A 57,671-nucleotide genomic window follows, 5' to 3' on the forward strand; every position below is an offset into this window, starting at 1 on the left:
TGTGTCGTAACGACCGAATACCGCCTCCATCGCGGATGAAATCTCACCCAGTGTAGCATCGTGGCGCGCAGCCTCGACCGCCAGCGCCAGTACATTTCCATCGCCTTTTGCGCCCGCAGTCAGCGCCTGCAGAGCAGCCTGACATGCCGCTTCGTCCCGCTTGGCACGAACCTGTTCGAGGCGGGCAATCTGGCTGGCGCGCACTTTGTGGTTATCGATATCGAGTGTCTCGATCGGGTCTTCTTCCGCCTTGCGGTATTTGTTGACCCCGACGATCACCGTTTCACCGCGATCGATATGCGCCTGCTTTGCCGCAGCCGCTTCTTCGATCTGCGCCTTGGGCTTGCCGGTGGCGACGTAAGCGGTCATCCCGCCTTCCGCATCGACATCGACCAGCAATTTGCGCGCTTCTTCGACCAGCGCGGCCGTCAGGCTTTCGACGTAGTAGCTGCCGCCCAGCGGATCAGCGACGTTGCAGATGCCGCTTTCTTCCTGAATCACCAGCTGCGTATTGCGCGCGATCCGGGCGGAGAAATCGGTCGGCAAGGCAATCGCTTCGTCCAGCGCATTGGTGTGGAGCGATTGCGTGCCGCCGAGCACCGCGGCCATCGCCTCTATCGTCGTCCGAATGACGTTGTTGTACGGGTCCTGCTCCTGCAAACTCACGCCGCTGGTCTGGCAGTGGGTGCGGAGCATCTTGGACTTCTCGTTCTGCGCGCCCAGCCCTTCCATCACTTCGTGCCACAGCGCACGGGCCGCGCGCATCTTGGCTACTTCCATGAAAAAGTTCATGCCAATGCCCCAGAAGAAACTGAGACGCGGTGCGAAGGCATCGAGATCAAGCCCGGCGGCCATCGCGCGCTTGGCGTATTCCTTGCCGTCGGCGATAGTGAAGGCGAGTTCCTGAACCGCTGTCGCCCCGGCTTCGTGCATATGATAGCCGGAGATCGAAATGCTGTTGAATTTCGGCATGTTGGCCGAAGTATATCCGATAATGTCGGAGATAATCCGCATCGATGGTTCGGGCGGGTAGATATAGGTATTGCGAACCATGAACTCTTTGAGAATGTCGTTCTGGATCGTGCCCGATAGCTTGTCCTGCGATACGCCCTGCCGCTCCGCCGCGACGATGTAAAACGCCATCACGGGGATCACAGCACCGTTCATCGTCATGGAAACGCTCATCTGGTCGAGCGGAATCTGATCGAACAGAATTTCCATGTCGCGCACAGTGTCGATCGCGACGCCTGCCTTACCGACATCGCCCACTACGCGCGGATGATCGCTGTCGTAACCGCGGTGCGTCGCCAGATCGAATGCGACCGACAGCCCTTTCTGCCCCATCGCCAGATTGCGGCGGTAGAACGCATTCGATTCCTCCGCAGTCGAGAACCCGGCATACTGACGAATAGTCCACGGACGGCCGGTGTACATGCTGGCATAGGGCCCGCGCGTGAACGGGGCGATGCCCGGCACGCCAGGATCGATCCCTTGCGTATCTTCGCTGGTATAGAGCGGCTTGACCGCCACCCCTTCGGGCGTGTGCCAGGTGAGATCGCGGCCTTTCACTTCCTTGTCCGCCAACGGCTTCCAATCGGCGTAAGTCGGGCCAGAGCTTTGCTTGTCGGTCATCGTGTCCTCTATCCCTCTCCCTGAATGGGAGAGGATGCGCTGTTATCGAAAGGCGGTGCGCCACCTTCGCCCCTTCCCTGCGTGGAATGGGTCATTTGATCAGTTCGACCAGTGTGCGCCCTCTTTCGGCGTTTCCATGATTTCGGTCAGCATCCCCAGCATATCCTTGGGATGGACGAAGAAGATCGGAGTGCCATGCGCGCCGATCCGCGTGGGACCAAGGATGCGTTTGCCCATCCCCTCGAACTCGGCACGAGCGGCCTCGATATCGGGCACTTCAAAACAAACATGGTGCTGGCCGCCAAGCGGGTTCTTGGCGATGAAATTCGCCACCGGGCTGGCGTCGCTGAGAGGGGCGAGCAGTTCGACCTGCGTACCCTCTGTCCCTTCATAGCCGGGGGTGTTGACGAAGCAGACCTTCACCCCCTGCTCCTCCATATCGAAGGGCTCGGTAACGACTTCCGCGCCCATCACATCGCGATAATGCACGATAGCAGCGTCGAGATCGGGCACCGCGTAGCCGAGGTGGTTCATACGTCCGAGTTTCATTTCATCACCTCACAACGGAATATTGTCATGCTTCTTCCACGGGTTCTCCAACTGCTTCCCGCGCAATTTGCGTAGGCCCAGGGCAATCCGGCGGCGGGTGGAGTGTGGGTGGATCACTTCATCGATATATCCGCGCTGGGCGGCGATGAACGGGTTGGCGAAGCGGTCTTCGTATTCCTTGGTCCGCTCAGCGATCTTGTCGGGGTCGCCCATGTCTTGCCGGAAGATGATCTCCACCGCGCCTTTCGCGCCCATCACCGCGATTTCGGCTGTCGGCCATGCGTAATTGAGGTCGCCGCGCAAATGCTTGGAGGCCATCACGTCATACGCGCCACCATAAGCCTTGCGAGTGATGACGGTGATCTTGGGCACGGTCGCTTCGGCATAGGCGAACAACAGCTTGGCACCATGCTTGATGATCCCGTTATGCTCCTGCGCGGTGCCGGGCAGGAAGCCGGGCACATCGACGAAGGTCAGAATCGGAATATCGAACGCATCGCAAAACCGCACGAACCGCGCGGCCTTCTTCGATGAATTGATATCGAGCACCCCGGCCAGCACCATCGGCTGATTGGCGACGACACCTACCGTGCGCCCCTCAACGCGCCCGAATCCGCACAGGATATTGCCGGCATGACCCGGCTGAATTTCGAAGAAGTCGCCTTCGTCCAGCGTTTTACGGATCACTTCGTGCATATCGTAGGGCTGATTGGCATTCGCCGGGATCAGCGTGTCGAGGCTATCCTCCTGCCGATCCCACGGATCGTTGGTCGGCCGTTCGGGCACTGCCTCACGGTTGGAAAGCGGCAGGTAATCGAAGAAGTTGCGCGTCGCCAGCAGGGTTTCGATATCGTTTTCGAAGCTGTTGTCCGCCACGCTGGTCTTGGTGGTATGCGTCTTCGCACCGCCCAGCTCTTCCTGCGTCACGACTTCATTGGTCACCGTTTTGACCACGTCCGGCCCGGTAACGAACATATAGCTGCTGTCTTCCACCATGAAGATGAAGTCAGTCATCGCCGGGGAATAGACCGCCCCGCCGGCACACGGCCCCATGATGAGGCTGATCTGCGGGACAACGCCGCTGGCCAGCACGTTGCGCTGAAACACTTCGGCATAGCCACCCAGACTGGCGACGCCTTCCTGAATGCGCGCACCCCCGCTGTCGTTCAGGCCGATGACGGGGGCGCCGACTTTCATCGCGGTATCCATCACCTTGCAGATTTTTTCCGCATGGCGTTTCGACAGCGAGCCACCGAACACTGTGAAATCCTGGCTGAATACATAGACGAGGCGACCATTGATCGTGCCGCTGCCGGTAACGACACCGTCACCCTGAATCTGCTGTTCCGCCATCCCGAAATCGATGCAGTCGTGAACGACATAAGTATCGAGTTCTTCAAAGCTCCCTTCGTCGAGCAGGATATCGAGCCGTTCACGCGCGGTAAGCTTGCCCTTGGCATGTTGCGCGTCGATCCGTTTCTGCCCACCGCCCAGATGAGCGGCTTCGCGGCGACGTTCCATTTCGGCGATATTGGCGGACATGGTCTCTCCAAAAAACTACGAGTGTTCGCCATGCCTCCCCGACAGGTATGTGTCCAATGCGAAGTTGCAAAGTTGCAAAGTTAAACTTTGCAAACTATTCGTTCCGTCTTCTGGAGGGGTTATGTCTGCACGCCGTATCTTTGCCGGGGCAGCTCTGCGCGAATTGCGGCGCGTTTCTGCCTTTCGCCAAGGCGGAATGGCTGAAAGACTGGGGATCAGCGCCAGTTATCTCTCGCAACTCGAAAACGACGACCGCCCGCTTACTCCGCGCCTGCTCGCCCGGCTGGCGAGCGAATTTCCGCTCGACTGGAGCGAACCTGCCAGCGATGCGCGCGGCACTCTGGCGGCAGCTCTGGGTGAAGCAACTGCCGATCCGCTGTTCGACGAACCACTGCCCGCCGAAACCCTGATCCGTATTGCCGAGCAGCAGCCGGCCCTCGCCCAGCGATTCGTCGCTCTGCACGATGCGTATCGGCGCACGGGGCAACGGCTGGAAATGATTGACGAAGCGCTAACCAACGATCAGGGTGCCACTCGCCTGCCGTGGGAAGAAGTGCGTGACTGGTTCCATTTCGCTAACAACTACATCGATCCGGTGGACCGGGCGGCAGAGGCGCTGGCGGCACAACTGGCGCGCGGTACCCATTCCCCGGGGATCGACGCGATCGAAGATCACTTGCGCGGCGCGCTGTCTGTTTCGCTGCTCTATGCTCACAACCGGGGTTTGCGCGAATTCGATGACTCGATGCGTCATTTGGTGATCGATCCCGGCCTTCCCGTTGAAAGCCGCCGGTTTCAGCTTGCCCATCAGCTCGCTTCGCTCGCCTTGAGAGACGAAATCGCGGCCGTGGTGGAAACCGCCCATCTCCGCACTGCCGCCGCACGGCAATTGCTGTTCGTGGGGCTGAGCAATTATGCAGCGGGCGCTTTGCTGATGCCATACGAGCGGTTTCGCCACGATGCCCGCGCCTTGCGACACGATATCGACCGGTTGGCTCAACAGTTTGGCACCAGTTTCGAACAGACCTGCCATCGGCTGTCCACTTTGCAACGCGATGGGGCACGTGGTGTGCCGTTTTTCTTCTGCCGGGTCGATATGGCGGGCAATATCACCAAACGACACAGCGCCACCCGGCTGCAATTCGCCCGCTTCGGCGGGGCCTGCCCGCTGTGGATCGTGCACGAGGCCGTGGCGATCCCCGACCGGATACTGGTGCAGCTTGCCGAAACGCCCGATGGCCTGCGCTATATCTCCATGGCGAAGGGGCTGGTGAAGCCATCTGGCCGGTTCGATCGTATCCCGCGCCGCTATGCCGTGGCGCTCGGCTGCGAAACCGAACATGCGCACGAATTCATTTATGCCGATGGGCTCGATCTGGCGTCCGATCAGGCAGCAACCCGCATCGGGGCATCGTGCCGCATCTGCCCGCGCGACGATTGCGATCAGCGCGCTTTCCCGCCCAGCGACCGCCCTATAGCAGTCGATCCCGACCGGCGCGGCATAGTGCCTTACCGGATCGGTTAGCCGGGGATCGTGCCTGCCATGCCAAAATCGCGCTGCTGCGAATGTGGGTGATCGATAACCGCCACAACCCCCACCGCCAGCAACAGCATCAGCACGGAGAACAACGCCAGCCCCAGCGCGAGTGCGCCGTTGCTCGTCTTCGCCACGGCTCCGCCGCGCCCGGTGCGCTCACGCCGATCGGCAATGCGGGTTTCCTCACTCGCCCAGCGATGGATCACGATCAATGCGGACACCGCAAACATCATCGTGCCGGGGATCCACATGATAAGCCCGCCGGTCTGTTCGTCACTGAGCATCGAAACGTGCCACATATGGCCGAGTTCGAGATAGGCGGAGTAGAGCGGCATCCCTTTGAAAGTGAGGATCGAACCGAGGATAATATTCCCCAGCGCCGCAACCACGACCATCGAAATCCGCATTCCCAACCCCGCGCCATGCGGCGCCGGGCGACGATCGAATACCACCGAGAAGAACAGCAAACCGGTGACCAGCAGGCTGACGTGCCACAGGTAATGGACCGGCTTGTCGAGGATCGCCATGTCGTGAAACGCCGGGTACATCCAGAAATAGCTGGCTGCCAGAAACAGCGTCGTGGCAACTGGCGGGAAACGCAGCGTATCGACGATGCCGCGCAGCCAGCCGCGCCCTGCGAAGAACCGCGATACACCCGGCGGCAAGCCACGCACGAATGCCGCCTGCGGACGCGAAAGGAACAGCAGCATCGGCGCAATCGTCCGCAACAGCATATGTTCGACCTGATGGACCGCGAAAATATGGTCTGCCAATTCCTCCACCGGAGAAACGAGCGCGATGAACAACGCCAGCAGACCGCCGAAAAATGCCGCGATGCGCCATTTCTCGTGCACAAGCCCGTGCCGACTTCCGCGCCAGTACACCAATCCCGCCAACACCAGCCCGATGATAATCTCCGGCGAAATCTGCCACATGGTCCACGGTGAGGTGTTTTCGGCCACCACATCGCCATGAGCGAAGGCAGGTGCCGACCATGCAGCAAGCAGAGCGAGCGAGAATACGGTCCGAATTTTCACATCGCCCTGCTGCGCCTGTGCCGTTCACAACACAACCGATACCCCAAACGGCTCACCGCCTGACGAAAACGTCCTGCCGAGCGGTCAGTTCTTCACGATACCCTGCGCCGCCAGACTGCGGACAGTATCGGCTATCGATTGTGCTGCCGGGATATATTGCATCCCCAACAGGTCCACCGCATGTTTGCCGGAAACATCGCGCTTTGCCCCCAGCTCGCTCGCCAGTTGCCTGAAATCGGCGCTGAACGGGCGAAGCAGCTTCACCAGCCAGTCGGGCATCCTTCGGGTGGGCAACTTGCCTGCAAATTCGGGGGTTTCCCGGCGGACGATTTCGACCATGTCGGCAAACCACAGGAAGCTTTCCGACGCCGGAAAACGCTCCCCGCGAACTGTGGCAGCGGGAGCCTCCATCGCCAGCACGTGCATCTTCGCTACGTCGCGAACATCGACGATGCTGACCCCTACATTGGGAATCAACGGGACAGACCCGTCAACCAGACGTTTGAGTATCTCGACCGAAGTGGAAAGATCGTCGCTCGCCACGGGGCCCATCACGACCACAGGGTTGATCGAACAAAACGTGAAATCCGGCTTATGCACCGCCACCCAATCGCGCGCAGCCCGTTCGGCAACGGTCTTGGATTCGATATATGGTGGAACTCCCGCAGTCAGATCGGTCCAGTCGGTATGGTCGAACCGGTCCTTGCCCGGCTGACCATAGGCGATAGCTGCGGCAGAGCTGGTCTGCACAAACCGGTCGATCCCCGCATCCACCGCAAACCGCAGTGCCCGCAAAGTGCCCTCACGCGCAGGTATCACCAGTTCGTCGGCATGTTTGGGCACACTCAGCGGAAACGGAGATGCCACGTGCGCAACCGCGTCGCATCCGGCATTGGCTTCCGCCCAGCCATCATCAGACATCAGATCGGCCTGAAACACAGACAAACGGTCGCCCGCGTCAGGCCAGCGCGCGCGCAGACGGGGCTCGCTTTTGGCCACATTGCGAACCGTCGTGTGCACGCGCCAGCCTGCATCCAGCAACTGAGCGATCACCTCACCGCCGATATAGCCGGTTCCTCCGGTCACTAGTGCGGTTCGAGTCATTTCGGTATTTCCTTTACTTCGTATCGATCCCAATTTTGTTCGACCGAAGCGGCATGCTATTTCAGTAGCACAAGCTCCTCCGCCATCGTCGGGTGGATGGCCACTGTGGCGTCGAAATCGGCTTTCGTCAGTCCAGCTTTCACTGCGACAGCAGCCGCCTGCATGATCTCTGCTGCGTCGGGCCCGATCATGTGAATCCCCAAAATTTTGCCCGAGTTTTCTTCGCACACCATCTTGTAAAGCGATCGCTCGTCGCGCCCGGCGAGCACGTTTTTCATCGGGCGAAAATCGCTTTCGTACACTTTCACCGAACCGTATTGGGTACGCGCTTCTTTCTCCGTCAGCCCCACACCGGCCAGCGGCGGATGACTGAATACCGCACTGGGCACGCAGTTATGATCGACCGCCGTTGGCGCTCCGCCGAACACGGTATCGGCAAATGCCTGCCCTTCGCGGATCGCCACCGGAGTCAATTGCACCCGGTTGGTGACATCGCCCACGGCATAAATATGATCGACGTTGGTTTTGCTGAAGCGATCGACGACGATTTCGCCAGCATCGCCCAATTCGACACCGGCAACGTCCAGCCCCAACCCCTCTGTATTGGGGACGCGGCCAGTGGCATACATCACGCAATCGGTTTCGATATCCTCATGATTTGTCATCGAAACGACCAGACAGTCGCCTTTCTTCTCAATGCCTTTGAATTCGGCATTGAAACGGAAATCGATCCCTTTGAGCATGGAGATATGCAGCAGCCGTTCGCGCAGACTTTCATCATATTGGCGCAGCATCTGATCGGAGCGGGTCATGATCGTCACCTTCACCCCGAATTCGTTGAAAATGCCTGCGAATTCGTTGGCGATATAACCACCGCCAGCGATCAGGATACGCTCGGGCAGTTTATCGAGGTGGAACGCTTCGTTACTTGTGATGCCCAGTTCGTTGCCTGCACAATCGGGCAGATGGGGCCGCGCACCGGTGGCGATCAGGATATATTTCGCAGTTACGGTCCGTCCGCCGGACAGTTCGATTTCGTGCGGCCCGACGAGCGTGGCCCGTTCGAGGATGACTTCGACCCCGTGGTTATCCAGTGTGTTGGTATATAACCCGTTGAGCCGGTCGACATCGTTCAGCACATTGTCGCGCAAGGTCGGCCAGTCGAATTTCGGGTTCTCAATGGTCCACCCAAAGTTCTTCGCATCTTCCAGATCTTCAGCAAAATGCGCGCCGTAGATCAGCATTTTCTTAGGGACGCAGCCACGGATCACACAAGTGCCGCCGACCCGGTGCTCCTCCGCCACTGCGACTTTCGCACCATGACTTGCCGCCACCCGGCTCGCCCGGACACCGCCCGACCCTGCTCCAATAACAAACAGGTCGTAATCGTAAATGTCGGGCATGTGCGTCTCCTTCGATAAGGGGGCGCATATGGTGGGGCCGGTCGGCTAACTCAATGGCCGACCGGCAATGAAGTGCCTATCAACCGTGAGACTGACCGCCGCCCGAACGACGCGAGCCGCCCTGACCACCGCCGCCACTGCGATTGCGCCGACGCCGGTTGCCACCTCCGGGCTTGCCCTGACGAGGTGCCCCCTCGCCACGACCGGCATCGCCACGGCTGCCGTCTTTACGACCACCGCCCTGCCGCTGCCCCGGCTTGCCGCCCAGCGGGCGCGGTTGAACTTTCTTCGAACGACCCTGCTGCGCCTGACCGGGATTACCCTTCGGCTTCACAATCGGTGCGTTTTCGATCACGGCACGGAAATCATCCGGCAATGGCAGACGTTCGAGAGTGACACCGGTCAGCTTCTGAATATCGCGCAGATATGCCCGTTCGTCATCGCTACACAGTGTCAGCGCAATACCATCGGCCCCGGCGCGCGCGGTGCGACCGATGCGGTGGACATATTGTTCCGACACGTTGGGCAGTTCGTAGTTGATGACATGGCTCACGCCGGGGATATCGATCCCGCGCGCGGCGATATCGGTGGCGACCAGCACAGGCACTTTACCCGAACGGAACAGCGACAATGCACGCTCACGCTGCGGCTGGCTCTTGTTACCGTGGATCGCGTTCGCTTCGATGCCTTCCTGCGCCAGCTTCTTTACGACGCGGTCGGCGCCATGCTTGGTGCGGGTGAACACCAGCACGCGGTCCATATTCTCGCACTGGTGATAACGGCCCTGCAGCATAATGTTGAGCAGCGCCTGCTTCTCATCCTGATTGACGCGGGTTACGAACTGTTCGACCCGTTCGGCAGTGGTCGACTGCGGGGCGACCGAAACGTGTTCCGGTTCATGCAGATAGCGGCCCGCCAGATCGCGGATCGATTGCGGCATCGTAGCTGAGAACAGCAGCGTCTGGCGTTTGGCCGGCAGCAACGCGACGATCTTCTTCAGCGCATGGATGAAGCCCAGATCGAGCATCTGGTCGGCTTCGTCGAGCACGAGGATTTCCACTCCGTCGAGCCGGAATGCCTTCTGGTCGATCAGATCGAGCAAGCGGCCCGGTGTCGCCACCAGAATGTCGGTGCCGCGATGCAGCTTGTTACGGTCCTTGCCAACCGACGTACCGCCAACGATGCACTGCACGCGCAGGCCGGTGAAGCCGCCGTAATCGAGTGCGGATTTGGCAATCTGCCCGGCCAGTTCGCGGGTCGGGGCCAGCACCAGCATACGGCACGATTTGAACGGCGTCTGCTTGTCGGCATCGCGCAGGTTGTCGATGCTGGGCAGCATGAAAGCGGCGGTCTTGCCGGTGCCGGTCTGCGCGATGCCGAACAAGTCGCGCCCTTTCCGCACCAGCGGAATGGCCTGCGCCTGAATCGGAGTCGGCGTGGTATAATTCTGTTCGTCCAGCGCCTGAAGGACGGGCTGCGACAGCCCGAGTTCTTCGAATGTCATTGTGTGTTTACTCGCACATATATGCGGCGACGCGCAGACCCATTGCGGGTGCGCGGAGCAGCGGGTGGTGGAACCGGGAAGGTTCCGTCAACGACCCGCGTGAAATGGGTAGTCAGTCAATTGGAACCGAAGCACTGCCGGGGCGGATACCGCCTGTTCACGCTGCAAGGCGCTTCGATGAGTGGCATGTGGTGCAGTGCAGCACAAAAGTCAATCGAATTAGTATATCGGAGCGCTGCGCCTCAACTAACCGCACCGCCCGCTAACCGGTGTACAGACGCGTCAGTTCAACCCCGCCGCTGCCAGCAATGCCTTTGTACTGGCGTCGAAATTGCCGCCGCCCGCTTCGATATCCTTGGCCATTTTCTTGCCCAGTTCGACCCCGAACTGATCGAACGGGTTGATCCCCATCAGCACGGCGTTGGCGAATGTGCGGTGTTCGTGGAATGCGATCAGCGCGCCGAGCGTGGCAGCGTCGAGATCGTCGCACAGGATCGTTGCACTGGGGCGATTGCCGGGGAAGGCGCGCGCCGGGTCTTTGCCGTCCGCCGCCATATTGCCGCCCGCCATCAGCGCGGCCCCTTGCGCGAAGCAATTGGTCAGCAAGATCGAATGATGTGCCGGATCGAGCTGATCGCCCGGCGCGATGCTGGCGATAAAGTCGATCGGCACAGTCACAGTGCCCTGATGCAGCAACTGGAACACCGCGTGCTGAGCATCGGTGCCCACCCCGCCCCACGTAATCGGCGCGGTGGGGCCGGACACCGGCTTACCGTCCGCCGTCACGCGCTTGCCATTCGATTCCATTTCAAGCTGCTGGAGATAGTCGGGAAACAGCGCCAGACGCTCGTCATAGGCAAACACAGCGCGCGTCTGGCAACCGAGCACGCGGGTATAAAACTGATCCGCAAATGCCGCGCGCAGGCACAGGTTTGCGCGCCCGTCTGTATCGCGGAAATGTTCATCCACCGCCTGAGCACCCGCCAGCATCGCTTCGAAATCATCCCAACCCACGCCAAGCGCGACCGGGAAGCCGATGCTGGACCAGAGCGAATATCGCCCTCCCACGCTTTCGGGGAACGGCAGCACGCGGGTTTCGTCGACGCCCCATTCCACCGCCTTTTCCGGCGAGGCGGTCAGCGCAATGACCCGGCCCGATGGATCGTCCACGCCATTGTCGCGCAGCCATTTCAGTGCGCTTTCGGCATTGGTCATCGTTTCGATAGTCGTGAAGGTCTTGCTGGCGACGGCGATCAGCGTGGTCGCCGGATCGCAGGCAGCAAAGGCATCTTCCAGCGCAACGCCATCGATATTCGACACCACATGAACATCGACCAGCGACAGATCGCGCGACAGCGCTGAGATCGCCAGCTTCGGCCCCAGTGCCGAACCACCGATGCCGATATGAATCAGGTGGTTGATTTCACCCAGCGCGCCGCCGTGGATCGCCTCCACCAGCATCTGCATCCGCGCATGAAGCGCCGCCGCCTCTTCCACCGAAGCGTCCGAACCGATGCCGCGCTGCGCGGTATGTTCGGCGGCACGCCCTTCGGTCACATTCACCCGCTCCCCTTCGAGCAGCGCGGCGCGCTTATCCGTGAAACCGCACGCATCCGCCAGTTTTTCGAACGCGGACAGCAGCGTGTCATCCAGATGGGTTTTCGACCAGTCGAGCAGCATTCCGCCAGCTAACTCATCTTCACCCCATTCGATCCGGGCCGAAAGACGCGCAACCCGATCCGCATCGGCGGCGAACAAACCCTCCAGCGTGGGGCGCGGAGTGTTTTCGATCGCTGTCCAGATGGCGGCGGAGTCGGTCACGTGAAAATTCCTTTCCTGTTTCGCATGGTCACGACTAGGGACTGCCGCGATGTTTGCAAGCGCGTGCGCCCTCGACTACCCCGGCAATACGAATGCAGCGGTGGTAAGGTGCGCTGCAGTGGCAATCGTTAGTACAGATTTTCAGGACGATTATTCATGAACTGCATCGCGGCCGCCGTATGACCGACCAAACCGCCACTTCTCCCAGCACTTCGCCCAGCAACGAAGCTGCCGCGCAGGTTACACAGAGTCAGTCTGACAACAAGCAGGAGCCGGAGAAGGAAACCATCGGTTCATTCCTGTGGTTTGTGTTCAAGCTGGCGATAATCGTACTGGCGTTCCGCAGCTTCGTATTCTCGCCGTTTTCGATCCCCAGTGAATCGATGCTTCCCGGCTTATGGAAAGGCGATTACCTGATCGCTGCCAAGTGGCCCTATGGCTATTCACGCTATTCGCTCCCGCTCGACGCCCCGCTGATCCCCGGTCGGATTTTCGCGGGGCAGCCCGAACGCGGGGATGTGGTGATCTTCAAGCATCCGATCGACAAGGTCGACTATATCAAACGTGTGATCGGTCTGCCCGGCGACACCGTGGCGATGCGTGGCGGCCAGGTCATTCTCAACGGTAAACCTGTGCAGCGGGTGCGGGAAAACGATTTCGCCATTCCGCTATCGGATAATACAAGCTGCGCGTGGGGCGGGCAAACCGTGCCTTCGGGCGAAGGCGAAGCCTGCGTCTATACCCAATACCGCGAAACGCTGCCCGGCGGGCGCAGTTATGACACGCTCGATTTCGGGCAAACCCCGCAAGACGATTTCGGGCCAGTCACCGTTCCGGCAGGGCACATATTCGTGATGGGAGATAACCGTGACAACTCGGAAGACAGCCGGTTCGCGGCGCGCTCCGGCGGCGGAGTCGGCATGGTGCCGCAGGAAATGCTGGTCGGCCGTGCCACAGTGATGATGTGGTCGACTGACGGTTCCGCCCAATGGCTGTTGCCGTGGACGTGGTTTACCGCTGCGCGCTGGGATCGCATCGGAGATACGATGTGAGCGATCACTGGCCGCAAACCCGCGTCTGGCTCGAACAGATCGGTTTTTCCATCAAGAGCGAGGATATCTGGCTGGAGGCGCTGACTCACGGCAGCCTGAACGTGCGCCCCAATTACGAACGGCTCGAATTTCTCGGCGATCGGGTACTGGGGCTATCGATGGCGGAGTGGCTGTTTGAACACAGCGACGGCAACGAAGGGCAACTGGCCCAACGCTTCAATGCGTTGGTCAGCCGCGACACTTGCGCCCGTATTGCTCGGGAGATCGGCGTGCCCCAACACGTGCGTCTGGGTAAACAGGCCCGCGACGACGGCGCGCATGAAAGCGACAATGTACTGTGCGATGTGATGGAATCGCTGCTTGGCGCCAATCATCGCGAAGCCGGTTTCGAGGCCTCCCGCCAGCTCGTGCGGAAACTGTGGAAAGCGTCGGTCGATGGTGCCAGCGGCCGCGCGAAACATCCCAAGTCGGCCTTGCAGGAATGGGCAGCGGGCAACCGCCGCAAACCACCAACTTATGAACTGGTCGATCGGTCCGGCCCCGACCATCGGGCAAAATTCACCGTTCGCGTGACCGTGGGCGGCGTTGGCAGTGCAGAAGCCACCGCCACCAGCAAACAGGATGCGGAAACATCCGCCGCACAGGCCTTTATGGAGCAATTCGGATGAGTGACGCCCCCCTTCCCTCCACCCAAACCAACGGCAACACCCGGTGCGGCCTGGTTGCCGTGATCGGCGCGCCCAACGCGGGCAAATCCACGCTGGTCAACGCGCTGGTAGGGCAGAAGGTCGCTATCGTTTCGGCCAAGGCACAAACCACCCGCGCGCGAATGCTGGGCATTGCACTGGCCGATGCCCCCGATGGCGCACCCACGCAGATGATTCTGGTCGATACCCCCGGCATTTTCGCGCCTAAACGGCGGCTCGACCGGGCGATGGTCAGTGCTGCATGGGAAGGTGCAGAGGCTGCCGATGCCGTGTTGCTGGTGGTCGATCCGGTCAAACAGCGGCGCCACGAACTGGAGCCGCTGCTGGAGGCGCTCGCCAACCGGCCCGAACGCAAGATCCTCGTGCTCAATAAAGTCGATGCAGCGAAGAAAGAACCGCTGCTGGCGCTGGCTCAGGACCTGACAGCAAAGGTCGATTTCGCGGAAGTGTTCTTCGTCTCCGCCCTCACCGGCGATGGCGTGGCGGACATGAAAGCCGCCCTCGCCACGGCGATGCCCGCGGGGCCCTGGCATTACCCGGAAGATCAGGTGTCCGACGCCAGCGAACGATTGCTGGCCACGGAAATCACCCGTGAACAGCTCTACCGCCAGTTGCATGAAGAGCTGCCGTACGACAGCGCTGTGCGCCCCGAAAGCTATGCCCAGCGCAAGGATGGCAGCGTGGAAATCCATCAGCAGATTATCGTCACCCGCGACAATCAGCGCGCAATCGTGCTTGGCAAGGGCGGATCGAAGATCAAAGCCATCGGCGAGGCTGCGCGCAAGGAATTGAGCGAAGTTCTGGGCCAGAAAGTGCACCTGTTCCTCCATGTAAAAGTGGAAGAAAACTGGGCCGAAAGCCGTGAGATTTACGAAGAGATCGGGCTGGATTGGGTGCGCTGAAACACTGTGCCGCAAGTGATCGCTTACTGGCAGGCCAAAACCGCGTTGCTAATCTGAAATGAACTTCGATCAGCAAATCCTGAATGTCGGTGCCGCCTTCGCAGCGGGCCTGCTGATCGGGATAGAGCGCGGTTGGAAACTGCGCGACGAGCCCGATGGGATGCGCGTTGCGGGAATACGCACATTCACACTGCTGGGCCTGCTCACCGGTATCGCGGGTCTGATGGCGCAAGGCAGCCTTGCCCTTGCCGGGGGCGCTCTGCTCATCGGGTCCATCGGCATCGTGCTGATCGGATATGCCCGTGCCGTGGATCGCGAGGGCAAACCCGATGCCACCACATCGGTCGCGGCACTGGTCACTATCGCCCTCGGTTTTGCCGCCGGGGCGGGATATCCGGCGCTAGCCATCGCCGGGTCCACGATCATGACGCTTACGCTGGCGCTTCGCACGGAATTGCATGGCATTCTCCGGCGGCTGGACGAAGCGGATATAAAGGCATTGGCCCGATACGCGGTGATTGCCGGTGCGGTTTACCCGTTTTTGCCGGACCGGCGTTACGGGCCATATGACGCGTGGGATCCGCATACACTGTGGCTGGTCGTCATCGCCGTCACAGGGTTTTCATTCGTCGGATATGTCGCCAATCGCCTGTTCGGTGCCAGACGCGGGACCATCGCGACGGCGATTATCGGGGGTGCCTACAGTTCGACGGCAGTCACTTACTCGTTCGCTCAGCGGCTTGGCGCGGGCAATGGCGGCGGGGCCGAGAATGCCGGGATCGTGCTTGCCAGCACAGTGATGTATCTGCGCGTTCTGATATTAGTCGGCGCGATCGCGACGCCGCTGCTGGTGCCCTTCGCAATGCTTGTCATTCCGCCGATGCTGGCGACGCTGGCGATCAGTCTGCTGCTCTATCGCCGGGCACAGCCCAATAGCCAGCCGGTCCTGCCCGGCAATCCGATTGCCATGCTGCCTGCATTTACGTTCGTTGCGTTCGTCGCAATCGCCGCAGTCGTCGCCCGTTGGGGAGAAAGCCAGTTCGGGGAACAGGGGATTGCCGTTCTGCTGCTGTTGATGGGCACGATGGATGTCGACGCGGCCATCGTCACCGCTGGCGGGTTTGAACCCGGGGCGATCACACCCGCCCTCGCAGCGCTGGCGCTGGCCGGGACGATCTTTGCCAATATGGCGGTGAAGCTGGGCGCGACCATCGCTTATGGCGGGCGTCAGGCGAAGCCCGCCGTGCTCGCCCTGTCAACCAGCATGGCGGTACTTGCGGGGAGCCTCGCGGTGGGCTGGTTCCGGCTGTAACCTCCGGGCGCACCACGTTGGCGGCGGCTACTCGTCAGCCTTTGCTTTCTTGGCGGGAGCCTTCTTCTTGGCCGGTGCTTTCTTCTTCGCAGGGGCCTTCTTTTTTGCAGCCTTCTTCTTGGTCGTACCCTTTGCGGCGCGCGCGTCGATCAGCTCGACGGCCTGCGCTTCGGTTACGTCTTCCGGTTTCACATCCTTGGGGATGGTCGCGTTGGTCGTGCCATCGGTGACATAAGGGCCATAGCGGCCCGGCATCACCTTGATTTCCCCGCCGCTGGTGGGGTGAGTGCCGAGTGTCTTGATCGGCTCCGCCTTGGCACGCGTACCGCCCTTGCGGTTGGCCGCTTCGGCCAGCAGAGCGACCGCCGCGTTCATGCCGGTTTCGAACACATCGCGGGTGCCCGCCAGTTTGGCATATTTGCCATCGTGGCGCAGGTATGGCCCGTAACGCCCTATATTCGCTTCGATATCTTTGCCCGTTTCGGGATGCTGCCCAACGATGCGCGGCAGTTCCAGCAGCTTGATCGCCCATTCCAGATCGAAATCGGGCAAGTCCTTGGGGATCGAGGCGCGCTTGGCCTCCTTGCCTTCGCCCATCTGGATATAGGGGCCGAACCGACCGGTCTTGCGATGGATTTCCTCACCCGTCTCGGGGTGTTTGCCGAGGATGCCGTCTTCCTCGCCACTGTCGCCATCGCCGCCCGGCTGCGCGAAGCGGCGGGTGAACTTGCATTCGGGATAGTTGGCGCAGGCGACGAACGCACCATAGCGCCCGCCACGCAGCGCCAGACGCCCCCCTTCGCGCCCTTCCTGTTCGCATAGCGGGCAAGTGCGCGGGTCTTTTCCGTCGCCGCGGGGAGGAAACAGATAGTCGGAGAGGTATTCGTCCAGCACTTCGGTTACTTCCGAAGGCTTGCGCTCCATCACTTCGTCGGTTTTCGGTTTGAAATCGCGCCAGAACCCTTCCAGCAACGCCTTCCATTCCTCACGCCCGCCGGACACCTCATCCAGCTCGTCTTCCATCCCGGCGGTAAAGTCGTAGGCGACGTAGCGTTCGAAGAACCGTTCGAGGAATGCCGTCAACAACCGGCCCGATTCCTCTGCAAAGAAACGGTTTTTCTCCATCCGCACATAGTCGCGGTCGCGCAGGGTCTGGATAGTGGAGGCGTATGTCGAAGGCCGCCCGATGCCGAGTTCTTCCAGTCGCTTCACCAGACTCGCTTCGGAAAAGCGCGGCGGTGGCTGCGTGAAGTGCTGTGTGGCATCGACGCCGTTCTTGTGCGGTACATCGCCCTGCCGCATCATCGGCAGCAGGCCATCGTCGTCATCTTCGGACTTCTGATCGCGTCCTTCCTCGTAAACCGCCAGGAAGCCGGGGAATTTCACCACCTGCCCGGTGGCGCGCAGTTCGTGACGCCCGGTGCCGTCACGCATCGTCACAGTCGTGCGTTCGAGATTGGCCGCAGCCATCTGGCTGGCCATCGCCCGTTTGAAGATCAGGTCGTACAGCTTCGCTTCGTCCCCCGAAGCGGCGCGGTCGCTACCGAAATCGGTGGGACGGATCGCCTCGTGCGCTTCCTGCGCGTTCTTGGCCTTGGTTTGATAGATGCACGGCTTTTCAGGCAGGTAATGCCCGGAATAACGATCGCTGATCGCCTTGCGCGCGGCAGAAATGGCGCTGCCATCCATCTGCACACCATCGGTACGCATATAAGTGATCGCACCCGCTTCGTAGAGCGATTGGGCGCAGCGCATCGTGTGGCTGGCGGAAAAGCCCAGCTTGCGGGCCGCTTCCTGCTGCAAGGTGGAGGTAGTGAACGGCGGCGCCGGATTGCGCTTGAGCGGCTTCGTCTCGACATCCTCAACCGTGAAGCGGCCTTCCTCGACCGCTTTCTGCGCGGCCTTGGCAGTGCCCTCGTCCCCGATGCTCAGCCGGTCGAGCTTCTTGCCGTCGAACATGACCATGCGCGCATCGAAGGCCGTGCCATCGTGCTGCATATGCGCGACGACCGACCAGTATTCCTGCGGCACGAACGCTTCGATTTCGCGCTCGCGCTCGACAATCAGGCGCAGCGCCACCGATTGCACGCGCCCCGCGCTCTTGGCGCCGGGCAGCTTGCGCCACAGCACCGGGCTGAGCGTAAAGCCAAACAGGTAATCGAGCGCACGGCGAGCGAGATAGGCGTCGATCAGATCCTGATCGAGCGCGCGCGGTTTTTCCATCGCGCCGGTCACCGCAGCCTTGGTAATCGCATTGAACGTCACCCGTTCGACATCGGCGGGCAGCGCCTTGCGCTTCTTCAGCAGGTCCATCACGTGCCAGCTGATCGCCTCCCCCTCGCGATCGGGGTCGGTCGCGAGGATCAGGCGGTCGGCCTTCTTTGCCGCATCGGCAATGGCCTTCACCTGATCGCGGTTACGCTTGTCGGCATAGACTTCCCAGTCCATCGCGAAATCTTCGTCCGGCCGCACACTGCCATCTTTGGGCGGCAGATCGCGGACGTGGCCGTATGAGGCGAGAACCTTGTAATCCTTGCCGAGGTATTTCTCGATGGTTTTCGCCTTGGCCGGCGATTCGACGATAACGAGTTGCATAGGGAAAGCAGTCGGTCCTTACGTGTGTACGTGTATGTACGCGCGAGGGTGGCGGCAGGTTTCGCGGTTCGTCAAGCGGGTTGCATCAGGTAAAGACATCGCTGACTTCCTTGCTGCGGTCGCTGACCAGCAGATACACCGAAACGCCCAGTGCAGTCGTTAGCACCGAGGCAAGTGGTTCGACGAACTTCGCAATCATCTCGGCGCCTCGATCCATGCCGGTCGCACTGAAGATGCCAACAAAGAAAGCTATCGCGACGGCATAGCCAATCATCAGCAAGACTCCGGCAAAAAAGATCGGCCAACTGTGCCCTCGTGTAGCTTCCCAGCTTGCGCTCAGGCTATCGATCGGGCCTTCGTTCGAACCCACCAAGAAACCGCTGGATGCGATCCAGCGTACTGCGATGATAATGCCAGGCACGATGAAAAGAAGAAATCCCAGCACCGTTCCGATCGTCGAAACAATGCTCATCCCGATATAGGCCCAGAAACGGTTGCGGGAATCGACGGCAGCACCTCGCTCAAAAAGGAACGTCTTTACAAGCAGATATCCGCCGATGACCGATGCAATCCAGGCGGCAAACTGCAACAGGGCAGACACAATCCCATCATCGGCGGAATAGATGAAACCACTGCGGAAACCGAAGAACACATCCGTTTCCGCCCCATTCAAATCAGTGAACACCCCCGCAGCCCCCAGCGCCCCCACCACCACGAAATATATCGCAGCCGCTCTGGCGCCCGCCGACAGTGTCTCCACCGTTTGGCTGAGAATATCGGCAAAACCGATTTGTCTGTCTGCGCTCATCAATACCCCCGTTCCCATTCAATCACTAATCGACACCCGCCCGCCTGCATGCCGCTCCAGCCGTCCGGCGATTTCCAGTTCCAGCAAGGCAAGCTGCACTGCCGCGCCGCTGCCGCCAGACTGGCGGATCAGTTCGTCCACCGCAACCGGTGCACTGGTCAGCAGCGTGGCGATATCTGCTGGTTCGGCGGCCGCCAGATCGTCGCTATCGTCGAAACGAAAAGCGGACACCGTATCGCGGAAGGAAGATCGCGGCAGACCGTCGAAACCGCTCAACAACTCGATCGCATCGTCAGCCGATTGCACCAGCACAGCGCCATCGCGGATCAGTTGGTTGCATCCCTGACTGCGGGCATCCAGCGGGCTGCCGGGGATCGCCATCACTTCGCGCCCGGCCTCCCCCGCCAGCCGCGCGGTGATGAGACTGCCCGATTTGGGCGCGGCCTCTACCACCAGAGTTCCGGAGGCAAGCCCGGCGATAATGCGATTGCGGCTGGGAAAATGGCTGCCACGCGGCTCTGTCCCCGGCGGCTGTTCGGCCAGCAGCAGGCCATCGCAGGCGATCCGTTCCTGCAGATCAGCGTGTTGCGGCGGATAGGCAATGTCGATCCCGCTGGCGATCACACCAATGGTCGCGGGGAAAGCCCCCTCGTGCGCCGCCCCGTCGATCCCCCGCGCCAGCCCGGAAACGATCGTAAAACCCCGCGCGGCCAGCGCAGCGGCGAATTCGCGCGCCAGTTTGACTGCAGCGGCAGAGGCATTGCGCGCGCCGACCATCGCGACACACGGGCGCGAAGCCAGCGCCAGATCGCCGCTCCAGGTCAGGATCGGCGGCGCGCCGGGCGTTTCGGCCAGCAGCGCGGGATAACCCGGCTGATCGTGAAACAGATACCGCGCCCCCGCCTTGCGGACAGCGGCGATTTCTTCTGCGATCCGTTCAGCCGGTGCCGCCCGATAAGCGCGCCCGCCCCGCGCCCCCAGTTCGGGCAAAGCCGCCACCGCCGCTTCACCAGAGCCATAGCGGCGCAGCAACTGTGCGTAACTGACCGGGCCGATATTGGGGGATCGCAGCAGGCGGATACGGGCAAATGCCTCCGCCTGCGACAACGGGCTGTCGCTCACTTCTTGCTGCCGACTTTCGGTTCTTCGCCGCGCATCAGACGGCCGATGTTGGCGCGGTGCAGCCACAGGACAAGCACGGCGATCAGCCCCAGCGGCACCACGTATTGCGGATATCCCAGCAACGCCGCGGCAATTACAGCGGCAACCACCGCGCTCATCCCTGCGACAGAACTGATCCGCAGCACACCGAGCACACCCAGCCAGACCAGCGCGTAGGCCAGCCCGATGGGCCATCCCAGCCCGAAGCTGACGCCCGCATTGGTCGCCACACCCTTGCCACCCTTGAAACCCAGCCAGACGGGGAAACAGTGCCCCAGCACCGCCGCCACCGCCGCCACACCTTCGCTGCCGGGCCACATCGTTTTGGCGATCAGAACCGGGGCCAGCCCCTTGGCCAGATCCATCAGCAGTGTCGCGGCGGCCACGCCTTTGTTGCCGGTCCGCAGGACATTGGTTGCGCCGATATTGCCGCTGCCGATATTCCGCACATCGCCCAGCCCGGCCATCCGCGCCAGCAACAGGCCAAACGGGATCGAACCCAGCACATAGCCCAGCACCGCCGCGTAGATCGTTTCGATAGTCATAACTGCCCCCTGGCCGTGCCTCTTTCCTGTCGCCCGCGCTTGTGGTCGGCGCGCAGTGTACTTAAACGCTCAGCCGCCTGCCACAACAGGGATTGTCGCTTCGCACCGGTTCGTGGAATGCAAGTCTCGCTGCTACGGAGTTTCTTTTCTTGACCGCCGATCCCGCCGCCCCGATCCTGCTGTTCGATTCCGGTGTCGGCGGGCTGACCGTGCTGGCCGAACTGCGGAAAGCATTGCCCCAAGCCCCGGTGATATACGCCGCCGATACGGCTGGCCTGCCCTATGGCGAGAAGACGGAGGCGCAGATTGCCGCGCGGGTGGCGGGTCTGCTTGGCCGGATGAGCGAGCGGTTTCGCCCGCGCCTTGCCACTATCGCCTGCAACACCGCCAGCACGATTGCGCTGGGCATGGTACGCGAAGTGCTCAACATCCCGATTGTCGGCACGGTCCCAGCGATCAAGCCCGCCGCCGCGATGACGCGCAGCGGAACGATCGGCCTGCTCGGCACCCATGCGACCATCCGGCAGGGATATGTCGACCGACTCGAAGCGGAATTTGCCGCCGACAAGCGGCTGCTGCGGTTCGGCGCGCCGGGACTGGTTGCCGCGGCAGAGGCCAAATTGCGCGGGCAGGCTTTCGATCCGGGTGCCATTTCCGAGGCGGTGGCAGGTCTGCGCGATCAGCCCGGTGGGGCGGAGATCGACACCGTGGTGCTCGCCTGCACCCACTTCCCGTTGCTGACCGAAGAACTGGCGGCTGCATTCGGGCCGCAGGTGCGCTTTATCGACGGAGCCGCCGGGATTGCCCGCCGCATCGCCAGCCTTACGCAAGGGCAAGCCTTTGCCCGCGACACCGCCGATCACGCGGTATTCACCGCCGCGCCGGACCCTGCGCTGGCCCCTGCCCTGTCCCGTTACGACATAGAAGCCGCCGCCCTGCTCTAAACGCGAACGGTTCGCAAAGATCGCTGTGGCATAATCGAACCAACAAGCGTAACCGGCTGATCGCATTCGGCCGGTGACGGGACCGGCGCAGGCTTGGACAGTGTCAGTGACTATCGGGCAAGTGAATTACAATCAGATCTTCGATCAGGCGATCGATCGCCTCCATTCCGAAGGTCGCTACCGCGTCTTCATCGACATCCTGCGTAACAAGGGTGCATTTCCCAATGCGCGCTGTTTCCACGGACATAACGGGCCGAAACCGGTCACCGTCTGGTGTTCCAACGACTATCTCGCGATGGGGCAGCATCCCAAAGTGATCGCCGCTATGGAAGAGGCGCTGCACGATGTCGGCGCCGGATCGGGCGGCACCCGCAATATCGGCGGCAACACCCATTATCACGTCGATCTGGAAAACGAACTGGCGGACCTGCACGGCAAGGAAGCCGCACTGCTGTTCACCAGCGGCTATGTCTCCAACGATGCGACGCTGTCCACGCTGGCCAAGCTGTTGCCGGGCTGTGTGATCTTTTCCGACGAACTCAATCACGCCAGCATGATCGCGGGCATTCGCAATTCCGGCTGTGAAAAGCGGGTGTGGCGGCACAACGATGTCGCCCATCTGGAAGAATTGCTGGCCGCGGAAGATCCCGAAACGCCCAAGCTGATCGCGTTCGAAAGCGTCTATTCGATGGATGCCGATATCGCGCCGGTCCACGCGATCTGCGATCTGGCGGACAAGTACAACGCGCTGACTTATATCGACGAAGTGCACGCCGTGGGCATGTATGGCGAACGTGGCGGCGGGATCACCGAACGCGACGAAGCCGCTCACCGGATCGATATTATCGAAGGTACGCTGGGCAAGGCGTTCGGCGTCATGGGCGGCTATATCGCGGCGGATCGCAAGATCATCGACGTGATCCGTTCCTACGCGCCGGGCTTTATCTTCACCACCTCGCTCAGCCCTGTGCTGGTGGCCGGGGTGCTGGCATCGGTGCGCCACCTCAAATCGTCGAGCGCGGAGCGTGACGGGCAGCAGGCAGCGGCGCAGCGGCTGAAAGACCTGATGCGCGAATCCGGGCTGCCGGTGATGGACAGCACCACCCATATCGTGCCGCTGATGGTGGGCGATCCGGTGAAAGCCAAGCGGATCAGCGACATCCTGCTGGCGGAATACGGCGTCTATGTTCAGCCCATCAATTTCCCGACCGTACCGCGCGGGACAGAGCGTTTACGCTTCACCCCCGGCCCGGCTCACTCGGAAGAGATGATGCGCGAACTGGTGGCCGCGCTGGTGGAAATCTGGGATCGGCTCGACATGGAACTGCGCGAGGCGGCCTGACGGAACAGCACCCGTCAGGGCGCGCATGCAAACCTGATTTAGTCAGATTTAAACCATTATACAGCACAGTATTCTGCGCGTTCCCGGAATTCCCGCGAACGATAGACTGGATATGCGGAAACGGTGCGAAAGCTGCTGAAGGGATTTTCCGGGGCGCAACCCCTTGTCGATGACCGTCCGGTCACCGCCGATAGCCTGCGCCTCGCGGTGCTCGACGATTTTGAACAGACCGACATCGCGTGGATCTGGTCTTCGGATAGCGATAACGTCCTCAGCTATCTCTCGCCCGGCGCGGCAGACAGGCTGGGCATCCCCCTGCCTTCGCTGCTGGGCCAACCACTGACGGCATTGTTCGAAACCGACCCGCAAGACCCGGACGACCGTGCAGGCCGCCCGCTCGGCTTCCAGCTCAATGCCCGGAACAAGCTGTCGTCTGTCATCGTGCGTTGTTCGCTCGATCAGGTGAAGGAAGCCGGCAAGACGGTATGGCTGTCGCTTTCCGCCCAGCCCCGGATCGATGCCGAGGGGAATTTCCACGGCTATCGCGGTCTGGCGACCGACGTATCGGTCGAATATCAGCGCAAAGTGGAGGATTCCCGGCTTGCCGAATTCGACTCCCTCACCGGGCTGTACAACCGCCATCGGATGACCCGGCGCCTCGACAGCGTTCTGGCGGCGTACAAAGCGGCAAAGCGCAGTTGTGCGCTGATGATGCTCGATCTGGACCGGTTCAAGCAAGTCAACGACACGATGGGCCATCCTGCGGGCGACGATCTGTTGCAACAGGTCGCTGCACGATTGCGTAATGTCATTGGCGATCGCGGCGAGATCGGCCGTCTGGGTGGCGACGAATTCCAGATCATCCTGCCCGATCTGGACGATCGCGGCAAATTGGGCGAGCTGGCGGACAAAGTGATCCAGATCGTTTCGCAGTCTTATGCCATCGACGATAAGCGGGCGATCATTGGCACATCGGTCGGCGTTGCCATCGCCCCTTACGACGGGCTGGAAACCGAAGAGCTGGTCCGCGCATCCGATCTCGCGCTCTATGCCGCCAAGAATGACGGGCGCGGCCAGTTCCGGTTCTATTCCGCCGACTTGCGCGATGAAGAACACGAGCGCCAGCTCTTGCTCGACGATCTGCGCGAGGCGCTCGACGCGGACGAATTGCAATTGCACTACCAGCCGGTCGTACGGATCGCAGACAGCCATGTCGTGGGCATGGAAGCGCTGATGCGCTGGGAACACGAGGAACGCGGCTGGGTCAGCCCGGCGACATTTATCCCTGTGGCGGAAGAAACCAGCCTGATTTCATCGTTAGGCGAATGGGCGCTGCATCAGGCCTGCCGCGACGCGATGGAGTGGCCCGAGACGGTGCGCGTCGCAGTAATCGTGTCGCCCCGTCAGTTCATCGCCAACGGCTTCGTCGAACAGGTTGCCGGTGCCATCGCCGCCAGCGGGATCGATCCCGACCGGCTGGAGCTGGAGTTGACCGAAAGCGTCTTCATGGGCGACACCGAAGCGACCGAGGCCACTTTCAGCCGCCTGAAGGACATCGGAGTGCGTCTGGCGCTCGACGATTTCGGCACCGGCTATTCCTCGCTCAGCTATCTGCGCTCCGCCCCGTTCGACAAGCTCAAGGTCGATAAAAGCTTTGTCGACTCGTGCACGATGAAGGATCAGAACAGCGAAAAGATCATCACCGCGATCATCGGCCTGTCGAAAGCCCTGGGCATGGAAACCACCGTCGAAGGGGTGGAGGCGTTCGATCAGCTCAATGTCGTGAAACAGAAAGGCGCCACGCTGGTTCAGGGCTGGCTCTATGCCAAGGCGATGCCGCAAGCGGCGGTGCTGCAACACATCGATTCCGGCGAATTCAGGATCGAACCAAGCGGGCCAGACAAACACCGCCCGGACCGGCGCGCGATGTTCCGGCGCATCGGCCTGATCCACGAAGACTATCGCTATGAAGCGGTGATCCGCGACCTGTCCACCACCGGGGCTTTTATCGAAGGGCTGGTCGGCGTGCCTGTCGGCACCCCTCTGGTGCTCGATCTGGGGGCCGGGCAACTGGTGGTATGCGAAGTGACCCGGTCGGAAGGGGCGCAGATCGGCGTGGAATTCGAAACCCCGCTGGTCAACGATGGCGCGGGCGGCCTGTGCACCCGGCACCGCGTCAGCCCCTATGCCCTCGCCGCTGCCGGGATGCCGCTGGGGGTATTGCCGCAAGGCAGCTATCCATTGGAACAGCTCCACGGCGGCCCGAAGAGTCAGCCGCAATTTATGCAGGTGCAGGTCGGCAAGGCAGGCCGCTGATCGGGAAAACCCGATGGGCAGCGGCTGCCACGCTCAACGAACGCAGAAGCGTGGCGGAAGCGGCGCGGTTCGCCGGTTTGCCATGCGGCTGGCAATGCAGGAACAGAGCCCCGGCAGGAACCGGGGCGCCATGCCTTATCGCAGGCTCACTACGTTGTCGCTCGCGCGCGGGTCGGCGCGGTCGCCGCGGTAAAGGCTGCTCATCGGTTCGTCTTCGACAACGTATTGATCGGCATTGCCGAAACCGTTGAAGCCAGTCTTCATCGCCGCGCCATAGGCACCGAGCATACCGATTTCGATATAATCGCCCGCCTGAATGTCTTCCGGCAACATAAAGGGGCCCTTCATGAAATCGGCATCGTCGCAGGTGGGGCCATAGAACGAGAATTCGGCCACCGGCTGCGTCAGATCGTCTTCCAGCGCGTTGACGGGAAAACGCCATTCGATATGCGCGGCATCGAACAACGCGCCATAGGCACCGTCATTGATGAACAGTTCTTCGCCCCGGCGTTTTTCCACACGAACGACCAGCGATGAATATTCGGCGCACAGCGCACGGCCGGGTTCGCACCACAATTCGGCGTTGTAAGCGATCGGCAAAGCTTCGAAGTGGCGGAATATCACCGAGAAGTAATCTTCCAGCGGGGGCGGTTCCATGCCCGGATATTCGCTGGGGAAGCCCCCGCCGACATCGACCACGTCGATCACCACCGACGCTTCCGCCACAGCGGCGCGCACGCGTTCCAGCGCCTGAACATAGGCAAACGGCGTCATCGCCTGACTGCCGACATGGAAACACACGCCCAGCCAGTCGCAATGCTGGCGGGTCTGCTGCAACAGCGCGGCGGCATCGGCCAGATCGACCCCGAATTTCGAAGCGAGGCTGAGTTCCGAATATTCGCTCGACACGCGCAGGCGGACCAGCAGGCGCAGATCGCCCGGCGGTGTGCCATCGGCATCGGAACAGGCGGAAACGATTTTCTCCAGCTCTTCGACCGTATCGAGGCTGAAAGTGCGGACGCCATGCACGTTATACGCTTCGGCAATCGCCTTCGCCGTTTTGACGGGGTGCATGAAGCACAGCGTCGCATCGGGCAAAGTCTGCCGCACCAGACGCACTTCAGCGATCGACGCCACATCGAAATGGCTGATTCCGTTCGCCCACAGCACGCGCAGCAGTTCAGGCGAAGGATTCGCCTTCACCGCATAGAGCGACTTGCCCGGAAACTTCTCCGCAAAGAAGTGGGCAGCGCGCGCAGCAGCGTGCGGACGGTTGAGAATAACCGGCTCATCCGGCGAAATGTCGTGAACTACAGACCGAGCGTCAGGATAGATGTGCAATTCAAGGGACCCCCAAACGGTAAGTTTGAACGAGGCTGCCTTGCGGTCAGGAAGTCCCCTTGGGGCAGCGGAGGGCGCATATAATCGGCCAGCGATGAATCGCAAGTGAAAATGCCATCGCAGTTAAACAACCCGCAGTGAGACGAAACGTGCCACAGCCCAGAGGTTTGGAGGGTACTGACATTAAACAGTATTCAATAGTTTGAGCGTATCAGGCCGCTATGGTGAGACGCATAGCAACTCTGACAGCGGTCATACTGGCGTTTCTCGCCACACTGGCAATCGTCTCGCCAGCCAGCGCGCATTCGCTGTTCGGTCAGTCATGCAGCCTCGCATCAGACACACCCCTCACCCTCGCAGAAGCCCGTGCCAGCGGGGGATGGCATTGCCCGGCACAGCGCAGCGACGTGAAAACACGGCATGCCTGGGTACGCATTTCGTCTGCTCAAATGCCAGCCGGCACGGTCGACCTGCAAAGCGATTCGATGGCATCGGACGGGATGACAATCGCCACGATCGGGCACGACGGCAAAGTGCACGCAACCCATTACACCCCCACTGCAATCGCTCACCACTGGATTGCGGGAACCCGGTTTTCGATCCCTCTGCCGCTGGAAACGAAAGATATCGATTCGGTTTACATGCGAATCGACAATCCCATCGGTCCGCAAGTCGCCACCAGTATATTCGCCGCCCCACGCGACACTGTCGCATCGGAACGGCTTGTGCTGTCGGTCATGCTGGCATTTCTGACCGGCATGGTGGCAATCGTTGCGATTCACAGCCTGGTTATGTCGATCGCCATGCGGAGCCGGTTTGCGTTCTACAACTTTATCGGACTGGGCATGCTGATGATCTACACGATCTCGTCCAGTTCGCTGATATTCCTGATATTTCCTAATCTGGAACTATGGCCCCGCACGACAATTTCATACGCTGCGGTGGCCATTTCGATCAGTATGCTGGGACCGTTCCTGCTGAACTTTCTCGAACCGGGAATGATTACCCCCCGCATGCGGCGCCTGATCGTGTTGACGGCTTCTATCGCCTTTGCGGCAAGTCTGATCGCACCGCTTGCGTGGCTGACCGGCTGGTCGCTGCGCGGAATTTATCACCTGTTGTTCTTACCGGGCATCGTGATCGGCACTATCGCTATCCGCGAGGCGTGGCGCAAAGGCAGTGTGATGGCGCGGGCTTTCACATATGCGTGGATCGTGCTGACCATCGTCGCTGTCGAACGCATTGCCCGCTCCTTCGACCTATCGCCGCTCGATTATTCGGCCGATACAGCATTCTATATCGCGATGGCCGGCGAAGGAATCGCCATGTCGATAGCGATTGCGTGGCGCTTCAACAGCGTCAAACACGAACGCGACGAGGCTTTACGGCGTGGCTCCGAACTGGCTGAAGTCGCGTCGAGAGATTCGCTGACCGGTCTGTTCAACCGCCGCGATTTCGATTCGCGGCGCTGGCGCAAATCGGATGTGCTGGCCATCGTCGATCTGGATCGGTTCAAGACGATCAACGACCGCCACGGCCACCTGGTGGGCGACGAAGTATTGCGCGCAGTGGGCAAGGCGCTGGCGGACTGCGTCTCCGCCGGACAAATCCTGCGCGCCTGGCGTCTGGGTGGGGAGGAATTCGCTGTCGCGATCGATGCAGCATCCATCGATGCCGCTGCGATCGCGCTCAACGTTGTGCGCGAACGGATCGCTGCGGAGGCGCGATCCGCCGTTCCGCAAGTGCAGGAAACCATCACCGCCAGCGCAGGAATGGCCTCTATCGGCAAGGAAGGGATGCGGCAGGCCTATCGCACAGCCGACGCCGCATTGTACCACGCCAAGGCCAGCGGACGCGACCGGCTATGTTACGATGTCGGCAGTCATACGATGGCGACGATCTTCCCCCGCCCCCGCGCCGCGGCCTGACGGCAATCAGCTCAGCCGGTTGCGGAAATCCTCGTAATCGAAGCTTTTCACGAGATCGAGCTGATCGCTCTCGCTGTCCCACAACCATATCGACGGCAATTGCACACCGTTGAAAGTGTTGGTCTTCACCATCGAATAATGCGCCTGATCGAGGAATGCGATCCTCTGCCCCGGCTCCGCCGGAACCGGCAGCGAATAATCGCCAATCACGTCCCCTGCCAGACACGATGGCCCGCCCAGCCGGATCGGTTCCCCTTCCCCGGCGCGTTCGCGCAACATCGCCGGGCGATAAGGTGCCTCGATCACATCGGGCATATGACAGGTCGCGGAAATGTCGGTGATCGCGAAGGGCACATCGTTCACCCCTGAATCGAGAATCGTGCCGACCAGTATCCCCGCATCAAGCGCTACGGCTTCGCCGGGTTCGAGGTAGATTTCAGCGCCGGTGTCTTCCTTCGCATCGCGCAGGAATTCGATCAGCTCTTCGCGCTGGTAATCGGCGCGGGTGATATGGTGCCCGCCGCCCATGTTGATCCATTTGAGCTGCCCGAACCACGGCTCTATCGCGTCGAACACTTTGTCCCACGTGGCCTGCAATGGTTCCAGATCCTGTTCGCACAGATTGTGGAAGTGGATGCCATCGACCCCTTCCATCATTTCCGGCGTGAGCTGATCGATGGGAAAGCCCAGCCGACTGCCGGGGCTGGAGGGATCGTAACGCGGCACTTCGCCGGTCGGCACCCTGGGATTGACCCGCAGACCGATTTCGAAATCACCGGAGGTGAGCCGCGCCTGTTCCAGAATCATCTTCGCCCGCTCTATCTGGACCGGATTGTTGAAAATGACATGGTCCGACAGGCGGCAGATTTCTTCCAGCTCGTCAGGCTTGTATGCGGGGGAATACGTAGTGATTTCGCCATCGTAGAACTCGCTGGCGAGCCGCGCTTCCCACAGGCCGCTGGCGCATACGCCGTCGAGGTATTCACCGATAACCGGCGCGACCGACCACATTGAAAATGCCTTCAGCGCAGACAGAACCTTGATATCCGCCGCATCGCGAATGTCGGCCAGTACCTGACAATTCGCCCGCAGTTTCGCCGCATCGACTACAAATGCCGGGGTATTCACGCGATCGAGATCGAATTGCGCGAATGCGCCGGGATCGCCAGCTTTGGTTTCCATGATTTCCCTTTCCGCGCACCAGCGTGCAGCGGGCCTTTAACTTACCGGGCGGCGGCTTGCCACCGGGGAATGTGGGAATGGGGGCAGGCGAGGTTTGGGTTCACACGAAGGCACGAAGAAACGAAGGGAACAGGGAACGAAGGGAGAAGGGGAGTGGGTGGTTGCGTTTTTGACCGCCACCAGCCTCCCTCTCGCGGCAGCATTCCATAATACTGCCCTGACGGGCAGGCACCGAAATAGAAAACTATTCCCATCATCTTCGTTACTTAGTGTCTTCGTGTAAAAACAAATAGAAACCAAAAAGAAAATATGAAACCAACCAGAGATGAACCCCGAACATCTCGAAAATATCACTTCAAAAGTAATCAATTGCGGATTCCACATCCATTGCGAACTCGGCCCCGGACTGCTCGAATCGGCATACGAAGCGATTATGGAGGCCGCAATTCGTCAGGCCGGTCTGGAGGTAGAGCGGCAGGTATCCGTGCCGCTCAAATACCGCGGGGTGTCGGTCGATCATGCGTTTCGCATCGACCTGCTGGTTGAACGGACGTTGATCGTCGAACTCAAATCGATCGAACGGCTGGCACCGGTTCATGGGAAACAGGTGCTTACCTACTTGCGCCTGATGGACTTGCCGCTGGGGCTGCTGATGAATTTCGGTCAGGCGACATTTAAGGAAGGTCTGCGGCGGGTGGCGAATAATTACTTTGGCCCTTTCGGGGGTTTGGGCGATGGGTTGGGTTCACACGAAGACACTAAGGCACAAAGGAGACTTTGAGCGAGCTGGTGCAATTGCGACTGCCGTTGGCAAAGTGCGCGCGGCAGCATTCAAAATATTGCCCTGCGGGCGGACACCCGGCCAACAGCGCAGGCCTCCCATAGCCCCCATCATCTTCGTTTCTTCGTGCCTTCGTGTGAACAACCCCAGCCGACCTCAAAAAGAAACCGGCCCCTCCAGCTCCTCAACCGTCCAGGGCAGGCCCTGCGTGTTGAGCATATCCATGAAGGGATCGGGGTCCATCTGTTCCATGTTGAACACGCCCTGCCCGCTCCACTTGCCCTGCACCACCATCGCGCTGCCGATCATCGCCGGAACGCCGGTGGTGTAGCTGACAGCCTGATTGCCGGTTTCCTCATAAGCGGCCTCGTGACTGCAGATATTCTTGATGTAGAACGTCTTTTCACCCGATCCGTCAATCGCCTCGCCAGTGGCGATCACACCGATGTTGGTGTTGCCCTTGGTCGTCTCGCCCAGCGTTTCGGGCTTGGGCAGCACAGCGGCGAGGAATTGCAGCGGAATGATATCCTTGCCCTGATATTTCACCGGGTCGATCCGGGTCATCCCGACATTCTGTAACACCGTGAGGTGTTTGATATATTCGTCCCCGAAGGTCATCCAGAAGCGCGCACGCTCCAGCTCCGGGTTGAAGCGGGCGAGGCTCTCCAGTTCTTCATGGTACATCATGTACATGTTCTTGGGGCCGACTGCCTCGAAGTCGAATTCGACCTTCTTGCCCATCGCCGGGGTCTCGACAAATTCGCCGTTTTCCCAGTGGCGGGCGGGCGCGGTCACTTCGCGGATGTTGATTTCCGGGTTGAAGTTGGTGGCAAAGGCCTGACCATGATCGCCACCGTTGCAATCGAGAATGTCGAGCTGGCGGATGGTTTTCAGCTTATGCTTCTTCAGCCACATGGTGAACACGCTGGTGACACCCGGATCGAACCCGCTGCCCAGCAGCGCCATCAGCCCGGCATCTTTAAACCGGTCGTGATAGGCCCACTGCCACTTGTATTCGAACTTCGCTTCGTCCTTCGGTTCATAATTCGCGGTGTCGAGATAGCTGACCCCGGCGGCAAGGCAGGCGTCCATGATCGGCAGATCCTGATACGGCAGCGCCAGATTGACCACCAGACTGGGTCCGATCTTGCGGATCAGGTTGGTCATCGCCGGAACTTCTTCGGCGTCGATTTCATAGGTCGCGATATCCTGCCCGGTGCGCTGTTTCACGCTGGCGGCGATGGCATCGCATTTCGCCTTGGTCCGGCTGGCAAGATGTATCTCAGTGAAAATACCGGCGTTCATCGCCATTTTGTGCACGCAGACCGAGCTGACCCCGCCCGCGCCGATTACCAGGACTTTCGACATAAATGCTCCAATCACTTTACCGGTGTGGCGGTGGCATGGCCCCCGCGCCTTCGAATGATCCGCTCCATAGTGGAATGCAGGAGAGAGACAATATGATCCGAAAACGCTTTCCTACAGCGCCGCCATCGGTATCCATGCGGCAGATGAGCCGCCACCGCCCTTCCCCGCCATTTGGCCCGCTTGCTATAGAGCGGATTGCCGCCGCGCGGCGGGCCCTGACTTTTTTGACCCAGGACTGTGTAACATCCGGTCCATGTGTTCTCTGACAGCGACGAACTGAGCCCTGAATTGACCGCCACAACCCCCACTCCGAATCGCCTCCCCACCCGCGATGGCGTGCTGCGCGCCGCCGCGAAAATCGCGCAAGTCCTGCCGCCCACGCCGCTGTTGCCGGTAGTGATCGATGGGATACGGCTGCACGTGAAGGCAGATAGTCTGCAACCGGTGGGCGCGTTCAAGATTCGCGGCGCATGGCACCGGCTGACCGATCTGAGCGCGGAAGAGCGGGCGCGTGGGGTTATCGCTCTGTCGAGCGGCAACCACGCGCAAGGCGTGGCGTGGGCCGCGCGCGAGCTGGGCATCGCGGCGACTATCGTGATGCCGGTCGATGCCCCGCAGACCAAGCTGGACGCGACCCGTGCGCTGGGCGCCGAAGTCGTGCTCTACGACCGCCCCGGCGGGGAAGATCGCGATGCGATTGCCGGGGCTCTGGCGGCGGAGCGTGGCTGTGTGCTGGTGCACGCCTATGCCGATCCGTGGGTGATCGAAGGGCAAGGCAGCGCCGGGATCGAAATCGCCGCGCAACTGGGCCGCGAGCCATCGCGCCTCATCATGCCTTGCGGCGGTGGCGGATTAACCGGCGGGCTGGCGCTGGCATGTCCCGATGCGGAGATATACCCGGTAGAACCGGAGGGGTGGGACGATGTCCGCCTCAGCCTGGCAGCGGGAGAGATCCTGCGGGTGCCCGCCGATGCCCCGCCCACTGCATGTGACGCGCTGCAAACTCCGTGGACCGCGCCGATCAACTTCGCGATCCTGCAACAGCGGGCCCAGCCCGGCTCTGTCGCCACCCCGGCGCAAGTGCGCGCGGCGCAACGCTTCGCGTTCGAACGGCTGCGGCTGGTGATTGAACCGGGCGGCGCGGTGGCGCTGGCCGCCGCGCTGGCGGGCACGGTGCCGGTCGATGAAGGCACCGTCATCATGCTGACCGGCGGCAACACCGACCGTGCCGCTTTCGCCAGAGTGCTGATGGACGACGAAAGCGCCTGATCGCGCGCAGACCGTCACACGCCAGTCACCTGAGCGCCGTATTGCCCGCCCGTCAACCGATGGGGACTGGATATGGCGACGAAGCCGAAGCGGGTAATCGACGATGCCGTCGTCCGCCAGGAAGCGGGCACGAAGGACAAGCTGCTCGACCGGGCATTTGCCTTCGCATTCAAGGGGTTGGTCTATGCCCAGATCTGGGAAGACCCGGTGGTGGACATGGCGGGGCTGGATATCCGGCCCGACAGCCGCGTGGTGACCATCGCCAGCGGCAGTTGCAACGTGCTGTCCTACCTCACCGCCGATCCGGCGCAGATCGTGGCACTCGATCTCAACCGCGGGCATATCGCTCTGGGGCATCTGAAGCTGGCGGCGGCGAAGCATCTACCCGGCTACGAACGGTTCCGCCGGTTCTGCGGCGATGCCGATCACCTGGAAAACGTCGCCCTCTATCACGCGCATATCGCCCCGCACCTCGATAGCGAGAGCCGCAAGTACTGGGAACGGCGCGACATTTCGGGGCGTAAACGGATCGCCCATTTCAGCCGGGGGATCTACCGGCAAGGTTTGCTGGGCCGGTTCATCGGCCTGTCGCACCTGATGGCGAAGCTCTATCGCATCGATCTGGAGGCGATCCTCGATGCGCCCACGCTGGAAGATCAGCGGACCGCGTTCGAGGCCACGCTGGCCCCGGTGTTCGACCGCAAGTTCATCCGCTGGCTGACCAATCAGCCCGCATCGCTGTTCGGGCTTGGCATCCCGCCCGCGCAGTTCACGCATCTGGCGGGGGACGAGCGCATGGCCGAAGTGCTGCGGCGGCGGCTGGAAAAGCTGGCCTGCGACTTCGCCGTGGCCGACAACTACTTCGCATGGCAGGCCTTCGGTCGCGGATACGGCAAAGGGGAAGATGCGCCGGTGCCGCCCTATCTCGAACGGCGCAACTATGCCGCGGTGCGCGACCGGGCCGACCGGGTCAGCCTGCGCCGCACCAGCTATACCGATTTCCTGAAGGGGGAGCCGGACAGCAGCCTCGACCGCTATATCCTGCTCGACGCGCAGGACTGGATGAACCCGGTGCAACTGACCGAGTTGTGGCGCGAAATCACCCGCACTGCCCGCCCCGGCGCGCGGGTGCTGTTCCGCACTTCGGCAGAGCCTGACCTGCTGCCGGGCCGGGTGGACGATGCCGTGCTGTCGCAATGGGATTACCGCGCGCAGCAATCCGCCGACCTCACCCGCCGCGACCGCTCCTCCATCTATGGCGGGGTGCATCTCTACGTGTTGCGCGGCTGATGGCGTCGGTACAACCTCAACGGCGCGATCATGCCGCGCTGATGGACTCGGTCTATCGCGGGCAGCGGCATATCTACGACTTCACCCGCAAGTACTACCTGTTCGGGCGCGACCGGCTGATCGACGGGCTGGACTGTGCGCCTGGGGATCGCGTGCTGGAGGTGGCCTGCGGCACTGGGCGCAATCTGGCGCTGATCCGGCGGCGGTGGCCCGGTGTGCGGCTGCACGGGTTCGATATCTCTGGCGAGATGCTCAAGAACGCATCTGCCCGAATGGGCCGCTACGTCCAACTGGCGCAAGGCGATGCCTGCGACTTCACCCCGATGGCGCTGTTCGGGCAGGATGGGTTCGAGCGGGTGATCGTGTCCTACTCGCTATCGATGATCCCGGACTGGCAAAGCGCGCTGGCGCAGGCTGCGGAGGCGCTATCGCCCACAGGATCGCTCCATGTCGTCGATTTCGGCAGTCTGGAGCGGATGCCTGCGATGGGTGCGGCAGGGCTGCGCGGATGGCTGAGGCGGTTCCATGTCACACCGAGGGGTGACTTGCCCGAAGTCTCGCTCGCCATTGCCCGCCGCTACGGCCTCGAATGCACGATTGGCGACGGACCGCTGAGCTATTACCGCACGGTACGCCTGCAACGCCGCTGACCGACAACCCTCCCCCGACCCCGCACGTTTGGTTGCAATTGACAACGGCATTGCCCTCGCGCAGTCTCCACAGAGGGGATCGATGGAGGGAGAACCTATGCAGGCACAGATGCTCGCGCCCGCCGCCGTACTGGTGGTGTGGACGCTGATAATGCTCGGTTGGGCCGCGATGCTGCGGATACCGGCACTGAAGAAGATCGGCGGTCTGGCCAAGGCGCCACCCGGTGGCCGGGGGCAGGATCTGGAAGGGGTGCTCGACCCGAAGATCAACTGGAAGTCGCATAACTACAGCCACCTCGTCGAACAACCGACGGTGTTCTATCCCACGGTCGTGATCCTGGCGATGATGGGCGCAACCGGGCTGGATGTGACGCTGGCGTGGATCTACGTCGCACTGCGTATCGCGCATTCGCTGTGGCAGGCGATGGTCAATGTCGTCGCGGTGCGGTTTGTGATCTTCTTCGCCTCCACCCTCGTTCTGCTGACCCTCGCGATCCGCGCGGTGATGCTGACACTGTTCGCTCAGTCGGGAGTAGTCGGATGATCGGGATGGATATTCTCAAACCGATGGTCGCGCTGATGGCGTGGACGATGGTGATGTGGGTGTGGATGTATGTCACCCGCATCCCCGCTATCAACAAGATGGAAGGGCGGAACGCCCCCGGCGCCGATGTGGGCTGGACCAGCGCGAAACTGGAAAGTGCGCTGCCACCCTCCGCCCAGTGGAAAGCCCATAACTACAACCATCTGCACGAAGCGCCGACGGTGTTCTATGCGGTTTGTCTGGTGCTGGCGGTGATCGGTCAGGGATCGGGCATCAACGCCACGATCGCATGGATCTATGTCGGGTTGCGGGTGGCACATTCGATCTGGCAGGCAACAGTCAATCGGGTGATGGTACGCTTCGCTCTGTTCACGCTTTCCATGCTGGCGCTGATCGCGCTGATCCTGCACGCGGGAATGGCGGTGTTCGGCCTCGTCTGACGCTGGCCGAACGCGACCCGCAGGAAGAAACGGTTGAATTGTGGCTCTCAGCCGATAAGCTGAACTAACCGACGTCAGCCACGCCCAAACCCTGTCCGGGGGATCGGGCCAGACGAAACGGGGGGACCATGCGTAAACCGCTTCGCGCGAATGTCGCGCCAGCTACGCTGATGCCTGCAAACAATGCGCTTGCAGGCATAACCGATCATTCGCCGCGACAGGCGATTGCAAAGACCCTGCGCGAATGCCGCCGGACTGTTTCCGCTCTGGCCGCGCTTTCCCCCACCATCAGCCACCATTTCCCGGTCACCGCGTGTGCCCGGTCCTAACGGTTTCAACACAGCAAGGAGTAGTCAGTTGAAGAAACTCGCATTGATCGCAGCCGCTATCGTACCTTTCGCCATTCTGGCAGGATGCGGATCGTCCGGCGGATGTTCCGGAGTAAGTGTGGAGCCGAAATACGGGCTGTTCTCCGGCGTGAAAGTCACCAACACTACCGACGAACAGAAGCTGGTGGAGCTTGTCATCCTGCGCGCAGACGGCAGCGAAGTGGCCACGCAGACCATTCCCGTGCCCGCCAAAGACATTGTCGAACAGGGTATTTCCAGCCTGTCGGAAGACTTCAAGGTAGAGGCGAAGTCCTGCACCTGAACCCGATAAACCAAAGGCGCGGCCCCGTGTGGACCGCGCCTCTGGTTTGCCACAAAGCGAGGTAGCGCTGTCGCCTGACAGGCGGACCTATTCCGCCGCCTGCGTTTCGCCTTTCGCGAATTCCAGCGTCGCGAGGAACCGCTCCGCGTCGAGCGCGGCCATGCAGCCGGTGCCCGCCGCCGTCACAGCCTGACGATACGTGTGGTCCATCACGTCCCCGCACGCGAACACGCCGGGGATCGCGGTCTTGGGCGTGCCCGGCTCGACCACGATATAGCCGCCGGCATCAAGCTCCAGCTTGCCCTTGAACAGTTCGGTCGACGGCGCGTGGCCGATGGCGACAAACGCCCCGTCGGCGGCAAAATCGCTGGTTTCGCCGGTGACGGTATCCTTCAGCGACAGATGCGTCAGCCCGCCTGCCAGCGGATCGCCTTCGAAGCTTTCGACAACCTTGTTCCACAAGACCTTGATCTTGGGATTCTTGAACAGGCGTTCCTGCAGGATGCGTTCGGAGCGCAGTTCGTCGCGCCGATGGATCAGGGTGACATCGTCCGAATGGTTGGTGAGGTACAGCGCCTCTTCCACAGCGGTGTTGCCGCCACCGATCACCGCCACTTTCTTGCCGCGATAGAAGAACCCGTCGCACGTGGCGCAGGCGCTGACGCCCTTGCCGCCCAGTTCCTGTTCACCCGGAACGCCCAGCCAGCGGGCCTGCGCGCCGGTGGCGATCACCAGCGTTTCGCCTTCGTAGATATCGCCGCTGTCACCCGTCGCACGGAAAGGCGAGCCATTGGACAGGTCGATGTCGACGATTGTGTCCCACATCATCCGCGTGCCGACATGTTCGGCCTGCGCCTGCATTTCCTGCATCAGCCACGGCCCCTGGATCACATCCTTGAAGCCGGGATAGTTTTCGACATCGGTGGTGATGGTCAGTTGCCCGCCGGGTTGCAGACCCTGCACCACGATCGGTTCCATCATCGCCCGCGCCCCGTAAATCGCGGCGGACAGGCCCGCCGGGCCGGAACCGATAATCAGCATACGGGTTTTGTGAACGGTCATCGCAGGTCTTCTCTCAGCTATTGGGCCGGTATTCGGCGCATATGGGAAGCGAGTTGCCCCTTGTCACGCCACCAGCATGGCGCGCAAGCGTTCGACCTTGCCCTTGTCCACACCCAATTCCGCCTCCGCATAGGCTTCTACCGAGCCATAGCGTTCGGTCAGCAGGCCTGTCGCCACGTCGAGGTATTCGGGCGCAACGCCCATCACCACGCGCATCCGCCGTTCATCGACCTCCTGCCCCGTGGCGCGCATGGCGGCGATGGCGGCATCGATCCGTGCTTCGTTGTTTCCGGCGGTGTTGGTCAGCAGGTAATCTTCCATCGCATCGTCGGGGTGAACCCCCAGCAGGCGATGCAGCACCCACACCGCGATACCGGTGCGATCCTTGCCCGCGAAGCAATGCACCAGACTGGGCGCATCGCGGGTGGCCAGCACATCGTAGTACTGGCGCAGCACTGTATTGAGCGTGGGGCGGAACGGGATCGAGCGATAGACCCAGCGCATCCGGCGATGGGCGTTTTCTTCCGGCCCTTCACCCTGTGCCGCCTCTTCGTGCGGGGCCACACCCGAGGCGGTTTCGCCGTCGAACAGGATTACTTCCGCATCGAACCCGGCAGAGCGGCGGCAGGGATGCTTTTCCCTTTCGGAATTGCCGCGCAGGTCGAACACGGTTTTCAGGCCGATCTGGTCGAGCCGCGCCAGATCGCCTTCGCTCGCATCGCGGTGGTGGCCCGACCGCCAGAGGACACCGCGCCGCAAACGCCCGCCATCTGCGGCATAACCGCCATAATCGCGGAAATTGTGTATCCCATCGAAAATCAGGACACGGCCATCGGCGGCATCGTACGTTTCGCGGGGGTTCGTTTCGCGGGGGTTCGTTTCGCCGGGGTTCACTTCGCCAGGGATTTCCGTGTTTTGCTCGCTCATATCCCCTGCCCTGCCATCCACAGGTGTCAGGGGCAAGGCACCCGTTCGAGATCGTGCGTGAAGCGTTCGGTCCACTGGTGCACGTTATCGTCGCGGACAGTGCCGATCATGTCTTCCCACCGTGCCTTGCGTTCGGACAACGGCATATCCAGCGCGGTTTCGATGGCGTGGGCCAGATCGTCCGGGCTGTGCGGGTTGACCATCACTGCCCCGTCGAGCTGCTGCGCCGCCCCGGCAAAGCGGGACAGCACCAGTACACCGGGATCGTCCGGGTCCTGCACCGCGACATATTCCTTCGCCACCAGGTTCATTCCGTCGCGCAAGGGCGTGACCAGACCGATCTTCGACACGCGATAGAAACCGCATAGTTCAGCCAGCGAATGCCCCCGGTTCACGTAACGGATCGGCACGATGTCGACTTCCGAACGGGCGCCGTTGATCTGCCCGGTCTTCTGTTCCAGCACTGTGCGGATCTGCTGATAGCTTTCGACATCTTCGCGGCTGGGCGGCGCGATCTGGATATAGACCAGTTGACGCACGGCATCGGGGTTGCGGTCGAAAAACCGCCCGATCCCATCGATCCGTTCGGGCAGGCCTTTCGAATAATCGAGCCGGTCCACCCCGATCATCGCTGTGCGATGGCGCGTGCTCGATGCCAGCCGCTGCGCCGCCTGGCGCGCCTCACCGGTATCGAGCTGCTCCATCAGGTGATCGAAATCGACGCCGATGGGATAGGCCCGTGCGACCGTCTCGTTACCCTCATAAGCGATCCGGCCCGTCGCTTCATCCACTTCAGCGCCCAGTTCCTTGCGGCAATAGTGCAGGAAGCTGTCGAGCCATTCCCCGGTCTGAAAGCCGATCAGATCGTATGACAGCAACGTCTTCACCAGCCGTTCGTGATAGGGCAGAGATACGAACAGCCGCGCCGGCGGCCAGGGGATATGCAGGAAAAACCCGATCCGGTTTTTCAGCCCGCGTTGCCGCAACCGGTCGCCCAGCGGCATCAGGTGATAATCGTGCACCCACACCAGATCGTCTTTCTCGATCAGCGGGGTCACGCTCTCCGCAAACTGTTCGTTGACGCGCTCGTATCCCTTCGCCGTGGTGCGTTCGTATTCGGTCAGGTCGAGGCGATAGTGGAACAGCGGCCACAGCGTCGCATTGGCATATCCGTTGTAATATTCCTCAACATCCTGATGCGGCAGGTCCACTGTGGCCGTGGTGACGCCATCGCTGGTCTGCATCGAAATGTCGCCGGTGAAGCTGTCGCATTCCTGCCCGGACCAGCCGAACCAGATACCGTTGTGTTTCTTCAGCGCAGCATTCAGCGCGCCTGCCAGTCCCCCTTGCGCCCCGGCAGCGCCGCGGGCCTTGGGTACTGCGACCCGGTTCGAGATTACGACCAGTCGCGCCATGTTTCCCCTATCTTATCGTGTTCCAGCTTCTGGATAGCAGCCCCGCACAATTGATTACTCCAACCAGCGAATATGTCTGGGGGAAGTTCCCCCAAAGTTCGCCGGTTTCGAAATCGAGGTCTTCCGAAAGCAGGCCCGATGGCGTCGTGTGGCCCAGCATCGCTTCGAACAGTCCACGCGCCTCTTCCTTGCGGCCCACCATCTGCAAGGCTTCGATCAGCCAGAATGTGCAGACGTTGAACGCTGTTTCCGGGGTGCCGAAATCGTCTTCCGCGGCATAGCGCAACATGTGTTCGCCGCGGCGCAGATCGCGTTCGATCTGTTCGAAGGTCGCCACGAACCGCGGATCGTCGGGCCGGATATAACGCAGTTCGACCAGTTGCAGCAGGCTGGCATCGAGATAATCGCTTTCGAAACTGGCCTTGTAATGCCCGCCACCGCCATTTTCGACCCATGCGTGGGTTTCGATCTTGTCGCGGATCGCGTCGGCCCGTTCACGCCAATACTGGTGGCGGTCTTCCAGTCCCAGATGCGCGGCAACATTGGCCAGCCGGTCGCACGCGGCCCAGTTCATCACCACCGAATAAGTATGCACTTCCTGCCGGGTGCGGAATTCCCACAATCCGGCATCGGGCTGGTCGTGCATCCGCCACGCCATTTCGCCCACTTCTTCCAGATTTTCGAAATCGCGCACGTCGGTTTCGCGCAACATGCGCCGGTCGAAGAAACCGTGCACCGTGGGCAGCACGATCTGGCCATAGCAATCGTATTGCACTTGCTTGTAGGCCGCATTGCCCACCCGCACAGGCCCCATCCCGCGATAGCCCGCCAGCCATCCGGCGGTGGTTTCGTCCAGTTCCCCCTCACCCATCACCGAATAGAGCGGCTGAATCTGCCCGCCTTTCGCCTGATCGACGATATTGCGGAGGTATCCGAGATACTTCTCCAGCACATCGAGCGCGCCCAGCCGATTGAGCGCCTGCACCGTGTAATACGAATCGCGCAGCCAGCAGTATCGGTAATCCCAGTTGCGCTGGCTTCCCGGCGCCTCCGGTATCGAAGTGGTCAGCGCGGCGACGATGGCGCCGGTTTCTTCGTGCTGGCACAGCTTCAGGGTGATCGCGCAGCGGATCACTTCTTCCTGCCATTCCAGCGGGGTGTGCAGCCCGCGTACCCACAACTGCCAGTATTTGCGGGTCATCTGTTCCATGCTCCGCACTTCTTCGCGCAGATTGCCCGAAAACGGCTCGTCCGGGCCGAGGAAGAAATGGGTGTCGTCTTCGATGCGGAAGGTCCGCCCTTCGAGGATATACCCAACCGGCGCATCGGTGGAGAGGCGCAGCGCCTGCCGCCCGGTGAGATAGCGGATGTGGTTGGTGCCGTTGGTCGTTTCGACCGTGCTGGCCCCATACCCGCTCATCGGTTTGAGCACGACCTTGATCCGGGGATTTCCAGCAATCGAACGCACGATCCGCGTGAACGCGACCGGGCGATACATCCGACCGTCCCGTTCGAACCGTGGGCAGAAGTCGAGCACTTCGACCACGCTGCCGTCCTCCGCCTCCAGCCGGGTGACGAGGTTGGGCGTGTTGCGGATATATTCCTGATTGGAGCGAACCTGCCCCTCCAGCTCGAACCGCCAAACGCCGACATCCTGGCTTTCCCCGTTGAGCAGCGCACAGAACACCGGATCGCCATCGACCCGCGGCACGCAGCCCCAGACGAAGCCGCCCCGCTCGTCCACCAGCGCGCTGACCTGGCAATTGCCAATCGGCCAGAGATTGAGCGACGGGGAAGACTTCACAGGTTCAGCCATTCATGGACCTCCTTGACACCGGGCAGGCGATATTCGGCACGCGTATCGCCGCGAGTGCCGACAATGATTGCGTGGCCGCCCAGTTCCTGCGCGGCGGCGAACCCGTCTTCATCGGTCACATCGTCACCGATGAAAACCGGGCAGGCTCCGGCGAATTCGGGCCGGGCCATAAATGCGCGCACAGCGGTGCCCTTGTCCGCGCCGGGGCGGACCACTTCGACCACCGCCTTGCCGGCTTTCACCGCCAGACCATGTTCGGCAGACAGCGTTTCGGCAAAGGCCAGCGCACCGCCCTCTGCATCGGGATGCGCGCGGAAATGCAGCGCGCCGCCATGTTGCTTGGCCTCGTAATCGATGCCCGCCCGATCGGCATAGGCCATCAGTTCCGCAATCGCGGCGGGCGGCAACGCCTGTGCGGCACTGCCCATCGCGGCCCCGGCGGGATCGCGGCAATCGCTGCCATGCGATCCGGCGCGCCAGATCCGCATCGAACCGAGGTGCATTTCGAGGTTATCCAGCGCGCGACCGCTTATGAGCGCCAATTTTCCGTCCAACCTGTCAAATAACGCGTGCAGTCTGTCAAAAAGGCCGCTTTCGACCTCTATTCCATCGGGAGTCGCCGCCAGTTCGACCAGTGTTCCGTCAAAATCGAGAAACAATGCCAATGGCTTACCCCCGGCGATAGCGTCAATTGCGGGCGGAGATAAGGAGGTGAAGGGGGACGTCATTACCCCTTTCTTAGCAAGTGCAGCATAACGGTCAAACCCGCTGGCTCACTCTGCCATCGGGCGCGGGTTTTTCGGGACCATAATCAGTGTGTTGCCTTCCACCCGCCACGATGCGAGGCGCGAGAGAAGGTTCATCCCGATGACATTGGTTTCGCCAAAATTGGGTGCGATAACAGCATCTAACCCGCTCGCCTCGACATTGCCGAAGCCAATCGTGTCGACAGTGGCCAGTTGCGCGGTGACCGATCCGTTGGCGGTTTCGATCCGCACCGGAAAGCTGCCCCTGCGCGCTGAAATCCCGGCCTTTTCCGCCACCGTGTCCGACACCGCGGTCAGCGTCGCCCCGGTGTCCACCAGAAACGGAGCCGTCACCCCGTTCACCGTCGCCCGCACCCAGAAATGCCCGTCAGGCGCCATCGGGATGCGCGTCTCACCGCCTGCAACTGTCTGAGGGGGAAGGCCAAGTTCGGGCACCGCGATATCCAGCCGGGGATCGAACCGCGCCACTTGTAACACCACCACGACCAGCACCCCCGCGAGCGCGAACGAGCTAAGCGTGTTCACCAGCCGGCCGACCCCACTGCCCCGCCGCGCCAGAATCCCGCCCAGCACACTGCCGACAATCGCGCACAGCGTAAAAATAAGCAGCCCCGACCGGGGGATAGCGAGGATGATTTGCGAAAATGCAGTCCAGAGCGCGTGAAGATCCATCGTCGGCTAGCTTACACCTATCGACCACCCCGCGCTACGGTTTAGACGCAGCTAGGGCGCATTGCGCGGCACGCTGGCTTCCGCGAGGATGAGCGAGAACAGCTCCCCGCTGTCAGTCCACCGTGCAACCGGAGTCCATCCCCCAGCCAGCAGCAAAGCATTGGCGCTGCGGCGGGAGAATTTATGGCTGTTTTCCGTATGGATAGTCTCACCCCGCGCCATCGCGAACGGCTGATCGGCCACAGTGAATTCCAGCGGCTCCCGCGCCACCAGGTGCATTTCGATCCGCGCGAATTCATCGTTCCAGCGCGCTTCGTGCTGCAAGCGTTCGACGGGAATCGTCCCGCCAAGTTCGCTGTTGATCCGGCGCGCCAGATTGCGGTTGAATGCGGCAGTTACTCCTGCCGCATCGTCGTAAGCCGCCTCCAGCACAGCAATATCTTTGATCAGGTCCATCCCGATCAACAGCAGGCTGTTGCTACCCAGCGTCGCGCGCATGGCCCGCAACAGGTCGACTGCGGTGCGCGGCACCATATTACCGATTGTCGATCCGGGGAAAAATCCCAGTTTCGGCAACGCGGATACTTCGGCGGGCAATTCGACCTGCCGCATGAAATCGGCCTCGACCGGATAAACCGGCAAGTCGGGGAATTGCGCCGAGAGCCGTTCGGCGGCAGCTCTCAGAAAATCGCCGGATATGTCGAGCGGGACGTAAGCTGCCGGATCGACAGCGGAAAGCAGCAGCGGCGTTTTGACCGAACTGCCCGAACCAAACTCAACCACAGCTCTGCCCGGCCCGATCCGCCGGGCAAATTCACCCGCCTTTGCAGACAGAATTTCCGTCTCGGCGCGGGTGGGATAATATTCGGGAACCTGTGTAATCTCTTCGAACAGGCGAGAGCCCGCATCATCGTACAGCCATCGCGCAGGGATCGCCTTTTGCGGCTGCGCCAGCCCGGCCAGCACATCCCGGCGGAAGGCGGTATCCACGCCGCTGTCGTCTTTATCGACTAGGGTAAGTCCCTGCTGCGTTGGCATTAAATATCCTTCGCTAAGCGCAGGCCGGTGAATTGCCAGCGTTGGTGAGGGTAGAAGAAATTGCGATAACTCGCCCGCGAATGGCCCCGCACAGTGGCGCAACTTGCACCGCGGAGCACGACCTGCCCAGACATGAATTTCCCGTTGTATTCCCCGACAGCGCCCTCCGCCGGGGCGAAACGCGGATAGGGGAGATAGCCAGAGCGGGTGAATTGCCAGCAGTCGCCAAACAGATCCGCTCCGCCACGCGGCAGCGGCGGGGCCGCGTGGTCGAGCTGATTGCCTGCCGCCGGATCGTGTGCAGGCTCTGCGCTCGAATGCTGGCCACGGGCAATCGCCTCCCATTCGAATTCGGTCGGCAGGCGCATCCCCGCCCATGTCGCGTAAGCATCTGCTTCGTAATAGGAAATATGCGCCACCGGGGCTGCGGGATCGCGGTCCTGCCATCCGCAATGGGTGAATTGCTGATCGCCCCGCCAATAGAGCGGCGCGTCGATACCCTCGGCGTTTACCCACGCCCAGCCATCGGAGAGCCATAGTGCCGCGTTGCGATAGCCGCCGTCTGCGATGAACGCCTGCCACTCGCCATTGGTCACCAGCCTGTCGGCCAGCGCGAACGGCTCTATCAACACGCGATGGCATGGCCCTTCGTTGTCGAAGGCGAAGCTCTCTCCGTCATGGCCGATCATCGCGATGCCGCCGGGGAAGCTGCGCCAGCCAGCCTCCTCCGCAGCGATGGAGGTGGAAGCAGCTGCACCTCTCTCCCACATCGGCGGGCCGAGCGGGCTCTGGAACAGCGCGTGTTTGATATCGGTCAGCAGCAGTTCCTGATGCTGTTGTTCATGCGCGATGCCCAGTTCGATCAGCGGTGCCAGTGCGGGATCATCCAGCAGTTGCGCCATCGCATCGGTGACCGCCGCACGCCATTCACCAATCTGAGCAACGGTCGGCCGCGACAGCATTCCGCGCCGCCCGCGCGCGATCCGCGCCCCTTCCGCTTCGTAGTAGGAGTTGAACAGGAACGGCCACCGCTCATCCCACAGCCGATATCCCGGCGAATGGTCGCGCAGGAGGAAGGTTTCCCAGAACCATGTCGTGTGCGCCAGATGCCATTTAGCAGGCGAGGCATCTTCCATCGACTGGATGGTCGCGTCGGCATCGCTCAGCGGAGCAGCCAGAGCTTCTGTGAGAGCGCGTGTAGCCGCGAAGCGCTGCTTCAGCGACTTATCGGTCCCGGTGACAATGCGGGCAGGCTCTCCTCCCATACCTCCCGAACGTAAAGCGACACACCCGGTTCCGCAAATATGCGCGAAATCCGAGGCTTACCTTCTCTATCACCAATAAAGGCCGGCAGAACGACCGGGGAAGAAGCTCCCCCGGTCACTCTCTGATCAGGCTGCGTCAGCCTGCCGCTCGCCCGCTTCCATGTTGAGCATTTCTGCCAGCAGGAAAGCCAGTTCGAGCGACTGGGCCGCATTGAGGCGCGGATCGCAATGCGTGTGATACCGATCGCCCAGCGCGGCATCGGTGATCGCCACCGCACCGCCGACACATTCGGTGACGTCCTGCCCGGTCATTTCGATATGGATGCCACCCGCATGGGTTCCTTCGGCGCGGTGAACGGCGAAAAAGCCCTTCACTTCGTTGAGGATGCGGTCGAACGGGCGGGTCTTGTAGCCGCTGTCGGACTTGATGACGTTGCCGTGCATCGGGTCGCAGCTCCACACCACCGGATGCCCTTCCTGCTTCACCGCGCGGACGAGGCGCGGCAGACCCGCTTCCACCTTGTCATGGCCGAAACGGCTGATCAGCGTGATCCGCCCGGCTTCGCGCGCGGGGTTGAGCGTGTCGAGCAGGCGCAGCAGATCGTCTGGCTCAAGGCTCGGCCCGCACTTCATGCCCAGCGGGTTGCCGATACCGCGACAGAATTCGATATGCGCGCTGCCGGGGAAGCGGGTGCGATCCCCGATCCACACCATGTGGGCCGAACAATCGTACCATTCACCGGTCAGCGAATCCCGCCGGGTCAGCGCCTGTTCGTAAGGCAGCAGCAGCGCTTCGTGGCTGGTGAAGAAGCTGGTGCCCTGCAACTGAGGCACCGTCTGCGGATCGATGCCGCAGGCTTCCATGAAATCGAGTGCTTCGCCGATCCGGTCCGCCGTTTGCGAGAACTTGTCGGCCCACGGGCTGCGGCCCATGAAATCGAGCGTCCACTGGTGGACCTGCCGCAGATTGGCGTAGCCACCGCCCGCAAATGCGCGCAGCAGGTTGAGCGTCGCCGCTGCCTGCGAATAAGCGCGAACCATCCGCTGCGGATCGTTGCGGCGGGTATCGCCATCGAATTCGATCCCGTTGACGATATCGCCGAAGTAGCTGGGCAGTGAGGTATCGCCCTGCGTTTCGATATCCGAACTGCGCGGTTTGGCAAACTGGCCGGCCATACGGCCCACCTTCACCACGGGACGCTTGCTGGCGAATGTCAGCACGACCGCCATCTGCAACAGCACCCGGAACGTGTCGCGGATATTGTTGGGGTGGAATTCAGCGAAGCTTTCCGCGCAATCGCCACCCTGCAACAGAAATGCGCGGCCTTCCGCCACATCGGCAAGGTCAGCTTTCAGCGCGCGCGCTTCGCCTGCGAATACCAGCGGCGGATAACCGGCCAGCGTCGCCTCGGCATCGGCCAGTGCGGCCGCATCTTCGTAGGCGGGCAAGTGCCGCGCTTCGTGCGACTGCCAGCTATCGGGGGTCCAATCTTGTGCCACTGTATTTATATCCGTCGGTTTGTAGGGAAGCGCGCTTTACGCGCCCCGGTTCAAGAACGCAAAGCGCGCTCCCCCGCAAGCAGGATAATCTTGAGGCAGCCCTAGTGTGGCTGCCCAAGGGTGGCTGCGACAAGCGATCGGGCTTAGCGCGAGGCAACATTCCCGTCGTCGTCCGCCCCGCCCTTACGCGTGGCCAGTTTCTGCCCGTCGGGGATCACTGCCAGTTTCCAGCCCGGCTCTGCACCGAAATACTTGCGCGCCAGCGCCTGCATCGCTTGCGGCGTGGTACGCGAATAATCGGTCAGCAGCGAACGCAGCATGGCGATCCGGCGCGGATCGGTCGTGGCCCCTTCCAGTTGCCACAGCCAGAACGTGTTTCCGGTCGATGCACGGGTAATCATCTGCTTGAGCGGTTCGGTCACGCGCTCCAGTTCCTCCGCCGAAGCAGGCGTTGTTTGCAGATCGTGCACGATCTTGTCCGCAGCAGCGAAGAACGTGGGCACATCGCCCGGCTTCAACTGACCAAGTGCGGTGATCGTACCACCCTGATTGAGATCTTCGGGCCAGTCGGACACGACTTGCGGGGAATAGCTCGCTCCGGTCCGTTCGCGCATTTCGTCCAGCAGACGGTTGTTGAACAGGTTCGCCAGAATCTGGAGCTGGCGCGATTCAGGCAGGTTGGCAACACCGCCGCCCGTCGACCATGAAATAACCGCCGCCGCCTGATCGGCATCGCCGCGATGATGCAGAACAGTGGTCGGCTGGCTGGATGGAGGGAAATCCTCCGTCCGGGCCAGCGCCGCAGCGGGAATCGCCTCACGCGCGGGCAAGGCGCCGAAGGTTCTGGTGAGCGCTTCGATCGCCTTGGCTTTGTCGTAATCACCGAAGATCAGGATTTCGACCGGCCCTTGTTTCAGCAGCGGCTCCCACGCCTTGCGAAACCCCTCCGGCGTCGCGGCATCAAGCTGCGCCGGAGTGGGCGTGGCGAAGCGTGCGTCCTTGTTGCGCTGATAATACGCCAGATCGCGCTGGAGCACCCCTTCGGGACTGGTGGAATATGTTTCGTATGCCAGCTTGTCGGCTGCGATTGCCCGTTTGACCGGATTGGCATCCCAACGCGGGTTCGCCAACTTCGCTGCAAACAGATAGAGCTGGTCAGCCAGATCAGCTTCACGGGTCTGCGCGGTGAAAGTGAATACCGCGTCGTCGATTTTGAAATCGAACCCCATCTTGCGACCATTGCTGATCCGGTCGAGGTCTTCGATATCGAGCGGGCCGACACCTGACGGCACCAGCGCCTTCTGCCCAAGCGAGGCATAGACAGCATCTTTCGCGTCGAACGCGCGATAGCCAGATCCGAAACGGACCTTCACGGTAACGCGGCCCGGTTCGGCATCGTTGGCCCACATCAAGGCATTCACGCTGTTGGCGAAACTGACCTTCTCGATATCCAGCACACCAATCGGGGCCTGCGCGGTCACGGTGCCGGGTTTACCAACAGGCGGTAGCTCGGAAAACGAAATCGTCTTGGCGGCCAGTCGCGAACTGCTGTCGGCCTGCACTGGTTTGAGCAAAGCGTCGCGCAATGCCTCGGCGGTCGCCTCTCCCTCTTTCGGAGTGAGGTAAATCCCCCGTTCCACACGGCCTTTGAACAGCGCCCGTGTGTGCTCCAGCACATTGGCGGGAGTAAGCTGGTCTTTCATCGTGCGAAATACATGCAGCACTGTTTCGGGTGCAGCGACCGCTTCACGAATATCGACTGCATTGACGACATCGTCCGCCAGTTTGGACCCCGCCAGCACGCTGCGTTGCTCGACCTGGCTCGCGAATGCGACATCCAGTTCCGCCGCCTCGCGGTCGATCTCTTCCTGTGTCGGTGGTTCTGCCAGCGCATCGGCAATGACTGAGCGCACATCGGTGAGGGCGGTCTGCCAGTCTTCGGTCAGTGGGGCGAAGCTGACGAACGTCGCATCGGCCGAACGGCTGGGCTTGTCGTCCTGAACCTGCGCGTAAAGGTACGACCCACCGGCGCGTGCGCGCGCCTCCAGCCGACGATTAATGATCGCCTGAGCAACTGCATCCAGCAATATCCCCTGATTATAAACGATCGTATCGTTCACCTGATGCCAGGGGCGCAGCACAGCATAAGTCAGGGTGCGCGGCAGATCGGGCTCCACCAGCACGCGGGTTTCCCCGACCGGACGATCCGGGCTGGCACCTGCCGGAGCGACAGGTTCGCCAAAACTGGGGGCCGGCACCTTCGGCCCCTTGCCCTTCCAGTTGCCGAACCATTGTTCCACCAGACCGGCCAGCATTTGCGGATCGGCATCGCCTGCGATCACCACCACGGTATTTTCCGGGCGATACCACCGGTTATGGAATGCGCGCATCGATGCCGGAGTCGCTGCATTGAGCGTCTTTTCGGTTCCGATCGGCAGACGATTGGCAAGCGGTTGCCCATGAAACAGCGTTTCGCGAGTCGCCTGCGATACGCGTTCGGCCTGCGAACCACGTTCCCGCTTTTCCGCCAGCACGATCGGCAGGTCTTCGCTCAGCCCCTTTGCAGACAGCGTCGGTTCCTGAATCATGCCGGACAGCAGCTTCATCACTTCCGCGATCTTGCCGTTGTCGGCATTGGGCACGTCGAGTTCGTACACCGTTTGAGTCGGTGTGGTCTGGGCGTTGGTATCGCTGCCGAATGTCGCGCCAAGGCTCTGAAATTTGGGGATCGCCTCACCGTCGCCAAGATACTTCGACTGGCGGAACGTCATATGTTCCAGCAAGTGGGCGTAACCCTGTTCGGCATCGGTTTCATACAGCGAACCGGCATCGATCCGCACGCGAATCGAAACCTGATCGGGCGGCACGCCATTGTGGCGAACCGCATAGCGCACGCCATTCGGCAATTCCCCGAACAGCCATTCCTTGTCCCGCGGAACATCGCTGCCACGATAGATCCACGGCGTCTGATCCCCTGTCTGGAGATACCTCGGCGCTGGCACGGCCGAAACCGGTGCCTCCTGCGCCGGGAGCGGCGTGGCAACGAGAGCGAACGGAAGGAGAAGCGCGAGAGGCCCTGCGGCACGCGAAAACAAATTCATGAATTTACCTATAATGGGGCAACGCCTGAAGGGATAGTGAATAGACGCAAAGAATGTCTCGCCACCCACTGCCCTTGCTGCACTGGCACAGGGCGCCTACATCGCACATCATGTTTATCGAGACTGAAACCACACCCAACCCCGCATCGCTCAAATTCCTTCCGGGCAGGCCCGTCATGACCGCCGGAACCCGCGAATTTGCCAGCCCGGAAGCGGCGGAGGCCAGCCCGCTGGCACAGGCGTTGTTCGATACCGGCGAAGTGGTGAACGTCTTTTTCGGCGGTGATTTCATCGCCGTCACCGCCGCCCCCGGTGTGGACTGGTCGCAATTGAAGCCGCAGGTCGTGGCGATCCTGCTCGACCATTTCGTCTCCAACGCCCCCCTGTTTGCAGGCACCACCGCAGCAGACTTCGCCGTGCCCGCCGAAAGCGACCTCATCGTCGAAGAAGACCCGGCCGATGTCGATATCGTCGCTCAGATAAACGAACTGCTGGAAACCCGCGTGCGCCCGGCCGTGGCCGGTGACGGCGGCGACATCGTCTATCGCGGCTATCGCGACGGCATCGTCCACCTGCAAATGCAAGGCGCCTGCTCCGGCTGCCCCAGCTCCACCGCAACGCTGAAACATGGCATCGAAGGGCTTCTCAAGCATTACGTGCCGGAAGTTCGTGAAGTTCGCGCCGCGTAAGGATCGCTCAATGACCAAGCAATTTCACGACAATGTCCTGCCATCCGATGCGCTCGACCAACTGTTTTTCGAAGGGCGCACCTACAACGGCTGGCTCGACAAACCGGTCAGCGACGAACAGATGCATGCCATCTGGGATCTCGTGAAGATGGGGCCGACTTCGGCCAATATGCAACCCAGCCGGATTGTCTGGTGTAAATCGGACGATGCGAAGCGCCGTCTGGCCGAGCTGGCTTCCGAGGGCAATCGTGCTAAAATCCTCTCTGCCCCGGTCACCGCAATCATCGGATATGACATCGATTTCCACGAAGAGCTGCCGTGGCTCTTTCCGCATACCGATGCGAAAAGCTGGTTCGATGGCGATGAAGCCGGACGCAAAGTCGGGGCATTTCGCAATTCGTCGCTGCAGGGCGGCTACTTCATACTTGCTGCTCGCGCCCTTGGACTGGATACCGGTCCGATGTCGGGCTTCGACAACGACGCAGTCGACAAGGAATTTTTTACGGACGACCCCCGCGTAAAGTCCAATTTCATCTGCTCCGTCGGTTATGGCGATCCGGATTCGATCTTCGACCGCAGCCCCCGCCCGGACTTTGATCGGTTCAACGTGATCGTCTGACTTGAAACCACAGGTTCGGGGAGGCATCGCGCACGCCAATGCGAATCCTGGCAATCGAAACTGCGACAGAGGCTTGTTCGGTAGCGCTCTTCGAAGATGGCGTTCTGTTGGCAGGTGAGCACCGGATACTGGGGCGCGGTCACGCAGAGCAACTCGTCCCGATGATCGGTGCCTTACCTGATCACGGTCAGGCCGCACGCATTCTTGTATCCTTGGGTCCAGGCAGCTTCACAGGCGTTCGAATCGGAATTGCCACCGCGCGCGCGCTTGCTATTGCGTGGAATGCGGAGGTTCTGGGTTACCCGACTCTGGCGCTTGTGGCAGCGATCGGCAGGCAGTCAGAGCCCGTGCCGGTTACAGTATGTATGACCGGCGGGCACGGCGAATGGCTGGTCCAGGATTTTTCAGCTGATGGATTACCGCAAGCCGACTTTGCCTCGCTCCAGCCCGACGTGGCCACTTCACGCGGAGCGCACAAGGTTATTGTCGGCACTAAGGCCAGTGAATTGTCAACGTCCCTATCCACCGAGACTGTCGGCTCGACCGTTATTCCAGATGCCCGCAACGTTCTGACACTTCCAACAGAAGTCCTGACATCCGGGATTGCGCCGATTTACGCCCGCCCTCCTGATGCGCGCTTACCTTCATGATGGATGATGTCGATCGGATAATGGGCGTAATGGACTCTGCGTTCGATCCCCATTGGGGAGAAGCCTGGACCCGAACTCAAGTTGGAGATTCCCTCGTGTTCCCAACGACCCATTACAATCTGATCGCCAGCTCTGGCCTGGCGCCCGCAGAAGGCGAATCCGCAGTCGGCTTTACGCTTGTTCGCGCAGCTCCCGGAGAGGAGGAACTGCTACTCATCGGCGTAACTCCTGAAATGCGCGGACAGGGCCTTGGCCGAAAATTACTCGATTCGGTCGCAGATCAGGCCCGTTTAAGGAAAGCAGAACAGGTTTTTCTCGAAATGAGAGAGAATAACCCTGCTATTGATCTTTACCGCTCATTCGGCTTTTCCCCTATCGGCCGCCGAAAAAACTATTACAGAATTTCAGATGGTTCGATACTTGATGCGATCACTTTCGCTCTTCCTCTGACCTGAAAGTCGCGTATATTCCGGTGACTTAGCTCGTTAAAGCTTGGTTGAAAAACTTTACAATTAACCTTGTATTCCTCTGTAACTTATCTCACTGTTCACCTCGCGGTTGCAAAGTATAACCGGGCACCGCACTTAAATATCGATCGCAAAAAAGGGATTCCGATGGAAGATATCGAACCCGACATGACCGAGACGTTGATCACCCTCACGTCCGACATTGTCGCCGCCCACGTCAGCAACAACAACGTCTCCGTAGACGAAGTTCCGACCCTGATTACCACAGTGTATCAGGCTCTCTCGGGACTCGGAGACAATGGCCCCGCTGAAGAGGAGCGCCCCGAACCCGCCGTTTCCATTCGTTCTTCCGTCAAGAAGGATCATCTCGTTTGCCTCGAATGTGGCAAAAAAATGAAGATGTTGAAACGCCACCTGATGACCGAACACGGCTTGTCCATCGACGATTATCGGGCGCGCTGGAACCTCGGCAGCGATTATCCGATGGTCGCTCCGGACTATGCGGAAACACGCCGTGACCTCGCTAAAAAGATTGGTCTGGGTCGTAAGCCCGGCCAGAAGCGCGGCCGCAAGAAAAAGGAAACGACTGCCGCGTGATCGCGACTTGTTTCAGATGACTTGTGATAGACGCCCCGGCTCGATAAGGTTCGGGGCGTTCTATTTTTAACGGCGATACGATTTGCACCAGACGATTGACCTTGAAGCCCTGTGTTCCGAACGTGGTTTGAGAATCACCGATCAACGCCGTGTGATTGCCCGTGTGCTGTCGGAAAGCGACGATCATCCCGATGTCGAACTTCTCCATCAGCGGGCGTCGGCAATCGATCCGAAGATTTCGATCGCCACCGTCTATCGCACTGTGCGCCTGTTCGAAGAAGCGGGCATTCTAGACCGGCATGATTTCGGTGACGGTCGCGCGCGTTACGAAGCCGCTCCTGAAGCACATCACGATCACCTGATCGATGTGGAAACAGGCAAAGTGGTCGAATTTGTCGACCCCGAATTGGAAGCGTTACAGAAACAAATCGCTGAAAAACTCGGTTATCGCCTCGTCGATCATCGGATGGAGCTTTACGGTGTCCGGCTCGACCGAGACGATTGACGCCGATTCGTCGAGAGAAGCCGCAGCTCGCGGCGAAACTACTCCTATTTCCTTCGTTGGCCGCTGTCGCTTTGTCGGGCGCATTGCCGCACTTCTGGCACTGCTGTCTGTTATGGTGCCGTTGCACTATGTCTGGCGTACATTTGCCTATGGCTCCCCTATTCCGATGCTGTTTTTGCGATGGGCCGCATGGATCATCGGCGCACGCGTGAGCACAATCGGTACGCCACTACGGCGCGATGTGTTCTTTGTATCGAATCATGTGTCGTGGATCGACATTCTTGCATTGGCAGGTGCAAGTGGCACCGCGTTCGTCGCAAAATACGAACTCAGCACAGTCCCGGTAATTGGCTGGCTTTGCCGACTGAACCGGACTGTTTTCGTTCAGCGCGAAAACAGAATGGGTGTGGCCGACCAGATCAACCAATTGCGCGAAGCGCTTGCGGACAACTGGTCGGTTACCGTCTTTCCAGAAGGAACGACAACCGACGGCCAGAGCCTGTTACCATTTAAAACCAGCATGATGAGCGTGCTCGAACCACCTCCGCCCGGCGTACTCGTGCAACCGGTAGTGATGGATTATGGCGCGTTTGGTGAATGGATCGGATGGATCGGAGATGAAAGCGGCGTGAACAATGCAAAGCGACTGTTGGCCCGCGCCGGAACCTTTGAGATTCGCATTCATTTCCTGGAACCGTTCAGCCCGGAGGAATTTCGCGGAAGAAAAGCGATTGGTGCCAGAGCGCGCGCGGCAATTGAGGCGGCGTTGCTCACTACATTGGGCAAGCCTCTGCGCGAATTCAGGCACGACGTATTGCCAGTTCGCTATCATTCGCCAAAGGAGAGTGACGTTCCGCCTTTGGAATAGTGGCACAATGCCGCTATAGGCGCGCGCCATGCGTGCAACACCTCCACCCAAAACCTATCGCGTCAAAAGCTTCGGCTGCCAGATGAACGTCTATGATGGCGAACGGATGGCCGAACTACTGGCCGATCGCGGCATTGCTCCTGCTGCCGAAGGCGAAGACGCCGATCTCGTTGTGCTCAACACCTGCCATATCCGTGAGAAAGCTGCGGAGAAGGTTTATTCGGACATCGGCCGCTTGCGGAAGGCGGATGGGTCGAAACCGTTAATCGCAGTCGCCGGTTGCGTGGCGCAGGCGGAAGGCGAGGAAATCATGGCCCGTGCTCCGGCCGTAAGCATGGTGGTCGGACCGCAAGCTTATCACCGGCTGCCGGAAATGCTCGACAAGGCCGTGGCAGGCGAACGGGCAACCGATACGGACATGCCGCCCATCGCAAAGTTCGACGCCTTGCCCGCGCGTCGTCGCGCCCCACCCAGTGCCTTCCTGACTGTTCAGGAAGGGTGCGACAAGTTCTGCACATATTGCGTGGTGCCATACACACGCGGCGCGGAAATCTCCCGACCATTTGCAGACCTGATAGCCGAGGCTGAGCGATTGGTGGCCGGTGGCGCTCGTGAAATCACTTTGCTGGGGCAAAACGTCAACGCGTGGACTGGCGAAGACGATAAGGGTCGAGCCATTGGATTGGATGGACTGATCCGGGAACTGGCCAGACTGCCCGACCTCGCGCGCATTCGCTACACAACCAGCCACCCGATGGATGTAACCGACGGCCTTATTGCCGCACATGGAGAGATCGACAAATTGATGCCGTTCCTTCACTTGCCGGTACAGAGCGGATCGGACCCGATCCTGAAGGCGATGAACCGCAGTCACGATGCAGATGGTTACTTGCGCCTGCTGGAAAGGTTTCGCGCTGCGCGGCCCGACATCGCGTTAAGCGGCGATTTCATCGTCGGCTTTCCCGGTGAGAGCGAGGCCGACTTTGAGGCCACTCTGCAACTCGTCGATGCAGTGGGTTATGCTCAGGCGTTCAGTTTCAAGTATTCGCCCCGCCCCGGCACCCCAGCCGCAACTATGGCCGATCAGGTCGCGCCAGAGATAATGGACGAACGATTACAACGCCTGCAAGCTGCGCTCAATCGAGATCAGATAGCATTCAATCAGGCGAGTCTAGGAAAAACCTGCCCTGTTCTGGTAGAACGAAAAGGCAAGAAACCCGGTCAGTTGCTCGGCAAATCACCGTGGCTGCAATCTGTATGGTTCGACAGCGACGTATCGATCGGGGAAATCGTGGAGGTCGAACTTGCTGAAGCGGGGCCGAATTCGATGGCTGGTCGGGTTCGAGCGAGTGCGACGACCTAGCCGCCAAAAACCGTCGCCAGTTCTACGTGCGTAAGGGCATCGCGACCCTGTCCATCTCGCACACGAAGATCGAATGCGGCATTGCCGTTTCGTCCGGTCAAAACATCGATATTGTCAGTTGTTTGGCGACGTTCGGGTTTGAAACGCGCCTGCGTGGCGCGGGTCCAGTAAAACGCGATGACTTCCGCAGGAGGGATAGGCGTTACGAATCGCACGACACGTGCGTGACACGCACCAGAATCAACGCCAAATGCCGCCATTGTTGCGCCGCGGGGATAAACCGGCAGCTCTGGCGGCAAACGTGCCGCCCATATCGCGCCTGACGTAATCCTACCCGCACACATGGCGCCACCGGGCACGATCGCCAGATGATCTGCAGCCGATGCCCCGTCTGGCAGGCTGGTCGCACCATCACTCGCCTTGGGTACGGCCATTGACACTCCGCCCAGTATTTCGGCGGCATCCGCGCGCGCGGCTGCTATTGCTTCGGGTGTTGGGGGCAGAACAGGCAGCGCATTATTGCTGTCGATCGTGATTGCAGCCGCACCCTCATTACGGCTGGAAAGATCGGGATCGACCATGATCGGATCGTTCAGGGCCTGCATCACAGCGGGATCGGCAACAGGGCCATTGGCATCGGAAGAATCGCTCTGCCCACATGCAGTGAGCATTCCCACAATCGCAATCGCAGCAAGGCATTTGAATGTCATTTCCAAGCCGACTTAGCCTAAGCGGTGTGCAGACGAAAGAAGGCGCCCCCTGCCACGTGGACAAGAGGCGCCTTCCGCGACCCTTGGAAAGAGATCGCGCCCCAGCCGTGGGTGGGCACGGCCAAAGTTTGCTTCAAGCGAGTGTTAGCGGCAGCGGCTACTGCCGCGGTCAATTTCACGCCCCAGAATGGCACCGCCCGCGGCCCCCAGGATGGCACCCAAAGTGCGATCTCCGTTTCGACCCGCGACCTCACGTCCCAGTAGAGCCCCGCCTGCCGCACCAATCAGCAAGCCGGTGGTGCCATTGGAACGGCGACAGTAATATCGGCCGTCATTCCCACGCCAGATACGGGTGTTGTTGTATACTGGCTCGCCATAATTTG

52 protein-coding genes (2 of these 52 only partly in view) are annotated in these 57,671 nt (G+C 61.0%); 25 read left to right on the forward strand and 27 right to left on the reverse strand.

Features of this window, described 5'->3' with window-relative positions:
- From scpA to D6858_RS12630, 3 genes are all read right to left on the reverse strand, one after another.
- Window positions 1–1,632: the 5' portion of a methylmalonyl-CoA mutase gene (gene scpA / locus D6858_RS12620; RefSeq protein ID WP_120111085.1), read on the reverse strand. The gene continues 534 nt to the left of window position 1, outside the view; 1,632 of the gene's 2,166 nt are visible here — the first part of the coding sequence; the start codon lies at window positions 1,630–1,632; its stop codon lies off the left edge, out of view.
- 99 nt (window positions 1,633–1,731) lie between these two features.
- Entirely contained in the window at window positions 1,732–2,181 is a 450-nt protein-coding gene (mce, locus tag D6858_RS12625) for a methylmalonyl-CoA epimerase (RefSeq protein WP_120111087.1), read from the reverse strand.
- A 9-nt stretch (window positions 2,182–2,190) separates the two neighbouring features.
- On the reverse strand, window positions 2,191–3,723 hold the full coding sequence (locus D6858_RS12630) for an acyl-CoA carboxylase subunit beta (protein ID WP_120111090.1): 1,533 nt from the start codon (window positions 3,721–3,723) through the stop codon (window positions 2,191–2,193).
- 121 nt (window positions 3,724–3,844) lie between these two features.
- Between D6858_RS12630 and D6858_RS12635 the strand changes: the two genes are divergently transcribed.
- On the forward strand, window positions 3,845–5,248 hold the full coding sequence (locus tag D6858_RS12635; RefSeq protein ID WP_120111093.1) for a helix-turn-helix domain-containing protein: 1,404 nt from the start codon (window positions 3,845–3,847) through the stop codon (window positions 5,246–5,248).
- Here the strand turns inward: D6858_RS12635 and D6858_RS12640 are convergent.
- The 5 genes from D6858_RS12640 to pgi form a co-directional block, all read right to left on the reverse strand.
- Window positions 5,245–6,297, reverse strand: a complete 1,053-nt coding sequence (locus D6858_RS12640; RefSeq protein WP_240623837.1) for a cytochrome c oxidase assembly protein — start codon at window positions 6,295–6,297, stop codon at window positions 5,245–5,247. The genes D6858_RS12635 and D6858_RS12640 overlap by 4 nt on opposite strands.
- An 84-nt stretch (window positions 6,298–6,381) precedes the next feature.
- Entirely contained in the window at window positions 6,382–7,401 is a 1,020-nt protein-coding gene (locus tag D6858_RS12645; RefSeq protein WP_120111097.1) for an NAD-dependent epimerase/dehydratase family protein, read from the reverse strand.
- Between the two features lie 56 nt (window positions 7,402–7,457).
- Window positions 7,458–8,804, reverse strand: a complete 1,347-nt coding sequence (gene gor / locus D6858_RS12650; protein ID WP_120111100.1) for a glutathione-disulfide reductase — start codon at window positions 8,802–8,804, stop codon at window positions 7,458–7,460.
- Between the two features lie 79 nt (window positions 8,805–8,883).
- Window positions 8,884–10,308 carry a DEAD/DEAH box helicase gene (locus D6858_RS12655; RefSeq protein WP_120111102.1) on the reverse strand — a complete coding sequence of 475 codons (1,425 nt, stop codon included), beginning with the start codon at window positions 10,306–10,308 and terminating at the stop codon, window positions 8,884–8,886.
- A 282-nt stretch (window positions 10,309–10,590) separates the two neighbouring features.
- Window positions 10,591–12,129, reverse strand: a complete 1,539-nt coding sequence (gene pgi, locus D6858_RS12660; protein ID WP_120111105.1) for a glucose-6-phosphate isomerase — start codon at window positions 12,127–12,129, stop codon at window positions 10,591–10,593.
- Window positions 12,130–12,308: 179 nt separating this feature from the next.
- On the opposite strand from pgi, the gene lepB reads away from it, so the two are divergent.
- The 4 genes from lepB to D6858_RS12680 are packed head-to-tail and all read left to right on the forward strand — an operon-like array spanning window position 12,309 to window position 16,102.
- Window positions 12,309–13,181 carry a signal peptidase I gene (gene lepB, locus D6858_RS12665; RefSeq protein WP_120111109.1) on the forward strand — a complete coding sequence of 291 codons (873 nt, stop codon included), beginning with the start codon at window positions 12,309–12,311 and terminating at the stop codon, window positions 13,179–13,181.
- Window positions 13,178–13,849 (forward strand): ribonuclease III, encoded by a 672-nt coding sequence (gene rnc / locus D6858_RS12670; protein WP_240623838.1) that lies wholly within the window; start codon window positions 13,178–13,180, stop codon window positions 13,847–13,849. Before lepB ends, rnc begins: the two co-directional genes overlap by 4 nt.
- Window positions 13,846–14,790: a GTPase Era gene (era, locus tag D6858_RS12675; protein WP_120111116.1), complete on the forward strand. Its 945-nt coding sequence runs from the start codon at window positions 13,846–13,848 to the stop codon at window positions 14,788–14,790. The genes rnc and era overlap by 4 nt, the downstream gene beginning before the upstream one ends.
- 58 nt (window positions 14,791–14,848) lie before the next feature.
- Window positions 14,849–16,102, forward strand: a complete 1,254-nt coding sequence (locus tag D6858_RS12680; protein WP_120111118.1) for an MgtC/SapB family protein — start codon at window positions 14,849–14,851, stop codon at window positions 16,100–16,102.
- Window positions 16,103–16,129: 27 nt separating this feature from the next.
- On the opposite strand, the gene topA is transcribed toward D6858_RS12680, so the two are convergent.
- The 4 genes from topA to plsY form a co-directional block, all read right to left on the reverse strand.
- Complete coding sequence (gene topA / locus D6858_RS12685; RefSeq protein ID WP_120111121.1) at window positions 16,130–18,697, reverse strand: type I DNA topoisomerase; 2,568 nt, start codon at window positions 18,695–18,697, stop codon at window positions 16,130–16,132.
- An 85-nt stretch (window positions 18,698–18,782) separates the two neighbouring features.
- A complete protein-coding gene (locus D6858_RS12690; protein WP_120111124.1) occupies window positions 18,783–19,505 on the reverse strand; it encodes a hypothetical protein in 723 nt (240 codons plus the stop codon).
- Between the two features lie 18 nt (window positions 19,506–19,523).
- Complete coding sequence (gene dprA, locus D6858_RS12695; protein ID WP_120111127.1) at window positions 19,524–20,627, reverse strand: DNA-processing protein DprA; 1,104 nt, start codon at window positions 20,625–20,627, stop codon at window positions 19,524–19,526.
- The gene (gene plsY, locus D6858_RS16150) at window positions 20,624–21,211 is read right to left on the reverse strand and encodes a glycerol-3-phosphate 1-O-acyltransferase PlsY (protein ID WP_120111130.1); all 588 of its coding nucleotides are present in this window, start codon (window positions 21,209–21,211) and stop codon (window positions 20,624–20,626) included. Before plsY ends, dprA begins: the two co-directional genes overlap by 4 nt.
- 149 nt (window positions 21,212–21,360) lie before the next feature.
- Between plsY and murI the strand changes: the two genes are divergently transcribed.
- The 3 genes from murI to D6858_RS12715 all read left to right on the forward strand — a co-directional run bounded on the left by murI (window position 21,361) and on the right by D6858_RS12715 (window position 25,813).
- Window positions 21,361–22,155 carry a glutamate racemase gene (gene murI, locus D6858_RS12705; protein WP_120111133.1) on the forward strand — a complete coding sequence of 265 codons (795 nt, stop codon included), beginning with the start codon at window positions 21,361–21,363 and terminating at the stop codon, window positions 22,153–22,155.
- Window positions 22,156–22,276: 121 nt separating this feature from the next.
- Entirely contained in the window at window positions 22,277–23,497 is a 1,221-nt protein-coding gene (hemA, locus tag D6858_RS12710) for a 5-aminolevulinate synthase (RefSeq protein ID WP_120111280.1), read from the forward strand.
- 123 nt (window positions 23,498–23,620) lie between these two features.
- Entirely contained in the window at window positions 23,621–25,813 is a 2,193-nt protein-coding gene (locus tag D6858_RS12715; protein ID WP_120111135.1) for a putative bifunctional diguanylate cyclase/phosphodiesterase, read from the forward strand.
- Window positions 25,814–25,948: 135 nt separating this feature from the next.
- On the opposite strand, the gene D6858_RS12720 is transcribed toward D6858_RS12715, so the two are convergent.
- Window positions 25,949–27,154: an alanine racemase gene (locus tag D6858_RS12720; RefSeq protein WP_120111137.1), complete on the reverse strand. Its 1,206-nt coding sequence runs from the start codon at window positions 27,152–27,154 to the stop codon at window positions 25,949–25,951.
- A 221-nt stretch (window positions 27,155–27,375) separates the two neighbouring features.
- Between D6858_RS12720 and D6858_RS12725 the strand changes: the two genes are divergently transcribed.
- Window positions 27,376–29,082: a GGDEF domain-containing protein gene (locus D6858_RS12725; protein WP_120111140.1), complete on the forward strand. Its 1,707-nt coding sequence runs from the start codon at window positions 27,376–27,378 to the stop codon at window positions 29,080–29,082.
- A 6-nt stretch (window positions 29,083–29,088) separates the two neighbouring features.
- On the opposite strand, the gene D6858_RS12730 is transcribed toward D6858_RS12725, so the two are convergent.
- A complete protein-coding gene (locus D6858_RS12730) occupies window positions 29,089–30,264 on the reverse strand; it encodes a carboxynorspermidine decarboxylase (protein ID WP_120111143.1) in 1,176 nt (391 codons plus the stop codon).
- Between the two features lie 325 nt (window positions 30,265–30,589).
- Here D6858_RS12730 and D6858_RS12735 point away from each other — a divergent pair, with 325 nt between their 5' ends.
- Window positions 30,590–31,045, forward strand: coding sequence for a GxxExxY protein (locus tag D6858_RS12735; RefSeq protein ID WP_120111145.1), 456 nt, complete (start codon window positions 30,590–30,592; stop codon window positions 31,043–31,045).
- Window positions 31,046–31,201: 156 nt separating this feature from the next.
- Here D6858_RS12735 and D6858_RS12740 read toward each other — a convergent pair whose 3' ends face one another.
- Complete coding sequence (locus D6858_RS12740) at window positions 31,202–32,413, reverse strand: saccharopine dehydrogenase family protein (RefSeq protein WP_120111148.1); 1,212 nt, start codon at window positions 32,411–32,413, stop codon at window positions 31,202–31,204.
- A 255-nt stretch (window positions 32,414–32,668) separates the two neighbouring features.
- On the opposite strand from D6858_RS12740, the gene D6858_RS12745 reads away from it, so the two are divergent.
- The 7 genes from D6858_RS12745 (at window position 32,669) to D6858_RS12775 (ending at window position 37,257) form a co-directional block, all read left to right on the forward strand.
- Window positions 32,669–33,682 carry a threonine ammonia-lyase gene (locus tag D6858_RS12745; RefSeq protein WP_240623839.1) on the forward strand — a complete coding sequence of 338 codons (1,014 nt, stop codon included), beginning with the start codon at window positions 32,669–32,671 and terminating at the stop codon, window positions 33,680–33,682.
- Window positions 33,683–33,754: 72 nt separating this feature from the next.
- The gene (locus D6858_RS12750; RefSeq protein WP_120111151.1) at window positions 33,755–34,972 is read left to right on the forward strand and encodes a BtaA family protein; all 1,218 of its coding nucleotides are present in this window, start codon (window positions 33,755–33,757) and stop codon (window positions 34,970–34,972) included.
- Window positions 34,972–35,622, forward strand: coding sequence for a class I SAM-dependent methyltransferase (locus tag D6858_RS12755; RefSeq protein ID WP_240623840.1), 651 nt, complete (start codon window positions 34,972–34,974; stop codon window positions 35,620–35,622). The genes D6858_RS12750 and D6858_RS12755 overlap by 1 nt, the downstream gene beginning before the upstream one ends.
- Before the next feature lie 97 nt (window positions 35,623–35,719).
- Window positions 35,720–36,166: an MAPEG family protein gene (locus D6858_RS12760; RefSeq protein WP_120111288.1), complete on the forward strand. Its 447-nt coding sequence runs from the start codon at window positions 35,720–35,722 to the stop codon at window positions 36,164–36,166.
- The gene (locus D6858_RS12765; protein ID WP_205664943.1) at window positions 36,163–36,606 is read left to right on the forward strand and encodes an MAPEG family protein; all 444 of its coding nucleotides are present in this window, start codon (window positions 36,163–36,165) and stop codon (window positions 36,604–36,606) included. Before D6858_RS12760 ends, D6858_RS12765 begins: the two co-directional genes overlap by 4 nt.
- Before the next feature lie 128 nt (window positions 36,607–36,734).
- Window positions 36,735–36,935, forward strand: coding sequence for a hypothetical protein (locus D6858_RS12770; RefSeq protein ID WP_120111153.1), 201 nt, complete (start codon window positions 36,735–36,737; stop codon window positions 36,933–36,935).
- 28 nt (window positions 36,936–36,963) lie between these two features.
- Window positions 36,964–37,257 carry a hypothetical protein gene (locus tag D6858_RS12775; protein WP_120111156.1) on the forward strand — a complete coding sequence of 98 codons (294 nt, stop codon included), beginning with the start codon at window positions 36,964–36,966 and terminating at the stop codon, window positions 37,255–37,257.
- Between the two features lie 87 nt (window positions 37,258–37,344).
- On the opposite strand, the gene trxB is transcribed toward D6858_RS12775, so the two are convergent.
- From trxB to D6858_RS12825, 10 genes are all read right to left on the reverse strand, one after another.
- Window positions 37,345–38,319, reverse strand: coding sequence for a thioredoxin-disulfide reductase (gene trxB, locus D6858_RS12780; protein WP_120111159.1), 975 nt, complete (start codon window positions 38,317–38,319; stop codon window positions 37,345–37,347).
- Between the two features lie 63 nt (window positions 38,320–38,382).
- Window positions 38,383–39,246 carry a tyrosine-protein phosphatase gene (locus tag D6858_RS12785; RefSeq protein WP_120111162.1) on the reverse strand — a complete coding sequence of 288 codons (864 nt, stop codon included), beginning with the start codon at window positions 39,244–39,246 and terminating at the stop codon, window positions 38,383–38,385.
- Between the two features lie 26 nt (window positions 39,247–39,272).
- Window positions 39,273–40,661, reverse strand: coding sequence for an alpha,alpha-trehalose-phosphate synthase (UDP-forming) (locus D6858_RS12790; RefSeq protein WP_120111165.1), 1,389 nt, complete (start codon window positions 40,659–40,661; stop codon window positions 39,273–39,275).
- 7 nt (window positions 40,662–40,668) lie between these two features.
- On the reverse strand, window positions 40,669–42,477 hold the full coding sequence (locus D6858_RS12795) for a glycoside hydrolase family 15 protein (protein WP_120111168.1): 1,809 nt from the start codon (window positions 42,475–42,477) through the stop codon (window positions 40,669–40,671).
- Entirely contained in the window at window positions 42,462–43,205 is a 744-nt protein-coding gene (gene otsB / locus D6858_RS12800; protein WP_120111171.1) for a trehalose-phosphatase, read from the reverse strand. Before otsB ends, D6858_RS12795 begins: the two co-directional genes overlap by 16 nt.
- A gap of 45 nt (window positions 43,206–43,250) precedes the next feature.
- Entirely contained in the window at window positions 43,251–43,916 is a 666-nt protein-coding gene (locus D6858_RS12805; RefSeq protein WP_120111175.1) for a retropepsin-like aspartic protease family protein, read from the reverse strand.
- A gap of 51 nt (window positions 43,917–43,967) precedes the next feature.
- Window positions 43,968–44,954: an L-histidine N(alpha)-methyltransferase gene (gene egtD / locus D6858_RS12810; protein WP_120111178.1), complete on the reverse strand. Its 987-nt coding sequence runs from the start codon at window positions 44,952–44,954 to the stop codon at window positions 43,968–43,970.
- Complete coding sequence (gene egtB / locus D6858_RS12815; RefSeq protein WP_120111181.1) at window positions 44,954–46,219, reverse strand: ergothioneine biosynthesis protein EgtB; 1,266 nt, start codon at window positions 46,217–46,219, stop codon at window positions 44,954–44,956. The genes egtD and egtB overlap by 1 nt, the downstream gene beginning before the upstream one ends.
- 126 nt (window positions 46,220–46,345) lie before the next feature.
- Window positions 46,346–47,719, reverse strand: coding sequence for a class II 3-deoxy-7-phosphoheptulonate synthase (locus D6858_RS12820; RefSeq protein WP_120111184.1), 1,374 nt, complete (start codon window positions 47,717–47,719; stop codon window positions 46,346–46,348).
- Window positions 47,720–47,862: 143 nt separating this feature from the next.
- Window positions 47,863–50,820: a M16 family metallopeptidase gene (locus D6858_RS12825; protein WP_120111186.1), complete on the reverse strand. Its 2,958-nt coding sequence runs from the start codon at window positions 50,818–50,820 to the stop codon at window positions 47,863–47,865.
- 110 nt (window positions 50,821–50,930) lie between these two features.
- Here D6858_RS12825 and D6858_RS12830 point away from each other — a divergent pair, with 110 nt between their 5' ends.
- The 8 genes from D6858_RS12830 to miaB all read left to right on the forward strand — a co-directional run bounded on the left by D6858_RS12830 (window position 50,931) and on the right by miaB (window position 56,578).
- Entirely contained in the window at window positions 50,931–51,509 is a 579-nt protein-coding gene (locus D6858_RS12830; protein ID WP_120111189.1) for a NifU family protein, read from the forward strand.
- 10 nt (window positions 51,510–51,519) lie between these two features.
- Complete coding sequence (locus D6858_RS12835) at window positions 51,520–52,128, forward strand: malonic semialdehyde reductase (RefSeq protein WP_120111192.1); 609 nt, start codon at window positions 51,520–51,522, stop codon at window positions 52,126–52,128.
- A gap of 38 nt (window positions 52,129–52,166) precedes the next feature.
- Window positions 52,167–52,778 (forward strand): tRNA (adenosine(37)-N6)-threonylcarbamoyltransferase complex dimerization subunit type 1 TsaB, encoded by a 612-nt coding sequence (gene tsaB, locus D6858_RS12840; RefSeq protein ID WP_120111195.1) that lies wholly within the window; start codon window positions 52,167–52,169, stop codon window positions 52,776–52,778.
- Window positions 52,775–53,233, forward strand: coding sequence for a GNAT family N-acetyltransferase (locus D6858_RS12845; protein ID WP_120111198.1), 459 nt, complete (start codon window positions 52,775–52,777; stop codon window positions 53,231–53,233). The genes tsaB and D6858_RS12845 overlap by 4 nt, the downstream gene beginning before the upstream one ends.
- A 159-nt stretch (window positions 53,234–53,392) precedes the next feature.
- Window positions 53,393–53,842, forward strand: a complete 450-nt coding sequence (locus D6858_RS12850; RefSeq protein WP_120111200.1) for a Ros/MucR family transcriptional regulator — start codon at window positions 53,393–53,395, stop codon at window positions 53,840–53,842.
- Between the two features lie 82 nt (window positions 53,843–53,924).
- The gene (locus D6858_RS12855) at window positions 53,925–54,347 is read left to right on the forward strand and encodes a Fur family transcriptional regulator (RefSeq protein WP_102156215.1); all 423 of its coding nucleotides are present in this window, start codon (window positions 53,925–53,927) and stop codon (window positions 54,345–54,347) included.
- The gene (locus D6858_RS12860) at window positions 54,322–55,215 is read left to right on the forward strand and encodes a lysophospholipid acyltransferase family protein (protein ID WP_120111203.1); all 894 of its coding nucleotides are present in this window, start codon (window positions 54,322–54,324) and stop codon (window positions 55,213–55,215) included. The genes D6858_RS12855 and D6858_RS12860 overlap by 26 nt, the downstream gene beginning before the upstream one ends.
- A 28-nt stretch (window positions 55,216–55,243) precedes the next feature.
- The gene (gene miaB / locus D6858_RS12865) at window positions 55,244–56,578 is read left to right on the forward strand and encodes a tRNA (N6-isopentenyl adenosine(37)-C2)-methylthiotransferase MiaB (RefSeq protein ID WP_120111207.1); all 1,335 of its coding nucleotides are present in this window, start codon (window positions 55,244–55,246) and stop codon (window positions 56,576–56,578) included.
- On the opposite strand, the gene D6858_RS12870 is transcribed toward miaB, so the two are convergent.
- Both D6858_RS12870 and D6858_RS12875 read right to left on the reverse strand, forming a co-directional pair.
- Entirely contained in the window at window positions 56,575–57,288 is a 714-nt protein-coding gene (locus D6858_RS12870; protein WP_165859704.1) for a hypothetical protein, read from the reverse strand. The two genes, miaB and D6858_RS12870, sit on opposite strands and share 4 nt — an antisense overlap.
- A 144-nt stretch (window positions 57,289–57,432) precedes the next feature.
- A protein-coding gene (locus D6858_RS12875; RefSeq protein WP_225081313.1) for a glycine zipper 2TM domain-containing protein crosses the window boundary here: on the reverse strand, window positions 57,433–57,671 show its final stretch. It continues 259 nt past the right edge of the window; 239 of the gene's 498 nt are visible here — the last part of the coding sequence; its start codon lies beyond the right edge, outside the window — the gene reads right to left on this strand; it ends in the stop codon at window positions 57,433–57,435.

The sequence above is a fragment of the Tsuneonella suprasediminis genome (genome assembly GCF_003605755.1).
Lineage (GTDB): Bacteria > Pseudomonadota > Alphaproteobacteria > Sphingomonadales > Sphingomonadaceae > Tsuneonella > Tsuneonella suprasediminis.

Excerpts from the sequence above, each read along its gene's own strand:
- D6858_RS12725 (WP_120111140.1), top strand. The coding sequence starts at position 27,376 with ATGGTGAGACGCATAGCAACTCTGACAGCGGTCATACTGGCGTTTCTC.
- egtD (WP_120111178.1), bottom strand. The coding sequence starts at position 44,954 with ATGCCAACGCAGCAGGGACTTACCCTAGTCGATAAAGACGACAGCGGC.
- egtB (WP_120111181.1), bottom strand. The coding sequence starts at position 46,219 with ATGGGAGGAGAGCCTGCCCGCATTGTCACCGGGACCGATAAGTCGCTG.
- D6858_RS12740 (WP_120111148.1), bottom strand. The coding sequence starts at position 32,413 with ATGTCGAAAGTCCTGGTAATCGGCGCGGGCGGGGTCAGCTCGGTCTGC.
- plsY (WP_120111130.1), bottom strand. The coding sequence starts at position 21,211 with ATGACTATCGAAACGATCTACGCGGCGGTGCTGGGCTATGTGCTGGGT.
- D6858_RS12735 (WP_120111145.1), top strand. The coding sequence starts at position 30,590 with ATGAACCCCGAACATCTCGAAAATATCACTTCAAAAGTAATCAATTGC.
- D6858_RS12630 (WP_120111090.1), bottom strand. The coding sequence starts at position 3,723 with ATGTCCGCCAATATCGCCGAAATGGAACGTCGCCGCGAAGCCGCTCAT.
- D6858_RS12765 (WP_205664943.1), top strand. The coding sequence starts at position 36,163 with ATGATCGGGATGGATATTCTCAAACCGATGGTCGCGCTGATGGCGTGG.
- D6858_RS12730 (WP_120111143.1), bottom strand. The coding sequence starts at position 30,264 with ATGGAAACCAAAGCTGGCGATCCCGGCGCATTCGCGCAATTCGATCTC.
- D6858_RS12795 (WP_120111168.1), bottom strand. The coding sequence starts at position 42,477 with ATGGCTGAACCTGTGAAGTCTTCCCCGTCGCTCAATCTCTGGCCGATT.
- D6858_RS12790 (WP_120111165.1), bottom strand. The coding sequence starts at position 40,661 with ATGGCGCGACTGGTCGTAATCTCGAACCGGGTCGCAGTACCCAAGGCC.
- lepB (WP_120111109.1), top strand. The coding sequence starts at position 12,309 with ATGACCGACCAAACCGCCACTTCTCCCAGCACTTCGCCCAGCAACGAA.
- D6858_RS12825 (WP_120111186.1), bottom strand. The coding sequence starts at position 50,820 with ATGAATTTGTTTTCGCGTGCCGCAGGGCCTCTCGCGCTTCTCCTTCCG.
- trxB (WP_120111159.1), bottom strand. The coding sequence starts at position 38,319 with ATGACCGTTCACAAAACCCGTATGCTGATTATCGGTTCCGGCCCGGCG.
- D6858_RS12845 (WP_120111198.1), top strand. The coding sequence starts at position 52,775 with ATGATGGATGATGTCGATCGGATAATGGGCGTAATGGACTCTGCGTTC.
- otsB (WP_120111171.1), bottom strand. The coding sequence starts at position 43,205 with ATGACGTCCCCCTTCACCTCCTTATCTCCGCCCGCAATTGACGCTATC.
- D6858_RS12750 (WP_120111151.1), top strand. The coding sequence starts at position 33,755 with ATGGCGACGAAGCCGAAGCGGGTAATCGACGATGCCGTCGTCCGCCAG.
- mce (WP_120111087.1), bottom strand. The coding sequence starts at position 2,181 with ATGAAACTCGGACGTATGAACCACCTCGGCTACGCGGTGCCCGATCTC.
- miaB (WP_120111207.1), top strand. The coding sequence starts at position 55,244 with ATGCGTGCAACACCTCCACCCAAAACCTATCGCGTCAAAAGCTTCGGC.
- D6858_RS12635 (WP_120111093.1), top strand. The coding sequence starts at position 3,845 with ATGTCTGCACGCCGTATCTTTGCCGGGGCAGCTCTGCGCGAATTGCGG.
- D6858_RS12835 (WP_120111192.1), top strand. The coding sequence starts at position 51,520 with ATGACCAAGCAATTTCACGACAATGTCCTGCCATCCGATGCGCTCGAC.
- D6858_RS12830 (WP_120111189.1), top strand. The coding sequence starts at position 50,931 with ATGTTTATCGAGACTGAAACCACACCCAACCCCGCATCGCTCAAATTC.
- D6858_RS12760 (WP_120111288.1), top strand. The coding sequence starts at position 35,720 with ATGCAGGCACAGATGCTCGCGCCCGCCGCCGTACTGGTGGTGTGGACG.
- D6858_RS12645 (WP_120111097.1), bottom strand. The coding sequence starts at position 7,401 with ATGACTCGAACCGCACTAGTGACCGGAGGAACCGGCTATATCGGCGGT.
- D6858_RS12755 (WP_240623840.1), top strand. The coding sequence starts at position 34,972 with ATGGCGTCGGTACAACCTCAACGGCGCGATCATGCCGCGCTGATGGAC.
- D6858_RS12805 (WP_120111175.1), bottom strand. The coding sequence starts at position 43,916 with ATGGATCTTCACGCGCTCTGGACTGCATTTTCGCAAATCATCCTCGCT.
- D6858_RS12870 (WP_165859704.1), bottom strand. The coding sequence starts at position 57,288 with ATGACATTCAAATGCCTTGCTGCGATTGCGATTGTGGGAATGCTCACT.
- D6858_RS12785 (WP_120111162.1), bottom strand. The coding sequence starts at position 39,246 with ATGAGCGAGCAAAACACGGAAATCCCTGGCGAAGTGAACCCCGGCGAA.
- D6858_RS12850 (WP_120111200.1), top strand. The coding sequence starts at position 53,393 with ATGGAAGATATCGAACCCGACATGACCGAGACGTTGATCACCCTCACG.
- D6858_RS12655 (WP_120111102.1), bottom strand. The coding sequence starts at position 10,308 with ATGACATTCGAAGAACTCGGGCTGTCGCAGCCCGTCCTTCAGGCGCTG.
- topA (WP_120111121.1), bottom strand. The coding sequence starts at position 18,697 with ATGCAACTCGTTATCGTCGAATCGCCGGCCAAGGCGAAAACCATCGAG.
- era (WP_120111116.1), top strand. The coding sequence starts at position 13,846 with ATGAGTGACGCCCCCCTTCCCTCCACCCAAACCAACGGCAACACCCGG.
- D6858_RS12770 (WP_120111153.1), top strand. The coding sequence starts at position 36,735 with ATGCGTAAACCGCTTCGCGCGAATGTCGCGCCAGCTACGCTGATGCCT.
- D6858_RS12680 (WP_120111118.1), top strand. The coding sequence starts at position 14,849 with ATGAACTTCGATCAGCAAATCCTGAATGTCGGTGCCGCCTTCGCAGCG.
- gor (WP_120111100.1), bottom strand. The coding sequence starts at position 8,804 with ATGCCCGACATTTACGATTACGACCTGTTTGTTATTGGAGCAGGGTCG.
- tsaB (WP_120111195.1), top strand. The coding sequence starts at position 52,167 with ATGCGAATCCTGGCAATCGAAACTGCGACAGAGGCTTGTTCGGTAGCG.
- D6858_RS12690 (WP_120111124.1), bottom strand. The coding sequence starts at position 19,505 with ATGAGCGCAGACAGACAAATCGGTTTTGCCGATATTCTCAGCCAAACG.